The following is a 57,671-nucleotide window of genomic DNA, read 5'->3' on the forward strand; positions in this document are numbered from 1 at the left end:
CCAGAAACGTCCCGGCTGAGGTCAATAATGCAGACCCGTGCGCCCGCGCGGGTCAGAGCAGTGTTAAGAAGCGCTTCCTCCCGGGCGTGAACGCCCGGGGTTCCGCGCTAGATCATGCTGAACTCGCTCAGATTCCCTCGCGCGCGGCGAAGTCCCGCAGGACACTTGGGGCACGTTGCCGGAGCTCTCTGAGGGGGATGCCGATGCGGGACAGCCATCGCGGTGAAGCCGAGCGCTTGTTGGAGCGGGCTGTGGACGAGGCGGTCCGGCGGGAGGCGGGCTCGGCGGATGCCGCGGGCGGGGCGGTGGTCAGGGCTGCGCTGCTGGCGCGCGGCAGGGAGGCCCTGGACGCGCTCGCCGCGAGTGCGGCTCCCGAGTACGAGTCGTACGTACGGGCGTTGGACGAGGCGGCGGCCGGGGAGCAGTCGCTGGGTGAGGCGTTCCGGCGGGGTGATACGTCGACGGCGGTGCTCGTGACCGCGGTCGCGGCGGCGGCGGCCGTCGGGGCGGATCTGTCGCTGGGTGTCGCGGCGGGTACGGCGTTGACGGCGGGCGCTGTCGTGGGGATCGCGGGGGCGGTGGCGACCGTGGCGAAGGTGACGGCGCTGCACGTGCCGGCTGCGAACCGGCGGGCGGGGGAGCGGGGGCGGCCCGGCGGGGCGGAGCAGTTGAGGCTGCAGTGGCTGTCGGCGCTGGAGGTACGAGGGATACGTCCGTTCCTGGAGCAGCAGCGTGCGGTGGCCGCGGCGGCCCGGGCGCCGCGGGCGACGCGGCCGGTCGCGTTGTCGTCGGCGCGGACGGCCGGGCCGGCGTTGCGCGGGGTGGACCGCAGTGCGGAGGCGCGGCGGCGCAGTGCGCTGGAGCATTCGTTCGGGCAGTTGCCGGATGTGGCGGACCGGTTCGCGGGGCGGCGGGCGGAGCTGACGCGGATCGCGCAGTGGGTGCAGGCGGCGCGGGCGAGTACGGAGACCCGCCCGGTCGTGGTGGTGCTGCACGGGGAGCCGGGCGTGGGGCGGACGGCGCTGGCGCTGCGGGCCGCGCACGCGTTGCGGGACCAGTTCCGGGGTGCGTGCGTGGTGGACATGCGGGGTGGCTCGACGGGTGGTGAGCCGGGTGAGGCGCCGCTGTCGATGCGGGAGGCGTTGCTGCATCTGATGAACCGGCTGGGTGCGCCGCGGGAGCAGTTGTTGTTCCGGGAGGGGGCGTCGGCGGAGCAGCAGGTGAGGCGGCTGGGTGAGCTGTACCACCAGCATCTGCGGGGGTTGCCGGTGACGGTGCTGCTGGACGACGCGGTGGATGCGGCGCAGGTGCGGATGCTGGTGCCGGAGCGTTCGGAGAGCCTGGTGCTGGTGACGGCGCGGGAGCCGCTGGAGCTGCCGGGGGATCTGGCGGCGTGGGTGCATCAGCTGCCGGTGGAGCGGCTGGGCGGGGACGAGTCGGCGGAGTTGGTGCGGGCGGTGGCGCCGGAGGCGGCGGCCGAGGGGTCCGCTGCCGGGGTGGCCTCGGTGGTGGAGGTGAGCGGCGGGCTGCCGCTCGCGCTGCGGATGCTGGCTCCGCTGGTACGGGACGGGGTGGCTGTCGCGGGCGGAGCCGGGGCCGTGGCCTCCGGCAGCGGTGACCGTGACCGGACCGGGGCGATGGCCTCCGGCGGCGGTGACCGGACCGGGACCGGGGCGGTGGCCTCCGGCAGCGGTGACGCGACCGGGTCTGTGATCGGTGTGCACCCCGTGGAGGCGGCGTTGCGGGTGGCCGACGCCCGGCTGGCCGAGCCGGCGCGGCTGCTGCTGCGGCGGTTGCCGCTGGCGGGGCGGGCCTCGCTCGGGGGTGCGGCGGCGGCCGCGCTGGCCGACGTACCGGAGCAGGCGGCGCTGCGGACGCTGGAGGAGCTGTGGGAGGCCGGCCTGATCGAGCGGGTGCGGGGTCAGCGGTTCCGGATGCATGACGCGGTGCGGGCGTACGCGGCGGCCCGGCTCGCGGCGGACGAGGACCGGGCGGAGGCCGTGGCGGCGCACGAGCGGCTGATCCGGAACTACGCGCAGCTCGCGGACTCGGTGATCCGGATGGTCGACGGGAAGATGTCGACGCGGGCGAACCAGTTCGGGGGCCACGGCTTCGTCTCGCTGGACGCGGCGCTGCGGTGGCTGGACGACGAGTCGAGTTTCATCACGGCGGCGCTGCGGCACTCGGAGGGCGTGGAGCAGCAGGCGGTGCTGGACCTGCTGGGTGCGCTGTGCGACTTCTGTCTGTTGCGCGGGGACCTGTACCGGCTGGGTGAGATCGACGAGCTGACGCAGGCGGTGGCAGCGGGTCGGCAGGATCAGGCGGGGCCGCAGGGGCGGCTGGTGCGGTCGGTGCAGTGGCGTACGGGTATCGCGGCGCGGCAGCTGGGTGAGCTGGACAAGGCGCGGACCACGCTGACGTCGGTGGTGGACCAGTACATGGAGGCGCATCAGGAGGCGGGTGCGGCGATGGCGCTGGTCTCGCTCGGCATCACGCTGCACCACCAGGGGAATCTGCCGGAGGCGGCGGTACGCATCCGTGAGGCGCTGGTGTTGCAGGAGCCCGCGGAGCTGGCGGGTGACCGGGCGTGGGGGCTGCACGCGCTGGCGGCGGTGGAACGGGATCTGGCGCACCTGGCGGAGGCGACGCGGCTGCTGGAGACGTCGCTGGAGCTGCACCGGGAGAGCGAGAGCGTGCACGGGGAGGCGTGGGCGCACTTCCAGCTGGGGCAGGTGCACCTGCGGTTCGGTGAGGTGGAGCGGGCGGAGAAGGAGCTGGACCTGGCGTTGCAGTTGTACGGGCGGACCCGGGACGACCGTGGTGAGGCCTGGGCGTTGACGCAGCTGGGCCGGGCGCGGGTGGTGGACGGGGATCCGGGGCCGGCGGTGGAGCGGCTGCGGGAGGCGCTCGCGCGGCACCGGGAGGCGGAGGACGCGCGCGGGGAGGCGTGGACGCAGTACTACCTGGGGCAGGCGCTGGAGGTGAGCGGCGAGCGGGACCGGGCGGTGCGGGAGCTGGAGCGGGCGCGGACGATGTTCTCGCGGATGCGGGACGTGTACGGGCTGGCGCACGCGCGCCATCATTCGGGCCGGGTGACGCGGGACCAGCGGGCGGCGCAGACGGGGAACCTGAAGAACTCGGGTTTCGCCCGGCAGCTGCTGGTGGATGCGCGGGCGGATTTCCAGCGGATCGGGCTGGCGCACGGGGAGGCGTGGACGTGCCTGGAGCTGGCGGTGGTCGACGCGGGCAACGGGCGGCTGTCGCAGGCGCTCGGCCTGTGCGAGGAGGCGGTCCGGCTGTTCATCTCGTACGGGGACCGGCGCGGGGAGGACTGGGCCCGGTTCCTGCGGTGCACGCTGCTGCCGTACGTGGGGCTGGCGGGGCCGGGGGTGCCGGAGGAGGCGCGGGCGGAGCTGGCGCGGCTGGCGCAGGCGCCGCATCCGGCCCGTGACGGCCGGCTGGAGGAGTGCCTGGAGACGTACGGGGTGATCCTGGGCCGTGGCGTGGATCCGGCCGAGGGCTGGCAGGCGTGGCGCCTGGGCCTGGTACCGAACCTCCACTCACGGGAGGTCATGGGAGTACCCCGCTCCTGACCCCGGCCCTGACCACCCACCTACCCGCCGCGGCCCCGGCACCCGCCCGGGTCGGCGGCCGGTGGGCATGCCGGAAACGCCGGCCGCCGCCTTGCGGCGGGCCGGCGACGGCAGGAGGGGGCTAGCTGGTCGGCTTCGCCGTGGGGGTGGCGGGGGCGACCGGGTCCGGGGCTTCTTCGAAGTCGACCCGGCCCATGTGCCGGTTCATGGACTTCATCAGGGCCCACACGCCGAGTGCGAGGGCCGCGAACACGAGGAAGCCCAGGATGCCGGGGGTCACCTTGTTCTTGTCGAAGGTGTCACCCGCCAGGGGGAGGAGCTGGGTCAGTGCTGCCTGTGTAGCGCTCATGGCTAGGCATTCTCCCGGATGCCCGCGAAGAGGTCGGACTCGGGGAGGGAGGTGTCGACGAGCGACTTGGCGAGCTCGTACTCCTCGGTGGGCCAGACCTCCTTCTGGACCTCCATGGGAACGCGGAACCAGCCGCCGTCCGGGTCGATCTGCGTGGCGTGCGCGAGGAGCGCCTTGTCACGGATCTCGAAGAAGTCCGCGCAGGGGACGTGGGTGGTCAGGGTCCGCTCCTTGCGCTCGAACTCCTTCCACCGCTCCAGCCACTCTCCGTAGGGGGACTCCAGGCCGCGGGAGAGCATCGCCTCGTGCAGGGCGATGGTGCGCGGCTTGTTGAAGCCCTGGTTGTAGTAGAGCTTCTGCGGCTGGTGGGCGGGGCCGTATTCGGCCTCGGGGTACTTCTCGGTGTCCGCCGCGCCGTCGAAGGCCACCATGGAGATCTTGTGGGTCATGATGTGGTCGGGGTGCGGGTAGCCGCCGTTCTCGTCGTACGTGGTGACGACCTGGGGCTTGAACGCACGGATCTTCTTGACCAGCTCGCCGGCGGCCTCGTGGACGTCAGCGAGGGCGAAGCAGCCGTCGGGGAGCGGCGGCAGCGGGTCGCCCTCGGGCAGGCCGGAGTCGACGTAGCCGAGCCATTCCTGCTGGACACCGAGGATCTGGCGGGCCTCCTCCATCTCCTTGGCGCGCACCTCGTGGATGTTCTCCTCGATGTACTTGTCGCCCTGGAGCTTGGGGTTCAGTACGGAGCCCCGCTCGCCGCCCGTGCAGGTCACGACCATCACAGGGACCCCCTCGGACACGTACTTGGCCATCGTGGCCGCGCCCTTGCTCGACTCGTCGTCGGGGTGGGCGTGGACGGCCATCAGTCGAAGCTGCTCGGTCAAAACAGGATCCTCTGCGATTCGGCGCGACACTCGGCTTCTATAGTGACCGAACTGGGGGACGGAAAATTCCAGGGGTGACCCGGTGACCCACCCTCCCCAGCGAGAGGAAAAGATCATGAGCGCGGTGCGCGAGGGACTGCCCGAGGGCCGGTACGGCCGGTCGGCGGACGAGCGTACGGACCGGAAGCTCAAGATCATCGGTGCTGCGCTGGGCGCCGTGCTGCTGGGTGTGATCGGCTGGATCGGCTGGGGCTACGTCGCGGGGCGGAGCGTGAGCGCCGAGGTGATCAAGTTCCAGGTGATTTCGGACACCGAGGTGAAGGTGCACCTGGAGGTCCGCAAGGACGCTTCGGTCACCGGCGTCTGCACCATGGTCTCGCAGGACGAGCAGCACGCCGAGGTGGGCCGTGCCGACTTCACCTTCGCCCAGCGGCAGTCGCGCGTCGACGAGGTCGTCTCGGTGAGGACCACCGGCCGGGCCACCATGATCGAGCTGGTCGGGTGCCAGCCGGCGGCGTCCGCCGGCTGAGGCGTACGCCGAGGCTTGGGAGCACGGCCGGCGGGGCAATGCCCCTCTGGGGTCCTCCCCCTTTTCTTCCCGAATTGTTAGGCTCGTGGTTTCGCCCGCCGCTGGCGGGCGTGTAGTCCCCTGTACCGACGAGGAGCACCCGTGACCCAGACGAGCGAGAGCGTCACCTGGCTGACCCAGGCGGCGTACGACCAGCTGAAGGCGGAGCTGGACTACCTCTCTGGTCCCGCCCGCACGGAGATCGCCGCGAAGATCGCCGCCGCCCGCGAGGAGGGTGACCTCCGCGAGAACGGCGGATACCACGCGGCCAAGGAGGAGCAGGGCAAGCAGGAGCTCCGGGTCCGCCAGCTCACGCAGCTCCTGGAGAACGCGAAGGTCGGCACGGCCCCCGCCTCCGACGGCGTGGTGGCGCCGGGCACCCTCGTGAAGATCGCCTTCGACGGCGACGAGGACGACACGATGGAGTTCCTGCTGGCGTCGCGCGAGTACGCGTCCGGGGACTTCGAGACGTACTCCCCGCAGTCCCCGCTGGGCACCGGCGTCATGGGCAAGTCGATCGGCGAGGACGCCGAGTACGAGCTGCCGAACGGCAAGAAGGCCTCGGTCAGGATCCTGGACGTCAAGCCCTTCACCGGCTGATCACCCCCGATCACTGTTGGTTCATACGTGATGCCCGGCCGGTTCTCCGGCCGGGCATCACGCGTACGGGGCCACGCGTACGGGCCGCCGGGGGCCCTCACAGCACTAGCCCATCACCTTGTACCCGGCGCCGTGCAGCGTCCGCGCGACCTCCGCGCAGTGCTCCGGCCCCTTCGTCTCCAGCTGCAGCTCCACCTCCACCTCCGTGAGGCCGAGCCGCGGGTCGGTCCGTACGTGGCTCACGTCCAGCACGTTCGCGTCGACCACCGACAGCACCCCCAGGAGTCCGGCGAGCGCGCCGGGCCGGTCGGTCACGCGCAGCCGCAGCGACAGGTAGCGGCCCGCCGCGGCCATGCCGTGCCGCAAAATCCGCTGGAGCAGCAGCGGGTCGACGTTCCCGCCGGACAGTACGGCCACCACCGGGCCCGCGCCGTACAGTTCGGGCTCGCTGAGCAGGGCCGCCACCGTGCTGCACCCGGCCGGCTCGACGACGAGCTTCGCCCGTTCCAGGCACAGCAGCAGGGCGCTGGAGAGGGCGTCCTCGGACACCGTGCGCACGTCGTCGAGGAGCTCGCCGATGATGCGGAAGGGGACGTCGCCGGGGCGCCCCACCTTGATGCCGTCGGCCATGGTGTTCGGGTGGTCGATCGAGACGGGGTGGCCGGCCTTGAGGGAGGGCGGGTACGCGGCCGCGCCGGCCGCCTGCACCCCGACGACCCGTACGTCGGGCCGCAGCGCCTTCACCGCGACGGCCACGCCGGCGGCGAGCCCGCCGCCGCCGACCCCGACCAGGATGGTGCGCACCTCCGGGCACTGCTCCAGGATCTCCAGGCCGACCGTGCCCTGGCCGGCGATGATGTCGCGGTGGTCGAAGGGGTGGATGAACACCGCTCCGGTGCGGTCCGCGTACTCCTGGGCCGCGGCGAGGGTCTCGTCGACGACCTGGCCGTGCATGCGTACGTCGGCCCCGTACTCCTGGGTCGCCGCGACCTTCGGCAGCGGTGCCCCGACCGGCATGAACACGGTGGAGCGGACCCCGAGGAGGGAGGAGGCGAGCGCCACGCCCTGGGCGTGGTTGCCGGCGCTGGCGGCCACGACGCCGGCGGCGCGCTGCTCGGGGCGCAGGCCCGCGATGCGTACGTACGCCCCGCGGAGCTTGAAGGAGCCGGTGCGCTGGAGGTTCTCGCACTTGAAGTGGACCGGCGAGCCGGTGAGGGCGGAGAGGTGCCTGCTGCCTTCCATCGGCGTGACCCGGGAGACGCCGGACAGCATCTTCTGGGCCCCCCTGACGTCGTCGAGGATGACCTGGGGGACGGGCTGGGGCACGCGGTAGTTCATGCGGTCAGTCTCGCAGCCCGGGAGCGGCCGGGCCGGGAGCGTCCACGGGAGCCCCGGCAGGTGCCGGGGCCGCCTGCGGCGCGGTTCGGGGTGCTCCGCGGCCGGCGGCCCGAACGGGCTGCGGCGGAGGCCGGGGTGCCCTGCGGCCGGCGGCCGGGACGGGCTGCGGCGGGGGTCGGGGCGGGCCCGGGCCGCGGGGTCGGGACGGGCTGCGGCGCGGGGGCGAAATCTCGCCATCCGGAACACCCGTGGGACGGGCGCCCCGGCGGGTCGTATCAGTTCTCGTACGAGGCGTACGAGCCGCCGCAGGGCCGCGTACGCTGTCCCCCATCCCTGTCGGACCCATGCGAAGAGAGCCCACGGCCATGCCTTCCTCCCCGGCCAATTCCGATCTGCCCGTGCAGGCCGAAGCGCCCGCCGGAGCCGGTCTCCTCGACGCGCTCCAGCACCAGGTGGCGGTGTTCGCCCGCCGCGCCGAGCAGACCCGTCTGGGCGGCGTGGGCCAGGCCCGCAACTCGATGGACCGCGCCGCCTACCTGCTGCTCAACCGGCTCGACCTGGAAGGCCCGATGGGCGTCAAGGCGCTCGCCGGCGGCATGGGGATCGACTCGTCCACGGTGACCCGGCAGGTCGCACCGCTGGTCGACGGTGGCCTGGTCAAGCGGACCTCGCACCCGGAGGACGGGCGGGCCGTGGTCCTCGCGCTGTCCCCGCGGGGGCTGGCGCGGCTGGAGGAGGTGCGGTCCTCGCGGCGCGAGCTCATGGCGCGGGTCACGGAGGGCTGGAGCGAGGACGAGCGCGAGTCCTTCACCGGGCTGCTGACGCGCTTCAACCTGTCGCTGTCGGAGCTGATGGCGGCCGTGGCCGAAGCCGGTCCGGCGTCCTGAGCGGAGTATGTCCGTCCTCTTGACCTGACCGGTCCCACCGGCCGCACTATGTGAGCATGCGGGCGGTTGATCAACAGTCCGGCTCCTACGGGGAGTTCGAAGCCTTCGTCGCCGGTGCGGCAGGGCGACTGCTGCATGTCGCGGTGCTGCTGACCGGCGAACCGGAGCCGGCCCGCCGGCTGCTCGCGTGCGCGCTGGCCCGTACGTACGCGCACTGGCGGCGGCTACGGGCGGACGACCCGTACGACTTCACCCGCCACGAGCTGTGCACGGCCTTCGCCCGGACCGCCTGGCGCCACCACGGCGGGACCGGCGTGCTGGCGCGGCTGAGCCCGCAGGAGCGGCTCGTGCTGGTGCTGCGGCTCTACGAGGGGCTCGCGGAGGAGGTCACGGCGGCGCAGCTGGGGATGCCGGTGGAGCGGGTGCGCGTGCTGTGCAACCGGGCGGTGTCCCTGCTGCGGGCCCGGGAGGCGGCGTGAGCGGGATTCCCGACCGGAAGGAGGCCCAGGTCAGGCAGCTCCTGGAGGGCCCGTACCCGGTGATCCCGACGGGCCTGGCCGCGGGCGCGGCGGCCCGCGGGGACCGGCTGCTGCGGCGTCGTCGGGCGTTGCGCCGGGTCGGGTGGGCGGTGCTGTTCGCTGCCGCCGTGGCTTTCGTGGTCTGGGCGTCCCTGACCCGCCCCTGGTCGGCCCCGCCGAGCGGTATCTCCCCGCCCCTGGACGGCTGGTAACCCCACCCTCCGGCTCCGCCGGGCCCACCCCCACCCTTGCCGGGGCCATCCCACCTCGCCGGCCCAGCCTCGGCCGGGCACATCCAGCCTCGCCGGCGTTTGAGGCGCGGGGTCTGGGGCGGCGCCCCAGGAAACCCGGCTCCGCCGGGCGCCGGGGGCCGGGGGCGGGCCCGGCGAGACCGGGCCCGCCCCGGGCCGGGGTGGGCCTGCCCCGCCGGGGCCCGGGGTGGGCCCGGGACCCGCGGGGCGGGGGCGTCAGCCCAGGGCCTGGGTGAGGTCGGCGATCAGGTCGTCGGCGTTCTCGATGCCCACCGAGACGCGGATCAGGTCCGCCGGAACCTCCAGCGCCGAACCGGCGACCGACGCGTGCGTCATGCGGCCCGGGTGCTCGATGAGGGACTCGACGCCGCCCAGGGACTCGGCCAGCGTGAAGATCTTGGTGCGGGCGCAGACCGCGACGGCCTCCTCCTCGCCACCGGCGACCTGGAAGGAGACCATGCCGCCGAAGTTGCGCATCTGCTTGGCGGCGATCTCGTGGCCCGGGTGCTCGGGCAGGCCCGGGTAGAGGACCTTGGTGACCTTCGGGTGGCGCTGGAGCACCTCGACGATCCTGGCCGCGTTCTCCGCGTGCCGGTCCATGCGGACGGCCAGGGTCTTGATGCCCCGCAGCACGACCCACGAGTCGAACGGCCCGGCCACCGCGCCCATCGCGTTCTGGTGGTAGGCCAGTTCCTCGCCGAGCGCCTCGTCCGCGGTGACCAGCGCGCCGCCGACGACGTCGGAGTGCCCGCCCATGTACTTGGTCAGCGAGTGGACGACCACGTCCGCGCCCAGCGCCAGCGGCTGCTGGAGGTAGGGCGAGGCGAAGGTGTTGTCCACGACCAGCTTGGCGCCGGCGGTCCGCGCGATGTCGGCGACGACGGCGATGTCGGTGATGCCGAGGAGCGGGTTGGAGGGGGTCTCGACCCAGATGACCTTCGTCTTCGGGGTGAGGGCGGCGCGTACGGAATCGGCGTCGGAGGTGTCGGCCACCGACCATTCCACGCCCCAGCGGGAGACGACCTTCGCGAAGAGGCGGAAGGTGCCGCCGTAGGCGTCGTTCGGGATGACCACGTGGTCGCCCGGGGAGAGCAGCGTGCGCAGCAGGCAGTCCTCGGCGGCCAGTCCGGACGCGAAGGCGAGGCCGCGGCGGCCGCCCTCCAGTGCCGCGAGGTTCTCCTCCAGCGCGGTGCGGGTCGGGTTGGCGCTGCGGCTGTACTCGTAGCCGCCGCGCAGTCCGCCGACGCCGTCCTGCTTGTAGGTGGAGACCTGGTAGATCGGGGGCACGACCGCGCCGGTCTGCGGGTCGGCGGTGTTGCCCGCGTGGATCGCGCGGGTCTCGAAGCTCTGGTGCTCGTGGCTGTCGTCGCTCATGTTCAGATGCTATGCCCCGGCCCGCCGTACACCCCCCTGTTCGCCTCCCGCCCCCTCGGTCTGGTTCGCTGGAGGCATGGAGATTCTGTGGTTGCTGTTCGCGGTGCTCATGATCGTGTTCATCGTCGGACCGTACGTCCGGCGCCGCCGCGGCGGCGTCCGCCTGGTCGCGCCGGGCAGCCCTGACGCGGCCGACCCGGCGAACTACGGATTCGACCGGCAGGAGGACCTCGACATCCGCCTCCCCGGACCCGACCAGGACCTGGTCGACGCGCTCGACAACGTGCGGCGCACCGGCCAGTGGCAGGCGGCCTCGCAGCTGCTCGCCGGGACCCCGCGGGAGGGTGAGGTGCGCTGGCAGCGCGTCCAGGCCTTCGGCGGGTCGGCGGCGCTGGAGCTGGTGGCGCAGCCCGGGGTGGGCGCGCAGTGGCTGAAGGCGTGGCGGCTGGAGGCGGACAAGGACGCCGGGGGCGCGCAGGTGCACGCGGAGCTGCTGGTGCAGCAGGCGTGGCGGCATTCGGGCGGTGTCGGGGCCGAGGACCACCGGATCATCCTGGAGGAGGCCCGGGAGGCGTGCCGCAAGGCCGCGCTGCTGGCTCCGGGGGACCCGGTCCCGTACATCACGGAGCTGTCGATCGCCCGGGGTCTGGCGTACCCGGAGGCGGAGTTCGACGAGCTGTGGGCGAAGGTCATCGACCGGGCGCCGGAGCACATGGGCGCGCACCTGGCGGCGCTGCACTACTGGTGCGCGAAGTGGCACGGCTCGCGGGAGAAGGCCGACGCCTTCTCGCACGCGGCGGCGGCGCGTGCCCCGCAGGGCTCGCTGCTGGCGGCGCTGCCGCTGTTCGCGCTGTACGAGAACCTGCCGGACGTGATCCTGAGCGGCGGCTTCTACCGGAGCGAGGCCGTGACGCGGGCGGTGGGCGGAGCGCTGTACGCGGTGCACACGGCCCGCCCGGACGACCCGATGCTGGCGCACGTACGGCACCTGCTGCTGCTGTTCCTGGTCAACATGGAGCGGTGGGCGGAGGCGATGGAGCAGGTCCGGCACGTGGACGGCTACGTCGGCGCCCTGCCGTGGTCGGCGGCCGAGGACCCGGCGGCGCAGTACGCGGTGTACCGGGCGCTGGCGGTGGCGGGCTACGAGGCCAACGGCGGCTCCCCGGCGACGCTCCCGCAGTAACGATCACCCTCCCGGCACCGTCCCGGCCCGGTTCCGGCGGGTGGCAGTCCACCCGCCGGGACCACCGGGAATCCACCGGGCACCCGCCGGCCCGCCCACCGGGCATGCGCGCCGGAAGAGCGGTGCCGCCGGCAGGCCCTACCCGCGGGTACCCCCACGACCAGCGGCGACGAGCGGTGAATAAGGTTGCCGTGAACAATCTCTGAGCCGCATCATGCGGCGTGGCGGCCATCGACCCCCGCCACGCGTCTCAGCACCGCTCTTCTTCATCCCGTGGGGGGATCTGTCCATATGGGCGCTTCTTTGCGCGCCGTGCGCGCGCTCGTCCTGCTCGCAGGCTTCTACCTGCTCGGCGTCATCCTGCTCGCCGCCCTCGTCGGCATCGACTTCGCCGTCGTCACCAAGCTGCACGGCCCGGTCGCCTTCAAGATCGTCATCGTGTCGGTCGTGCTCGCCGTCCCGATCGTCCGTGGCCTGTTCATGCTCCGCACCCCCAAGGGCGAGCCGCCGGCCGGTGTCACCGTCACCGAGGCGCAGGAGCCCGTGCTGTGGCAGGCCGTGCGCGAGGTCGCGCAGCAGGTCGGCACCCGCGCCCCCGACGAGATCGTGCTGATCGACGAGGTGAACGCGGCCGTCGCCGAGGACGCCCGGCTGCTGGGCCTGCGGCCCGGCACCCGCCGCCTCTACCTCGGCCTGCCCCTGATGACGGGCCTGGACGAGATGCAGCTGCGCGCCGTACTCGCCCACGAGATGGGCCACTACGCCAACTTCGACACCCGCCTCACCCCGCTGATCGCCCGCGGCCGCGCCCAGCTGATCCGTACGATCGGCCACTTCCACGAGCGCGCCGACAACAAGGTCGCCAAGGAGCGGGCCCGCCAGGAGAAGCGGGACGAGAAGCGGCTCGCCAAGGGCAAGGACGCCAAGGGCGTCGACACCGCGGGCCAGGGCGCGACGTACCGCGCCATGGCCAAGATCTACATGGCGTACGGCAACTTCTACATGCGGGCCACGCACACCGCCGGCCGCCGTCAGGAACTCGCCGCCGACCTCGCCTCGGTGCGCATCGCCGGCCGCGACTCCGCCGCCTCGGCGCTGCGCGAGCTGAACGCCCTCGACTCCGCGCACGGCTTCTACATGAGCTCCTACGCCACCCTCGGCGTCGGCGCCGGTCTGCTGCCCCGCCCCGGCGAGGTCTTCGGCGGCCTGCGCAAGCTGCTCGACGCCCGTGCGGAGGAGCTGGACGGGCTGCGCCGGGACCTGTCGACCGAGCCCGCCTCCCCGTACGACTCGCACCCCCCGCTCGCCGAGCGCGTCGCCCGTATCGAGGCCCTGCCCGACGACGGCCGCGCCGGGCAGAGCGCCCGTCCCGCCCTGGAGCTGCTGACCGACGCGGGGGCCGCGCTGGCCGCGCTGGAGCAGGCCGTCCTCACCCCGGAGGCCCTGGGCCTGCGGCGGATGGACTGGGAGGACCTGGTCCACGAGTCGATGACGCGGTACGTCGGCCAGGGCGCGGAGGAGATCCGTGAGACCTTCGCCGCCGAGGGCGCCGGCCCCGGGCTGCCCGCCCTCCTCGACGCGGTCGACGCCGACCCGGCGGTGCGCTGGCGCATCGCCGACCGCCTCCCGAAGTCTGAGGAGGCCGCGGCCGCCACGGGCCGCACGGCCCGCGAGTTCGCCCGCCCGGTGGTCCGGCGCGCCCTGAACCAGCTGGTCACCGTGGAGCTGACGGGCCGGGGTCAGGCCCGCTGGCAGCTGTCGTGGTCCGACTCGGCCGCCCTGCACTACCCGGCCGAGGGCTTCGAGGAGCAGCTCCGTCTGGCCCTGGACGCGGTCGTCGCCGACGTGCCCGACACCGAACCCCTGCGAAAGCTGGTGCTTGCCCCGTGATCGGTCTGTACATCCTCGGCGCCATGCTGCTGTTCGGCGCGTTCAAGGTGCTGCGGGGCGTCTACTGCATCCGCAAGGCGAAGCGGCTGGAGGCGGAGGTGGCCGCCCTGGAGGGCCGGACCGTGGCCTCCGACGGCCGCACCGCCGCCGCCAAGGCCGAGAAGAAGGCCCAGCAGGCCGCCGCGGTCGTCGCGCTGGGCTTCGTGGCCGAGGAGGACCTCGACACCGACAACGCCCGGCCCGTCCCGCCCGGGCGCAAGGCCGCGCTCGACGCGGTCCGCGCCGGCGACTGGGAGGCGGGAGCCGCGTACGTCGAGGCGTGCGGGACGGACTGGGAGGAGCGCTGGCAGCGCGTCCGCGCCCTGGCCGAGGTGGCGGCCGAGGACGACGCCTGGCTGCTGGCCTGGCGCGCGGCCCGGCCGGCCGACCCGACCGCGGCCCTGGTGAACGCCGACACGAGCGTCGCGGTGGCGTGGAACGTACGCGGCAGCCTGACCGCCGAGCACACCACGCGGGAGCAGTTCCGGATCTTCCACGAGCTGCTGGTCAAGGCGCAGGCGGACGCGCACGAGGCCCAGCGGCTGGCCGGTCCCGCGGACCCGGTCCCGTACATGATCGAGCAGCCCGTCGCGCAGGGCCTGGGCTACGCCCACGAGCAGTACGGCGAGCTGTGGGCGCAGATCACCCGCCGCGACCCCAAGGTGCTGACGGCGCACACCAGCGCCCTGCAGTACTGGTGCGCCAAGTGGCGCGGCTCGCACGAGCTGGCGCTGGCCTTCGCGCGCGAGTCGGCAGCCTCGGGCAAGCCGGGTGAGCTGCTGTCGCTGCTGCCGCTGGCGGCGTACGTGGAGCAGGAGATGCGCGAGTCGGACCTCCGGCCGGAGACGTTCTTCAAGGAGCCGGAGGTCGTCGCGGCGGTGGAGGCGGCCCTCGGGGACCTGGCGGCGGCCGACCCGGACGACTGGCGGACGGTACGGCTGCGGCACCTGCTCGCCTGGTTCCTGTTCTGGCAGGACCGGGACGCGGAGGCGGTCGAGCAGTTCCGGCACATCGACGGGTACATCGGGGCGATGCCCTGGTACTACTCGCCGAGGTCCCGGTACGTGCACGCGCGGAACTGGGCGGTGCGCGAGGTCACGCCGGGCCTGTGAGGCACGGTCGGGGGCGGGCCGGGGAATCCCGGCCCGCCCTCCGCGCGTTGTCCCTCCCACAAGGAGGGAATCCATGTTCTCGTACCGCCGTACGCCCGAGCTCCCCACCCGCGAGGAGGCCCTGACGGGCCGCGCGGAGCCGCTGTTCGCCCTTCCCGAGAAGCACACCGTGCTCGGCAACCCGCTGGCCGGCCCCTATCCGGCCCACCTGGAGGTCGCCGACTTCGGGCTGGGCTGTTTCTGGGGCGCGGAGCGCAAGTTCTGGCAGACCCCCGGGGTGTGGACCACGCTGGCCGGCTACCAGGGCGGCTTCACGGAGAATCCGACGTACGAGGAGGTGTGCTCGGGCCTGACCGGCCACACCGAGGTCGTCCGGGTGGTCTTCGACCCGGCACAGGTCTCCTACGCGGCCCTGCTCAAGCTGTTCTGGGAGTCCCACGACCCGACCCAGGGCTTCCGCCAGGGCAATGACGTCGGCACCCAGTACCGCTCGGCCGTCTACACGCACTCCCCCGCCCAGCAGGCGACGGCGGAGGCCTCCCGCACGGCCTACCAGCAGGTCCTGGGCTCCTCGGGCTACGGGCAGATCACCACGGCCGTGCTCCCGGCGGCCGAGCGCCCCTTCTGGCCGGCGGAAGCGGCCCACCAGCAGTACCTGGACAAGAATCCGGGCGGTTACTGCGGCATCGGCGGCACGGGCGTGGCCTGCCCGATCGGTGTGGCCGCGGCCCCTGGGGAATGAGACACCCGCTCCCGGACCCGGCAGGCCCACCGGCCTGCCGGGCCGGTGGGACGGGCCGGTGGGCGGACGGGCTCAGATCGTCGAGGTGTCGATCACGAAGCGGTAGCGGACGTCGCTGGCGAGGACGCGTGCGTAGGCCTCGTTGATCCGGTCGGCGTCGATGAGCTCGATCTCCGCGCCCAGGCCGTGCTCCGCGCAGAAGTCCAGCATCTCCTGGGTCTCGGCGATCCCGCCGATCATCGATCCGGCGAGGGTCTTGCGGCCGCCGATGACGGAGAAGAGGTTCAGGGAGACGGGCTCCTCCGGGGCGCCCACGTTCACCAGCGCGCCGTCGACCTTCAGCAGACCCAGGTACGCGTCCAGGCCGAGCGGGGCCGAGACGGTGGACAGGATCAGGTCGAAGCTCCCGGCGAGCTCCTCGAAGACGGCCTCGTCCGCGGTGGCGTGGAAGTGGGTGGCGCCCAGCCGCCGGCCGTCGGCCTCCTTGCGGAGGGTCTGCGACAGTACGGTGACCTCCGCGCCCAGCGCGTGCGCCAGCTTCACACCCATGTGGCCGAGGCCCCCGAGGCCGACGACCGCGACCTTCTTGCCCGGCCCCGCCTGCCAGTGCTTCAGCGGCGAGTAGAGGGTGATGCCGGCGCACAGCAGCGGGGCGGCCTCGGCGAGGCCGAGGCCGTCGGGGATGCGGACGGCGTAGTTCTCGTCGACGACGAGCCGGGTCGAGTAGCCGCCGTAGGTGGGCTCGCCGTTCCGGTCGAGGGCGTTGTAGGTGCCGGTCATGCCCTGTACGCAGTGCTGCTCGCGGCCGCTGCGGCAGTACTCGCACGTGCGGCAGGAGTCGACCATGCAGCCGACGCCCACCCGGTCCCCGACGGTGAACCGGGTGACGTCCGCGCCGACTTCGGCGACGACCCCGGCGATCTCGTGGCCGGGGACCATGGGGTAGATGCCCTCGCCCCATCCGTCGCGCGCCTGGTGGATGTCGGAGTGGCAGATCCCGGCGTACTTGATGTCGATGAGGACGTCGTGGGGGCCGACGGGGCGGCGCGGGACGGTGGTGCGCTCCAGCGGGGCGCCCGGCGCGGGCGCGGCGTACGCGGCGACCCGGGCGTACGCGGCGGCGTCCTCGGTGGTGGCGGTGGCCCCGGTGGCAGTGGCGGTGGCGGACATGGGGTGCGTACTCCTCGAAGCCGTGGTGTCTGCGGTACGCACCACCCTGCCGGTCTCTCGCGCCGGCACCCATCCCCCTGTGCTTCCTAGGACTGGCGAACCTACTACTGGCGGGGTCAGGCTGACGCCCTCCGGGCGGCAGCTGGCCCGGCGATACTGGGCGGCATGGACCAGCTTGATCAGCGAGCGTGCCTGGGCGAGTTCCTCCGCTCCCGCCGCGCACGGCTGCGCCCGGAGGACGTGGGGCTGACGGACTACGGGCGCCGCCGGCGCGTACCGGGGCTGCGCCGTGAGGAACTGGCGCAGCTGGCGGGGGTGTCGGTCGCGTACTACACGCGGCTGGAGCAGCGCGACGGGCACAACGTGTCGGTGGAGGTGCTGGACGCCATCGCGCGGGCCCTGCGGCTGGACGGCACCGAGCGGGCGCACCTGATGGACCTGGCGCGGCCCAAGGCGCGCAGGCGCCGCCAGAGCCGGCGGCCCCAGCAGGTCCGGCCGGCACTGCGCACGCTGATGGACGCGATGGACGGCGTACCGGCGTACCTGGTGGGGCACCGTCAGGACGTCATCGGCTGGAACCGGCTGGCGGCCGCGCTCTTCGGGGACTTCGGGGCGCTCCCCGCGCCGGAACGCAACCTGGTCCGGCTGATGTTCCTGGACCCGGCCACCGCCGAGCTGTACGGGGAGTGGGAGTGCCAGGCGTGCTGGGTCGTCAGCAACCTGCGGCTGTACGCGGGCCAGCACCCGGACGACGAGCAGTTGTCGGCGCTGGTCGGGGAGTTGTCGGTGAAGAACGAGGAGTTCCGGCGGCTGTGGGCGGCGCACACGGTGGCGGACAAGACGCACGGGGTGAAGCTGCTGAGGCATCCGCTCGTCGGGGAGATGCGCCTGTCCTTCGAGACGCTGACGCTCCCCGACGACCCGACGCAGGCACTGGTCACCTTCCACGCGGAGCCGGGCTCGGCCTCCGAGGACGCCCTGCGCCTGCTGGCGTCCTGGGACGCCCAGCGGGCCGCCGGGCAGACCGCCGGAGCGGCTGCCGGGCCCGCGGCCGGGCAGGAGGCCGTCCCGGCAGCCGCGGAGGCCGTCGGGCGGGACGCGGCTACAGCTTGATCTGGTAGATGCCCACGCCGCGCTCCCGCCGGTATCCGAGCGCTTCGTTGACCGCCCGCATGGGGCCGTTCTCGTCGGCCACCGTGGTGGCGATGCGGCGCAGCCCCGGGTGGCGGGCGGCGGCCTGCGCGGCCATGTGCGCCTTCACGGCCCGTCCGAGGCCGTGGCCGCGGTGGGCGGGTACGACCACCGTGTCGTACTGGACGGCGCTCGCGCCCTCGGGATCCGGCAGGACGATCTCCGTGTACGCCGCCACCTCGCCCCCGGGGGTGACCGCCGCGACCGTGATCATCTCGCCGCCCCGGTCGAGGACCAGCTGCTGGAGGGTGTGCAGCCGCTCGGGAGTCCAGGTCTGGATCCGCTCGTCCATGTCGCCGGTCGGCGCGTCCTCCATGGCGGCGTGGGCGGCGGCCGCGGCCGGCGCCCACGCGTCCGGGACGAGGCCGTGCCAGGTGTGGAGCTCGTAGCCGGGCGGGGCCTGGGCCGGTACGGGCACGGCGGCCGGGATCTCCTGTGCGTACCAGGCCATCGGCAGGACGTTCGCGAAGCCCATCGCCTCCGCGAAGGCCTGGCCGGGGCCGCCGAGGTCGAGCATGACCGCGACCGAGGTCCGGCCGTCCGCGAGGAGTTCCTCGCGGACCCGCTCCCACAGGGCGGTGCCGACGCCCCGGCGCCGGGCCTCGGGGCGCACGGTCAGCACGTCCAGGAACGCGGTGTGCGTGTTGCCCTCCTCGGTGAACAGGAGCAGGGCGGCCACGCCGTCGCTGCCGCCCTCGGCCCGGCCGCGGTCGCCCTCGCCGGCCGTCCACAGCACGGGCCGGCCGCGCACCGGCGTCACGCGCAGCCGTCCGGCGACCTCCACCCGGGAGGGTGGGGGCAGGTGGGGCAGGTCGACGGCCGCGGCCTCGGTGAGGACCGCCAGCCAGGCGTCCACCTCGGTGTCGGACGGGGGCAGGGTGAGGGGGTNGGCCGGGACGACGAACGGCGGGGACCCCGTGGGGTTCCCCGCCGTTCGCGGTCGTCGGCCTGCGGCCCGCCGTGCCGGGTGTCAGGCGGCCGAGCCGGCCTTCCAGTCGGCCCAGTTCATGTTCCAGCCGTTGAGGCCGTTGTCCGGCTTGATGGTCTTGTCCGGGGAGTTGATCACCGTGACGACGTCGCCGATGAGCGAGTTGTCGTAGAACCATGCGGCCGGCTGGTTCGGGTCACCAGCGCCCTTGACGTCGTTCAGGCCCACGCAGCCGTGGCTGGTGTTGGCGGTGCCGAAGATCGAGTCCGCACCCCAGTAGTTGCCGTGGAGGAAGGTCCCGGAGTTCGACAGGCGCATCGCGTGCGGTACGTCCTTGATGTCGTACTCGCCCTTGCCGTCGGCGTCCGTGAAGCCCACGGTGGCGCCGTTCATCCGGGTCTCCTTGAACTTCTCGGAGATCACCATCTGGCCGTTGTAGGTCGGGTTGGCCGGGGCGCCCGCGGAGATCGGGATGGTCTTGATGACCGCGCCGTCCCGGGTGACCGTCATCTTCTTCGTCTTCGCGTCGACCGTCGAGACCTGGCTGCGGCCGATCTTGAAGGTGACGGTCTTGCTCTGGACGCCCTGGACGCCGGGAGCGCCCTGGACGCCCTCCAGCGCCAGCTTCAGCGTGACGGTGGAGCCCGCCTGCCAGTACTGCTCGGGGCGGAAGTCCAGGCGCTGGGCGCTGAACCAGTGCCCGACGACCTCCTGGCCGCTGCTGGAGGAGACCGTGATGCCCGCCTGGACGGCCTTCTTGTCCTTGATCGCCTTGTTGAAGGTGATCGAGACCGGCATGCCGACGCCGACGGTCTGGCCCTCCTCCGGCACGAAGGAGGCCACGAAGCTGTTCTCCGGGGAGACGGTCGTGAAGGAGGCGTTCTCGTGCGCCTCCTTGCCGTCCGCGTCCTTGGCCGTCGCCGACAGGGCGTACTTCGTCGAGCGCTTCAGCGCACCCTTGGGCTTCCAGCTCTTGCCGTCGGCGGCTATGTCGCCGGCCACGGCCGTGCCCTCGCTCGTCTTCAGCTCGACCTTGGTCAGCGTGCCGTCGGTGACGGCGACGTTGGCCGCGTCGTTGAGGCCGACATTGGTCGCGCCGTCCTTCGGAGCTATGGTGATCTTGGCCTTCGAGGCGTCCTTGGCCGCTGCCGCGTCCACGTCCGCCTGGGACTTGCTGGCCTCCCCGTTGCCCTTCGGGTCCCCGCCGCCCTCGTCGCCGCTGCACGCCGAGAGCACCAGTACGCCGCCGAGCACGACGGATATGGCCACCAGGGACCTTCTCCGCCGCTTGCTGTCCGTCCTCACACGCCACTCCATCGTTGCCGGAAACCCCGAGACCGCCGTCTCGGGGTTGGCCCGCCGGGGGACGCAGCCCCCGCCTGGTCCTGACAACGCGTTAACGGCGCCGGCCGGTTCCACATTCCGTTGGGATGTGGGCAACCGCACGGTCAGGCGTTGTCGGGTTCTTCGTCGAAGTCCCCATCTTCCTCGTCGAGGTCCCACTCCATCGACTCGGGGTCGTATTCGACGGGCTCGCTGCTCCAGGATGCCTGCGCGAGTTCCACCCCGGGGATGTCCAGGACCAGGTCGGTGGGGTCGACGAGGTAGGCCAGCGCCTCCGATTCGTCCTCCCGGACGGCGGCTTCCGCATGGCTGCGTTCCTCGTCCGGCATGAACTCGTCGGCCTTGATGTGGGCGAGCGCCGCACCCGTGAGCGCCTGGGCGTCCGGCACTTCAAGCACCAGATCCACCCGAAGTCGTACATATCGTGATGTCTCAGAAGGGTTCATACGACGGAGAGTAAGCCCGGAGAAGCCCTGACTTTCCCACGACCCGCCCCTTTCCGTAGCATCACCGCACACGGCCAATTCGCTGCTGCCACAAGGGGGATCGCACCGTGTCCGCACGCCGACCGCTGCTCACCGCTCTCGGAGCGACCACCCTCCTCGCCGCCCTGTGGTTCGTGCCCTCGGCCGGCGCGACCGCCCCGGAAGCGGCGGGGACCNCCCTCCTCGCCGCCCTGTGGTTCGTGCCCTCGGCCGGCGCGACCGCCCCGGAAGCGGCGGGGACCACCTCCGCCGTACCCGTGGGCGCGAACGCCGCGGACACGGCCGACGGGGCGGCTCCCACCGGGACGATCACGGGCTCGGCGCCTTCCGCTTCGGGCGCGCGGGCGCAGTCCCTCTCGCTCGCGGACACCGGTTCCGTGGACACCGCCCCCTATCTCCTGGGCGGCACCTTCTGCCTCGGCGTCGGAGCCGCCTTCGTGGCCTTCTCGGTACGCCGCTCCCCCGGCGCGTAGAGCGCCCCGTACGGCGGCGAAGGCGCCCCCTGCGACGGCGAAGGGCCGCCCCGGGAGAACCCGAGCTCCCGGGGCGGCCCTTCAATCGTGCGGCGCGGGCGCCCGCCGTCAGGCGAGCGGACCCGTCACCGGCTCCACCGCGGCGAGCAGCCCGCCCGTACGGACGAACGCGTCGGCGGCGGCCAGGTCGGGGGCGAGGAAACGGTCCGGCCCGGGACCCTGCACGCCCGCCGCACGGGCGGCGGCGATCGCGGCCAGGCTGGCCGGGGCGGCCGTCAGGCCGTGGCGCAGCTCGATGGCGCGGGTGGCCGCGTACAGCTCGATGGCGATGATCCGCGTCAGGTTGTCGACGGCGGTACGCAGCTTGCGCGCGGCCGACCAGCCCATCGAGACGTGGTCCTCCTGCATGGCGGAGGAGGGGATCGAGTCGGCCGAGGCCGGCACCGCGAGCCGCTTCATCTCGCTGACCAGGGCGGCCTGCGTGTACTGGGCGATCATCAGACCGGAGTCGACGCCGGCGTCGTCCGCGAGGAACGGCGGCAGGCCGTGGCTGCGGTTCTTGTCGAGCAGCCGGTCCGTGCGCCGCTCGGCGATGGAGCCGAGGTCGGCCGCGGCGATGGCGAGGAAGTCCAGGACGTAGGCGACCGGGGCGCCGTGGAAGTTGCCGTTGGACTCCACGCGGCCGTCGGGCAGCACCACCGGGTTGTCCACGGCGGAGGCCAGCTCGCGCGAGGCGACCAGGGCGGCGTGCGCCATGGTGTCGCGGCCCGCGCCGGCGACCTGCGGGGCGCAGCGCACGGAGTACGCGTCCTGCACGCGCGGCGCGGACTCCTCCTGGAAGTGCCCGGTCAGCCCGGAGCCCTTCAGCACGGCGGCCATGTTGGCGGCGGAGGCGCCCTGGCCGGGGTGCGGGCGGATGGCGTGCAGCTCGGGCTGGAGGACCTTGTCGGTGCCGAGCAGCGCCTCCAGGGTGAGGGCGGCGGTGATGTCGGCGGACTTGTAGAGCCGGTCGAGGTCGGCGAGGGCCATGACCAGCATGCCGAGCATGCCGTCGGTGCCGTTGAGGAGGGCGAGGCCCTCCTTCTCGCGGAGCTCGACGGGCTCGATGCCGTGCTCGGCGAGCAGCTCGCCGGCGGGGCGGACGGTGCCGTCGGGGCCCTCGGCGTCACCCTCGCCCATCAGCGCGAGGGCGCAGTGGGACAGCGGCGCCAGGTCGCCGGAGCAGCCCAGGGAGCCGTACTCGTGGACGACCGGGGTGATCCCGGCGTTGAGCACGTCGGCCATGGTCTGCGCCACGGAGGGGCGTACCCCTGTGTGCCCGGAGGCGACGGTCTTCAGGCGGAGGAACATCAGCGCGCGGACCACCTCGCGCTCGACGCGCGGGCCCATGCCGGCGGCGTGCGAGCGGACGATGTTGCGCTGGAGCTGGGCGCGCAGCTCGGGACTGATGTGCCGGGAGGCGAGGGCGCCGAACCCGGTGGACACCCCGTAGACGGGTTCGGGCTTGGCGGCCAGCGCGTCGACGATCTCGCGGGCGCGGGCGAGTGCGTCGAGCGCCTCGCCGGACAGCTCGACCCGTGCGTTGCCGCGGGCAACGGCGATGACGTCCTCGGCGGTGGTACCGGACGTCCCCACCACGACAGTGTGCATATCCATATTCAGCACCCTACGGATTGAATCGCTGCATGTCACTAGCTGGAACTGTCACGATCGGGCAGCCGCTGGACCCCTTACGGACGCACCCCTTACGAGCCGACGCGCCGGACATCCGGGCACACGGTCACTGGCGGCCGCGGAAGCGCCGCCGCTCCCCCGGAGCCTCCTGGGCGGCGGCGTCCGCCAGCCGCACCACGGCCGTGTCCCGGCCCGCCACCACCGGACCGGCCGAACGGGCCGCCTTGGCCTTGTACTGGGCTGCGTCCGCGAGCCGGAACAGCCGCCTGGAGGACTTCACCGGCCCGATCGGGTCCCCGGTGGAGGCCACCCCGCAGGCCACGCCCTCGCCCAGTTCCAGCTCGGCGGCGCGCACGCACAACTCCTCGCCGACCCGGACGACGTCGTCCGCCGACGGGCCGACCCCGACCAGGCAGAACTCGTCGCCGCCCAGGCGTGCCACCAGCGCGCCCGGCAGTATGGCCCCGCACAGGCTCAGCACCGACCCGAACCGCTCCAGCAGCCGGTCGCCCATGGCGTGCCCGAGGGTGTCGTTGACCTTCTTCAGGCCGTTCAGGTCACAGACGACGAGGCTGACGACGACGCCGGTCCGCCGGTGCTCCTCCAGGGCCTCGTCGAGGCGCATGTCGACCGCCCGGCGGTTGGCGAGCCCGGTCAGCGGATCGGTGAAGGCGAGCCTGCGCGCCTCCTCCAGGCGCTCGTTCTGCGCGAGGCCGGCCGCGACCACGGCGGCGAGCACGGTGGCGAACTCCGCGTCGTCGCCGTCGAAGTCGGGCAGCCCCTCGTCCCGGGCGACGTACAGCTCGCCCCAGGCCCGGCCGCTGAGCACGACGGGCGCGACCACGCACGTACCGCGGCCGCGGCGGCGCAGGGCCTCGCCGCGCCGCCCCGGCCGGTCGCCGGCGGCGCTCTCGACCCAGGCGTGCGGGCCGCCGCCGCCCACCCACCGCTCGTGCAGGAACTCGGTGATCTCGGGGAAGTCGTGCACCGGGTAGGACTCGTCCTCGGGGAACTCCTCCTCGCCCGCCCGCCGCTCGCCCTCGTTGACGAGCACCCGCAGACACCCCCGCTCCCGCTCCCACGCGGAGATCGCGGCGAACGAGCCGTCCATCGCCAGGCGCGCACCCCGCGCGGCCGCACGCACACTGTCGCGCGGCGTGCTCGCCGCGGCCATCGCCTGGGCGAGGCCCACCACGGCTCGCAGCCGCCCGTCAGCTCCCATCACCCCAGGTTAGGGAGTTTTGTCGGATTTTGAGATAAATGGCGCGAGTTTCGACGCGCCCAAGCTTTCCGCAGGGCGACCCGAGGCGCCGCCGGGGCCCGGCGGCGCCGGGTCAGGCGCCTACTCCCCCGGCCAGTTCGGCGTGCGCTTCTCGTTGAAGGCCGCCACGCCCTCCGCACGGTCACCGGAGAAGGCGACCGTCCGCCAGGCGGCGTCCTCGATCTCCAGCCCGGCCGCCAGGTCCATCCCGTGCCCCAGCCGCAGCGCGCGCTTGGCGGCCCGCAGGCCCACCGGCGAGTTCGCGGCCATCCGCGACGCCAGGGCCAGTGCCTCGGCCGTGTCCTCGCCCGCCGGCACCACGGAGTCCACCAGGCCCAGGGAGAGCGCCTCGGCGGCCTCCACCCGGCGCGCGGTGAAAATCAGCTCGGCGGCCCGCGCCGCGCCCACGCGGCGCGGCAGCAGCTGCGTACCGCCGCCGCCGGGGATCACGCCCACCGAGACCTCGGGCAGGCCGACCACCGCGGTCTCGTCGGCGACGATCACGTCGCAGGCCAGGGCCAGCTCGAAGCCGCCGCCCAGCGCGAACCCGTGCACGGCCGCGACCGTCGGCATCGGCAGCTCCAGCACACCGCCGTAGGCACCGCGCGTGGTGGGCCGCTGCCGCACCAGCTCGGCGTCCGAGAGCGAGTTGCGCTCCTTGAGGTCGGCCCCGACGCAGAAGGCCCGCTCCGCGGCGGAGGAGAGCACGACCACCCGCACCGAACGGTCCGCGGCCAGCGCGGCGCAGGCCGCGCCGATCGCGCGGGCCATGTCGGTCGACACCGCGTTCATGGCCTTGGGGCGGTCCAGGACCAGCTCCGCGACCCCGCCCTCGTGGCGGCGCACCACCACGAACTCCGACTCGAACTCGGACGCCATAGGACCCTCCCGGTTAACGAACGTTACGTCGGGATAGTAGGCGGGCCGCCCCGCGGTCCGCGACGCCCGGCGGCTCCGGAGCCGGACCGCGGCGGGCCCACGGCTCCGACCGCACCCCGGCCGCACCTTCCGGCCCCGCCGGGGCCGGGTGCGTGCCGGGGCGATCCCCGCAGGGCGCCGAACGCACCGCTGCCGCGCTGTCCGGCCCCGAGAACCGTTCGGCGCCCGAGGAGACGCCCCGGCGGGCGCCCGGCCCCACCGAAGCCGGGCTCGCGCCCCCGCTCCGGACCGGCGGGCCACGCGTACGGGCGTCCCGACCGCACCGCGAGGTGCGGGCGGTGTCAGCGGCGCTTGCGGCGCGTCAGCGACCAGGGCTCGACGACACCCAGGCCACGCACCGGCCGCTGCCACATCGGCTGGAGGGCGAACCGGTAGGCCGCGCCCTCGTCGGGCTCCGCCTCCGCCTCCTTCTCCGACACCGGCGCCGCGCCGGTCCGGGACAGCTCCTCCGCCATCGCGCCGTCCACCAGCACGGCGTCCTTGGGGGCTATGGACGTCAGCCGGCTCGCGAGGTTCACCGTCGTCCCGAAGACGTCGCCCATCCGGGTCGTCACCGTGCCGAAGGCGATCCCGACCCGCAGCTCGGGCATCTGCGCGTCGGCCTCCATCGTCTCGATGAGCCGCAGCGCGATCTCCGCCGCCGTCGCCGCGTCGTCGGCGACGTACAGCACCTCGTCGCCGAGCGTCTTGATCAGCCGGCCGCCGTACGCGGCCACCAGGTCCGCCGCGGTCGTCTCGAAGGACTCGACCAGCTCGCCGAGCTCCTCCTCCTCCAGGCGGCGGGTCAGGCGGGTGAAGCCCACCAGGTCGGCGAAGCCCACCGCGAGCCGCCGGTCGACCATCTCCTCGTCGTCCGCGACCTGCACCACCCGTCCGGTGGCCGCCGCCAGCTGGCGCCGCCACACGTAGACGAGGAACTCCTCCAGCTCCGGCAGCAGCAGCTCGACCAGGGGGTACGTGACCTCCGTACGGGTCATCCCCGGCTCCGGCGGCTCCGTGAGCCCCTCCAGGAACGAGTCGATCTGCCACTCCGCCAGCCGCGCCGTGGTCTGCCCGGTGGACCGCGCCACCTGCACCGCCATCGGCTCCGACAGCAGCCCGGCCTCCACCAGACCGGCGAGCCGGCGCAGGGCCAGTACGTCGGCCTCCGTCAGCGCCCTGGCCTGGCCGATGTCGGCGAAGCCCATGGCCCGCCAGAAGCGGGAGGCGAGCTCCATCGACACCCCGGCGCTGCGGGCGGCCTGGAAGGGCGTGTAGCGGCGCTCGGCGCCGAGGATCAGCTGCTCCAGGCGGATCGCGAGGGGATCCGCCGTCGGCTGCACGGTGTGGTCGACCTCGTGGTGGGGAGTGTGCTGGTCGCGCCCGATCGGGGTGCCCGGACCGCTGGGCCCGGAGGCGGACGCGCCGGAGGCAGAGTCGTCGACGGTCAAGGGCCGCCTCCTGTCCATTCCGTGCGCGCTGCCCTGCCGAACCGGGTGATCACCACGAGCAGCGGGATCGCCTAAACCATACGGCAGGTGTGCCGTAGCTCACTCCCCCTCCCCGGGGCGGATCCGGGCCGGGCCCGGGCTCCGCGCGGCGGCGCATGAGGCCGTACGCACCCGAAACGCGGCATTCCACGCACTCCGCCGTACGCCCGGCCTCTCCCGCGTCAGTGCACGGATCGCAGGTGGACGACGTCACCCGCCCCCACGGCCTCGTGGGTCCCTTCGGCCGTACGGATCACCAGGCGGCCATCGGTGTCGACGGCTTCGGCCGTTCCGGTGAGGGTGCGCCCGCCGGGGAGCTCCGCGCGCACGTGCCGGCCGAGGGTGGCGCAGCCCGCCGCGTAGGTCTCCTGGAGTCCGCTGGCGGCCGGGTCGCCACCGGCGGCGCGCCAGTTCCCGTACCACTCCTCCAGGGAGCGCAGTACGGCCTTCAGCAGCGGCTCGCGGTCGGTGACGGTGGCCTTGGCCAGCAGCAGCGACCCGGCGGCTGGCACCGGGAGCTCCTCCTCGGTGAGGGTGACGTTGAGCCCGATCCCGATGACGATGCCGTCCGCGGTGCGCTCGGCGAGGATGCCGCCGGCCTTGCGTTCCTCGCCCTCGACCGTGACCAGCAGGTCGTTGGGCCACTTGAGTGCGGTGTCCACTCCGGCGGCCCGGGAGAGCCCGGTCGCGGTGGCCACGCCCGCCAGGAGGGTCAGCCACCCCCACTGCTCCTGCGGCACCGCGTCGCCCGGCTTGAACAGCACGGAGAAGAACAGCCCGGAGCGGGCCGGAGCGACCCAGCTCCGGTCGAGCCGGCCCCGTCCGGCGCTCTGCTCCTCGGCGACGAGCACGGCCCCCTCGGGCAGCCCGGCCGCCCGCGTGGCAAGGTCGGTATTGGTGGACCCGGTGGAGGCGACCACCTCCACGGAGGTCCACAGCCCGTCCCCGGTGACGAGGGCCCGCCGCAGCGCTGCGGCATTGAGCGGCGGCCGGTCCAGGCTCGACCAGCGACCGGCGGAAGCACCTGCTGATGCATCTGATGGCGTCATGCAACCCACAGTAGGTGTGTCAAACGCCGCACTGCCGAGCGCCATGCCCGCCGATACGCTACGCACCAGTAGCCAGCAGTAGTCAATCAATTGACCAGGCAGTTGACACCATGCAGGGAGCCGCGACCCCGATGTCACATCCGTCAGAGCCGATCGACATGCACACCACCGCGGGCAAGATCGCGGATCTGCAGCGCCGCATCGACGAAGCCACCCACGCCGGTTCCGCCCGCGCCGTGGAGAAGCAGCACGCCAAGGGCAAGCTGACGGCGCGTGAGCGGGTTGCCCTACTGCTGGACGAGGGTTCCTTCGTCGAGCTGGACGAGTTCGCCCGGCACCGCTCCACCAACTTCGGGCTGGAGAAGACGCGCCCCTACGGCGACGGCGTCGTCACCGGCTACGGCACGGTCGACGGCCGCCCCGTCGCCGTGTTCTCGCAGGACTTCACCGTCTTCGGCGGAGCTCTCGGCGAGACCTTCGGCCAGAAGATCATGAAGGTCATGGACTTCGCGCTGAAGACCGGCTGCCCGCTCGTCGGGATCAACGACTCCGGCGGCGCACGCATCCAGGAGGGCGTCAGCGCGCTCGGGATGTACGGCGAGATCTTCCGCCGCAACGTCCACGCCTCCGGCGTGATCCCGCAGATCAGCCTGGTCGTCGGGCCCTGCGCGGGCGGCGCCGTGTACTCGCCCGCGATCACCGACTTCACGGTGATGGTCGACCAGACCTCGCACATGTTCATCACCGGCCCGGACGTCATCAAGACGGTCACCGGAGAGGACGTCGGCTTCGAGGAGCTGGGCGGTGCGCGCACGCACAACAGCACGTCCGGCGTCGCCCACCACATGGCGGGCGACGAGAAGGACGCCATCGAGTATGTGAAGTCGCTCCTGTCGTACCTCCCGTCGAACAACCTCTCCGAGCCGCCCGCCTTCCCGGAGGAGGCCGACACCGAGGTCTGCGACACCGACCGCGAGCTCGACGTGCTGATCCCGGACAGCGCGAACCAGCCGTACGACATGCACACCGTGATCGAGCACGTGCTCGACGACGCGGAGTTCCTGGAGACGCAGTCGCTCTTCGCGCCGAACATCCTGACCGGGTTCGGCCGGGTCGAGGGCCACCCCGTCGGCATCGTCGCCAACCAGCCGATGCAGTTCGCCGGCTGCCTGGACATCGACGCCTCCGAGAAGGCGGCCCGCTTCGTGCGAACCTGCGACGCCTTCAACATCCCGGTGCTGACGTTCGTGGACGTACCGGGCTTCCTCCCGGGCACGGACCAGGAGTACAACGGAATCATCCGGCGCGGCGCCAAGCTGATCTACGCGTACGCCGAGGCCACCGTCCCCCTGATCACCGTCATCACCCGCAAGGCCTTCGGCGGCGCCTACGACGTCATGGGCTCCAAGCACCTCGGTGCGGACCTGAACCTGGCCTGGCCGACCGCGCAGATCGCCGTCATGGGCGCGCAGGGCGCGGTGAACATCCTGCACCGCCGCACCCTCGCCGAGGCCGCTCCCGAGGAGGTGGAGGCGACCCGGACCCGGCTCATCGCCGAGTACGAGGACGCGCTGCTCAACCCGTACACGGCGGCCGAGCGCGGCTACATCGACGCGGTGACCATGCCGTCCGAGACCCGCGCGCACGTGGTGAAGGGGCTGCGGCAGCTGCGTACCAAGCGGGAGTCCCTGCCGCCGAAGAAGCACGGCAACATCCCCCTCTAGTCCCTCCAGGAGGTCACCGTGGTGATCAAGGTCGTCAAGGGCAATCCGACCCCTGAGGAGCTGGCCGCCGCACTGGCGGTGGTCCAGGCGCGCGCGGCGCTGCTGGCTTCGGCGGCACCGTCGGGCGCCCCGCAGGTCGCGGACGAGTGGTCGACGCCGGCCCGGGTGGCCCGGCGCAGGCTGCCGCAGCCGGGACCGCGGGCCTGGGGCCGGACGTACTGGCCCGGGTAGAGCCGGCATGTGGTGAACGCGGGGCGGCGCTTGAGTACCCGTACTCAGGCGCCGCGCCGGTCCGCGGGGCCAGGATCGGAACATGCTCTGGTCCGACCCGAAGAACGAGCCGCCCAAGGACATGCGCGACGCGCAGGCGATGATCCGGCGGCTCACCGTGGTGCTCGCTCTCGCCATGCTCGTGGTGGTCTACGTCCTCGGCGTGAGCCACTTCTGAGCCGCCCGTGCCCGCAGCCGCAGCCGCACCCGCACCCGCACCCGCACCCGCACCCGCACCCGCACCTACGATGGCGGGCATGACTGCCACACCCCAGCCCGCGAGCGTGCGCAAGCTCGTCCTCGCCTCCGCCTCCCCCGCCCGGCTGAACCTGCTGCGGCAGGCCGGCCTCGCCCCGCACGTGATCGTCAGCGGCTTCGACGAGGACACCCTCGACCACGACGAGCCGGCCGAGCTGGCACTGGCGCTGGCCGAGGCGAAGGCGGCCGTCGTCGCGGGCCTGGACGAGGCCTCGGGCGCCCTGGTGATCGGCTGCGACTCGGTGCTGGAGCTGGACGGCGAGGCGCTCGGCAAGCCCGCGGACGCCGAGGAGGCCACCGCGCGCTGGAAGGCGATGCGCGGCAGGGCCGGCGTGCTGCGCACCGGGCACTGTGTGATCGACACGGCGACGGGGCGGCGGGTCTCGGCCACGGCGTCGACGACGGTCCGCTTCGGCGAGCCGACGGACGCGGAGGTCGCGGCGTACGTGGCGAGCGGCGAGCCGCTGCACGTGGCGGGGGCGTTCACCCTGGACGGGCTGTCGGCGCCGTTCATCGACGGCATCGACGGGGATCACGGCAACGTGATCGGCCTGTCGATGCCGCTGCTGCGCTCACTGCTGGGCGAACTGGACGTGTCCATCACGGACTTGTGGGCTTGAGCTCCCCGAACGGCGGCGGGGCGTCCTCGACCGGGCCCTCGCCGTCGGCCTGCCGGGCGGTGGCGGGGTAGAGCGTCAGGATCAGTACGAGCAGGCACAGGATCAGCATCAGCGTCGCGAAGGCCGCCCAGCCGACCAGGCCGACGGCGAGCATGCCGAGCACCGCGTGGGTGACGGCGGCGGTGATGAGCACGACCCGGGCGAACCGGCCCGGCGGGCGGTCGCGCAGCGCGGCGAGGGCGCAGAGCACGGCGCACAGCAGAAGGAAGGCGCCCATGCCCGCCCCCATGACGTAGGTGGCCTTGGACATCACGTCCGGGTCGCTGCCCGCGATGGACATCGACTGGTTGGCCGTGGTCCGGCCCAGCACGATGTGGACGAGCACCAGCACGGCGGCTTCCGCGACCAGCACGATCGCGGCCAGTCCGGCCACGAGTCTTCGCACCACGTGCACCCACCCCCAAGCGCCATACGCCCGTTCGACGCCTGGAGGCTACTAACGGGTAGCCCGGCGGGCAAGAGATGCGCCCGCATCGCCCGTCCGGAGTACACGCCCGGCGCGCTGCGGCCCGTAGGGACCCCGGTCGGCCACCTCGCTGTGGGTACGGTGTTGTCCCGGTTCGCCCTGCGGGACGACGGAGCTACCAATCAGTAAACAAGGGGACAACTCCTCGCCCGACCGCAAAGAAAATGTGGGCCGTTCGTAGGGACTCGACAAAGAATCACCCGGGGCCGCTGACCCGGGGGACAGAGACCTTGGATACATGACGGGGTTACTGTGCAGTCGGGGATCCCCCTGACCTGGGGCGCCACAAGGGTTCTCCGGCGGAGCGGGCCTCGCATCACACTCTGTGTGGGCAAGGTCACCACCGGGGAAGGGTCGAAAGGCCGTGTGGGCTGTCCCTAAACTCAGCTTGTTTCAAGGAGGGAGCCATCGTGCGCAAGGTGCTCATCGCCAACCGTGGCGAAATCGCTGTCCGCGTTGCTCGGGCCTGCCGGGACGCCGGGATCGCGAGCGTAGCCGTCTACGCCGATCCGGACCGGGACGCTCTGCACGTCCGCGCGGCCGACGAAGCTTTCGCGTTGGGCGGTGACACCCCGGCCGCCAGCTACCTGGACATCTCCAAGGTCCTCCAGGCCGCCGCCGACTCGGGTGCGGACGCCATCCACCCCGGATACGGCTTCCTGTCCGAGAACGCCGACTTCGCCCAGGCCGTGCTCGACGCCGGCCTGACCTGGATCGGCCCGCCGCCGCAGGCCATCCGTGACCTCGGCGACAAGGTGGCCGCCCGCCACATCGCCCAGCGCGCCGGCGCGCCGCTGGTGGCCGGCACCCCCGACCCGGTCTCCGGGGCCGAGGAGGTCGTCGCCTTCGCCAAGGAGCACGGTCTGCCGATCGCCATCAAGGCGGCCTTCGGCGGTGGCGGCCGCGGCCTGAAGGTCGCCCGCACCCTCGAAGAGGTGCCGGAGCTCTACGAATCCGCCGTCCGCGAGGCCGTCGCCGCCTTCGGCCGCGGCGAGTGCTTCGTCGAGCGCTACCTCGACAAGCCGCGCCACGTCGAGACGCAGTGCCTGGCCGACAGCCACGGCAACGTCGTCGTCGTCTCGACCCGTGACTGCTCCCTCCAGCGCCGCCACCAGAAGCTGGTGGAGGAGGCCCCCGCCCCGTTCCTGACGGAGGCCCAGAACGCGGAGCTGTACGCCGCTTCCAAGGCCATCCTGAAGGAGGCTGGCTACGTCGGCGCCGGCACCGTGGAGTTCCTGGTCTCCGCCGACGGCCTGATCTCCTTCCTGGAGGTCAACACCCGCCTCCAGGTCGAGCACCCGGTCACCGAGGAGGTCGCCGGCATCGACCTGGTCCGCGAGATGTTCCGCATCGCCGACGGCGAGGAGCTCGGCTACGGCGACCCGGTCCTGCGCGGTCACTCCATCGAGTTCCGCATCAACGGCGAGGACCCGGGCCGCGGCTTCCTCCCGGCGCCCGGCACGGTGACGAAGTTCGTCGCGCCGACCGGCCCGGGCGTCCGTCTCGACGCGGGCGTCGAGTCCGGCTCCGTCATCGGCCCGGCCTGGGACTCCCTGCTGGCCAAGCTGATCGTCACCGGCGCCACCCGCGAGCAGGCGCTGCAGCGCGCCGCCCGCGCGCTCGCCGAGTTCGAGGTCGAGGGCATGGCCACGGCCATCCCCTTCCACCGTGCGGTCGTCGCCGACCCGGCGTTCGCGCCCACCGACGGCAGCCCCTTCACGGTCTACACGCGCTGGATCGAGACGGAGTTCGTCAACGAGATCCCCGCGTTCACGGCTCCGGCCGCGGAGGAGACCGAGGACGAGCCGGGCCGCGAGACGGTCGTCGTCGAGGTCGGCGGCAAGCGCCTGGAGGTCTCGCTCCCCTCGTCCCTGGGCATGACCCTGGCCCGTACGGCCGCCGCGGGCGGCGCGAAGCCGAAGCGCCGCGCGGCCAAGAAGTCCGGCCCGGCCGCCTCCGGCGACACCCTCGCCTCCCCGATGCAGGGCACGATCGTCAAGGTCGCGGTCGAGGAGGGCCAGCAGGTCACCGAGGGTGAACTGATCGTCGTACTGGAGGCGATGAAGATGGAGCAGCCGCTCAACGCGCACCGCTCCGGCACCGTCGTCGGCCTCACCGCCGAGGTCGGCGCCTCGGTCACCTCCGGCGCCACCATCTGCGAGATCAAGGACTGATCCCGCCCCCGCAGAACGCCCGGCCCCCAGGACCCGAACGGGTCCTGGGGGCCGGTGTGTCATGTGCGGGTCTGCTGTCTACCAGGTGCCCGGCGTAGCCTCCCAGCTCCTCAGGTGGTCGTTGAAGCCGCCGTCGGGCCGGGCCTTGAAGGTGTAGGCCGAGGTCGCGCCCTTGGCGGTGTTGTACATGACCGAGACGTCGGCCCGGCCGTCCTTGTCCGTGTCACCGGACACCAGGTTCCCGAGGGAACTCCCCCACCATCCGCTCTCGCGGGTCCAGCTCACGAAGTCGTCGTTGAGCCCGCCGTCGGGCCGGCCCGTCAGCGTGAACAGCGCCGAGCGGCCGTTGCCGTAGTCGAACATGATGGCGGCGTCGGCGCGGCCGTCGCCGTTGTAGTCGCCCGAGGTGATCTTGCTGGCGTTGTAGTTCCAGTCACCCGGCTTGCGGGTCCACGACTTCACGGGGTCCGCGAAGCCGCCGTCCGGCCTGGCGAGGAGCGTGTAGGCCGTCACGGTTCCGTCGCCGGAGCCGTACAGGGCGAGGATGTCGTCCCGGCCGTCGCCGTTGAAGTCGCCCGCGACCTGCTTGGACTCGTTCCAGTACCAGCCGCCCTGGGCGGAGCGCCAGCTGCCGAAGGAGCCGCTGAACGTGCCGTCCGGCTTGGAGAGGTACGTGTGGCTGCCGGTCGAGCCGCCGTGGTCGTAGAACATGCCCACGTCCGCGCGGCCGTCGCCGTTGAAGTCGCCCGCGACCAGCTTGGCCTTGAACGCGTCCCAGTTGCCCGGGGCGACGTAGGCGCTGCGCGGCAGGGACTTGAAGGTCCCGTCCGCCTGGCCGAGGAAGGTGAACAGGGCGTTGGCGCCGTCGTCGTAGCCGTACAGCGCCACCAGGTCGTCGCGGCCGTCGGCGTTGAAGTCACCGGCGACCCACTGCGCGCTGGCGGCGTTGAAGTTGCGCAGTCCGCTGTTGAAGGCGAGGACGGGGGGCATGAAGCCGCCGCCCTCGTTGGCGCGCAGGGTGTAGAGCGCGGTGGTGTGGCTGCCGAAGTCGTACACCGTGGCCATGTCGGACCGGCCGTCGCCGTTGAAGTCACCGGCCAGGTCCTTGCGCAGGTTGGCGGTGCGGTCGTCCGGCTTGTGCTCGTCGGTGGCGCCTGTGGTGCTGTTGTGGCGGATGTAGCCGCCCTTGAAGTCCTCGCGGGGTCCGCCGGCGACGTCGTACTCGTCGGACTGCGGGTAGCCCAGGAAGCTCTTCTCGGCGCCCATGCTCACCCACTTGCCCCGGATGGCTCCGCGCACCGACCAGGCCTTCTGGGTCTCGGTCGTCCAGTAGATGGAGGCCGTGTCGTAGGTGTCCTTGCGGTGGCGGAAGTGGTTGAAGCGTCCTATGCCGTCGGCGTTGTTGGTCTCATCGGTGGTCGGGTAGCCGAGCCAGCCTCCGGGTCCGCCGGTCGCGAGGTACTTGCTGTAGATTGCGCCGCGCAGGGACCAGGAGCCGGTTTCGGGCGACCAGTAGATGGCGCCGTTGCCGCCGGAACCGGCGAAGGTGGTGAAGGCGCCGGCCTGGTCGAAGGTGGTGTTCTCGTCCGAGGTCGGGTATCCCAGGGAGCTCTTCTCGGCTCCGAGACTCATCCACTTCTGCCGGATACCGTTGATGACGAGCCAGGCGCCGGTGCTCGGGTGCCAGTAGATCGAGGCGCTTTCGCTGGCGGCACCGTTCGCGCGGAAGTGCACGAACTTGCCGCCGTCTGCCGTGTCCTTGACGAGGCCCGTGGGACTGCCGAGGGCGGCAACTCCGCCCTTGGCCTTGAACTTGGCCTTGATCGGACCGCACAGCCTGACCTCGCCGCTGGAGTCGGCGGCGTCGACCAGAAGACAATCGCTCCAAGGGGTCCCACTGACGGCGACCTGCTGGGCGAGGCCGAAGACGGAGCCGTTGGCCATCTGACGGCCGGGGAACTTGTTGATCACACCGGCGCCGTCACGCGACCACAGGTCGGGGAAGCCGTCCTTCTCGAAGTCACCGAGGCTGGCCAGGTGCCGGAAGGAGGCACCGGTGAACCCGGAGGCGATCGACGTGGCCCGGACGGCGGGATCGGCGTACACGGTCAGGTCGATGGCCGCCGGCGAGGCGGCGTCGGTGGTCTTGCGGCTCGTGTACTGGTGGATCTGGCCGGTCGTCTTGTTACGGGCCCAGATCTCCGGCAGGGTGTCGCCGTTGAGGTCGCCCGGGGCGATCAGCGTCATGTCCTGCCAGTCGGCGTTGCCGAGGGGGACGGGGGGCATGTTGCGCGGGAGCAGGCTGGCCCCTCCGGTGCCGTAGTACAGCCAGAGGACGCCCTTCTCGTCCTTCACCAGCATGTCGGTGTGGTCGTCCTCGCCGATCCTGCCGTCCGCGTTGTCGTCGTTGACGCTGCCGATGGCCAGGGCCTGCTGGGCCTGGGACCAGTGGACGTTGTCCTTCGCCTTCAACTCGATCCGGCTGGCCTGGGGGTCCTGGAGCGTTCCGTCACCGGTGCCCCGGTAGACGTACAGCTTGTTGGTGGTGGAGTCTTCGTCCGAAGGCCGCAGCACGACGAGGTCCTCGTAGAAGTCCTCGCCGAAGCTCCCCCACTGGCTGAGCGAGACGGCGTTGGCGAAGTTGCCCTTCTCGACCAGCCGGGGCTCGCCGAAGATGCCGTTGCCCTTGCCCGGGACCATCCAGAGCCGGCCCGATCCCGGGTCCACGCTCCAGATGTCGATGATGCCGTCGCCGTTGAGGTCGCCGTGCTTGTCGCGTTCGGCCTGACGCTTGGCGGTGAAGTGGTACGGCTTCAGGTCGGACCGGTTGCCCGCCGCGTCGAGGCTGCGGACGTAGAAGGTGTGCGGTCCGGCCGCGTTCGGGGTGTACTTGATCTGCACCGCGCCGTCGGGGGCGGCCGACGCGTTGACCGTGCGGACGACCGGGTCACCCGCCGTGAACCACTGGTACTGGGTGACGTCGGAGGCCCCGCCGTTGGTCAGGGTGAAGGTGCCCTCGGTACGCGCGTACCCGGTGTTGACGTCCTCGTTCGGCGGGAACTGCACCGAGTGCACGCCCGGCAGCTTGCTGGGGCGTTCGCGGTCGATGGAGAACACGCACTGCCCGGCCCAGGGGCCGGCGCCGGCCTCGTCGAGACCGCGTACGTCCCATCGGTAGCTGGCGCCGGTGAGCTCGCTGAGCGGGATCCGCAGGAGCGCCACACCGCCGTTGGCGACGTCGACCTTCGGAGCCTTGAGGGTGCCGTAGTCGTCCGCCTTCCAGTAGTGGAACTCGGCCTTGAGCCCGTTGTCCTCGGCGTCGCTGATGCGGGCGCGGAAGACGACCTCGTCGCTCTTGCCCATCACGCCGCCCTGGCATTCCACGGACGGTTCCATCGAGCGGTCCGCCGGCGCGTTCGGCAGCGTGTTGAAGCGCGTCGAGATCCGGGCGCTGTCCGCGATCATCTTGCGCCAGGAGACGTCGACCGTGTCGTTGGAGGACCTCAGGCCCATGGTCCAGGCGGGCCAGCTCCACCGGGCGGCGTCACTGACCGCGGAGGTCACGTCCAGTTCCAGGACGGAACCGTCACTGGTGCAGTTGCGGCCGCCGTAGGACTGGCTGGAGGAGTCCACCATGCGCTTCCAGGCGGGCTGCTTGTTCCAGCTGGTGCTGCCCGTGATGGAGTCGGTGTCCCAGATCTGGATGTCACCGGACTTGCAGTTCCAGGCACCGGAGTGCCTCTGCTGGATGCGGAAGGTCGAGTCGAGGATCTGCTTGCCGGCCAGGTCGCCCATGCCGATCTGGAAGAAGGTCTTCGCGCAGACCACCGCGTAGTTGTAGTTCTGGTCCTTGGAGCAGCCGACGCGGGCGTCCTTGCTGAGGTTGCCGCCGTTCCAGTAGGACTCGCCCGCCGAGCCGGGGATCCCGTTGTGCTTGTAGGCGAGGGCCCAGGCCGACTTCCAGTCGTCGCGCCACACCGGGTCGATGACGACCGGGAACTTGGTGTCGGGAGCCGTGAGCAGCTTGCGGTCCGTGGTGAGGGTGAGCCTGTTGCCCTTGAGGTCGACGCCGAGGTCGGCCTGCTTGGTGCGCAGGGAGATGCCGTCGACGGCGGGTACCCGGTCGACGGACGGAGCCGTGGGCGTGCCCGCGGCCGTCGACGGGGCCTGGGCGGGCGCGGACTGGTTGAGCGCGGACTCGGCGAAGGACTTGGCCGGGGCGGTGGGCAGGGGCTGGTCCGCGCCGGAGTCCCACATCTGCGGCTTGATGGAGGTGAACAGGGGCTGGCCCGCGGAATCGAGGGCCTTCAGCTCGCCGTTCTGCTCTTTGCGCAGTGTGACGCCGTTGCCCTTGAGGCCGAAGTCGATGGAAGCGAGCGCCGGGTCGGCCGCGGCCTCGCGGGTCTTGACCACGAGCTGGTGCGAGAAGCCCGTCGCGTCCGCGGCGACCCGCAGGTCGACGCCCCCCAGCACCTCGGCGTAGGTGGCGCTGTTGCCGTTCAGCGTGGGAACGGGGAGCGGTTTGGGCCAGGTGAGGGTGACGTCCCGGCCGTCCTTGCGCATGGTGACGAGGGGGGTGTTGCCGCCGCCCGAGAAGGTGAGCTCGCTGCGGGTCGCCTTGGGGGCGATCCGCCCGTCTTTCTGCTTCTGCAGACCCGTGTCCAGCGGGACCAGCTTGCCACTGCGGTAGACGCGCGTCGGCACCAGGGACTGCTCGGAGGTGAAGGTGCCGTCCGGGTTGGCCCAGATCTCCTCGTTCTCCGTGCGCTTCGAGGTGATCTCGACGCGCTTGCCGGTGCGCTTGGCCTCGGTGCCGGCCTTGGCCGTGGCCTCCGCATCGGTGGGGGCCACGGCTTTGGGCTTGTCCGCGGCGGGCGCCGCAGGCGCTGCGGCCGCGGGCACCGCCGTGCCGATCAGGGTGGCGACCAGGGCGGTCGCCAGGGTGAGTACCGGTGCCCTGCGGGAGGGCGGGCCGGCGACGCGCGGGCGCGTCGGGAAGGGTCTCACTGACTGAGTCCTCGGGTTCGGTTCCGGTGGCTCCTTCACAGGAGCGCCGAAAAAGATGGCTGGATCCATCTGCCCTTTGGCTGATATTCAACAATCCTCGGCGGCAGATCACAGGTGTTCGATTGATTTGTAGCAGCCGAACCGGCCAAAGGCCGAAGTGAACCCCTCCCCCGGGAACCACTGCGACAGGGCGCAATATCAAACACTCCACCGGAACACCAAACTCCGAATCAATCATTCCGGATAGCCGCCTGACCTGCACGGATGGCCGACAGGCGGGACATTGCGAGGCTCCCGCCCCTTTTTTCGCCGCCCGGCGTTCCCACTGTTAGGTTCAGCGCGATTGCATCTAGCGCAGATTCCTGTGAATCCGCGCTTCCAGACTGGAGTGTTCGAATTTTGAAAAGATCCCAGGCGCACGTCATGCGTGCGCCTTTGAGGCGTGTCTGGCGGTGGCCGATACCCGTTCTGGGTCTCGCCATGCTGACCACCGGGCTGACCGCGATCGACGCGTCCGCCGCCGGGCCCTCGTTGCCCGGCAACCAGAAGCTGACCAAGGTCACCGGCGAGCCGGTCAAGGGCAAGCCCGCGCCCGGTCCCGCCGAGTCCCAGACGAAGGCATGGAAGGGCGCTCCGAAGATCGCGTGGCCCGCAGCGGGCTCTGCCGAGATCACGCTGCCGAACACCCCGGCAGCGCCCGCCATGGCACTGAAGGCGTCGCCCTCCGCCGGGGCCTTCGCGCTCCCGACGGGCACGACCGGCCAGTCGGTCAAGGCCGGCAAGCTTCCGGTGTCGGTCGCGTCCACGGCCGTCGGAAAGGCGCCCGCCGCGGCCAAGCGGTCCGCCGCCGGCTCGGCTCCGGCCGCGGACGCCGCGCCGGCCGCCCCCACCGACGTCAAGGTCAAGGTCGATCTGCACGATCAGGCCGCCGCCAAGCACGCCGGCCTCGCGGGCAGTCTGCTCCTCTCCGTCGAGCGCACCGACGCGGGCACCACCGCGGCCCCCGTCTCGGTCGAGCTGGACTACGCCGCCTTCAAGAACGCCTACGGCGGCAGCTGGGGATCCCGGCTCCGCTTCACGGCGATCCCGACCTGTGCGCTGACCACCCCGCAGAAGCCCGAATGCCAGGGCAGCACGCCGGTCACCACGAAGAACGACGCCGAGACCGGCAAGCTCGTCGCCACCTTCGACGCCCCGGCCAAGGGCGCCCCGGCACCGAAACCCGCCGGCAAGTCCTTCCTCAACGCCCCGGCCGCCGCGGGCCCGGCCTTCACCCCCGCCGCCGCCGGCGGGATGACCCTGGCCGCCTCCCCCGGCGCCGACGGCGCGAACGGCACGTACAAGGCCACCTCGCTGAACCCGTCGGGTTCCTGGCAGGCCGGCGGCTCGGCGGGTGACTTCTCCTGGTCCTACCCGCTGGAGATCCCCGCCTCCCTGGGCGGTCCGAGCCCGTCGCTGTCGCTGGGCTACTCGAGCTCTCAGATCGACGGCCGCACCAGCGCCTCGGCCCAGCAGACCTCGTGGGTCGGCGACGGCTGGGACCTCGCCTCGAACTACATCGAGCGGGGCTACGTCCCCTGCAGCCAGGACAAGCGCAAGGACTCCGGGTACAACAACCCGAAGGACGACACGGGCGACCTGTGCCACGGCGCTCCGATGGTCACCATGTCCCTGAACGGCGGCTCCACGCCGCTCGTCCTCGACGACGCCACCAAGAAGTGGCGCCCGGCCAAGGACGACGGCTCGCGGATCGAGCTGCTCCAGGGCGCGCAGAACGGTGACAAGGAGGGTGACCACTGGCGGTTCACCAACCCCCAGGGCATCCAGTTCTACTTCGGCCTGAACAAGGTCCCCGGGTGGACCGCGGGCAAGCCCGTCACCAACTCGGCCTGGAACGTCCCCGTCTACGCCAACCACCCGGGCGAGCCCTGCTACACCGCGACGTTCGCCGACGCGGTCTGCGACCAGACGTACCGGTGGAACCTCGACTACGTCGTGGACCCGCGCGGCAACGCGATGACGTACTGGTACGAGAAGGAAGCCAACTACTACGGATCGAACTACAAGATCGCCGGTGGTTCGACCGCCCGCGCGTACGACCGGTCCGGCTGGCTGGACCACGTCTCCTACGGCCTGCGCAGCGACAACCTGTTCGCCAGCGCACCGGCCCAGGTGAACTTCAAGGTCGAGGAACGCTGCATCACCACCAAGACCTTCGACTGCAACCCGGCGAAGCTGAAGCCGGAGGTCGCCTGGGAGATTGCGAAGGAGTGGCCCGACACCCCGGGCGACCAGCTCTGCGCGAAGGGCGAGGAGTGCAAGGGGCGGTTCACCCCGACCTTCTTCACCCGCAAGCGGCTGACCGAGGTCAACACCTTCGTGTGGAACGGCACCACGCACAAGCCGGTCGACACCTGGACGCTGAAGCAGAGCTTCCCCGCGACCGGTGACGGTACGGACTATCCGCTGTGGCTGTCCGAGATCAAGCACTTCGGCAAGAACGGTACGCCGCTCGACCTGCCGGCCGTGAAGTTCCGCGGCAAGCAGCTCGACAACCGCGTCGACGCCCAGGGTGACGGAAAGCCGCCCTACCGCCGCTACCGGATCGAGGCGATCGACACCGAGACGGGCTCGACGGTCCTGGCGCACTACAAGGACAACCAGTGCCGCGGGGCGGACCCGCGCGTGCTGCCGGCGTCGCCGGAGACCAACACGCTGCGCTGCTATCCGGTGGTCTCCGAGCTTCCGGATCCGACCGACCCCAAGCACGAGCGGAAGATCTACTCCACCGACTGGTTCCACAAGCACGTCGTGGACTGGGTCCAGGAGGACGACCGCAACGGCAACTCGCCGTCGCGGCGTACCGAGTACGAGTTCCTCGGCGACCCGGCGTGGGCGTACGACGACGAGACCGAGATGATGCGTCCCAAGACGCGCACCTGGTCCCAGTGGCGCGGCTACGAGCGGGTCCGGACCTTCATCGGCCAGGCCCCGGACAAGCGCTCCCAGACGGAGACGCTGTTCTTCCGCGGCCTCGACGGAGACCGGGCGACGCCCGCGGGCGGCATCCGGTCGGTCAAGGTGAAGGACTCCGAGGGCGTCGAGATGGCGGACCACCGCCTCTACGCCGGCCAGACCCGCGAGGTCCTGGCGTACAACGGCGAGGGCGGCGCACTCGAAGCGGCCACCACGTACACCCCGTGGCTGCACGGCCCCACGGCGACCCGCCTGCGCAAGGGCGAGACGGCCGCCGAGGACATCGAGCCCCAGCAGGCGTTCGTCCAGCAGACCACGCACGTCGGCTCGCGCATCCTCCTGTCGGACGGCCGCGGCTGGCGCCGTACGGCGATGGAGACCAAGTACGACAACCGCGGCTTCGCGCAGTGGGTGTCGAACAAGGGCGACGTCGCGGACCCGTCCGACGACAGTTGCAGCCGGTACGAGTACGACACGGACGAGGCCCGCTGGATCATCGCCCGCCAGAAGCGGGTGGAGACGGTCGCCAAGGCCTGTGACGCGGCGAACGTGGCGCGTCCGGCGGACGTGACGTCGGACGTCAGGATGTCCTACGACGCGGCCGGCAACGTCAGGCAGACCGAGTCGCTGACCGGCTACAGCGGCAGCACGCCCACCTACCAGGTGGACGGCAGCGCGACCTTCGACGCGTACGGCCGCCCGAAGACCACCACGGACGTCTTCGGCAAGACGACCAAGCTGGACTACACACCGGCGTCCGGCCAGATCGCCACCAAGGTCGTCACGACCAACCACGCGGGTCACACCCAGACCACGGAGACCGACCAGGGCCGCGGCTCGATCCTGGCCAAGCAGGACGCCAACGGCCGCCGTCAGGTGATGGAGTACGACTCCCTCGGCCGCCTGTCCAAGGTCTGGTCCCCGTCCCGCAACCCGCAGAACAAGTCGCCGAACGGCATGTTCTCGTACGACGTCCGCACCGACGGTCCGGTCGTCATCACCAACAAGGCACTGCTGGACGACGGCACCTACCGCACCAGCTACGACATCTACGACAGCAGCCTGCGCATCCGCCAGACCCAGATGGAGGCGCTGGGCGGTGGCCGGATCATCTCGGACACCTTCTACAACAGCCTCGGCCAGGTCTGGAAGTCCAACGGCGCCTACTACACGGCCGGTACGGCCTCTGGGGTGCAGTTCGCCCCGAAGGACAACGAGGTCCCGTCCTCGACGATGACCCAGTACGACGGCTCCGGCCGTTCGGTCGCCCAGATCTCGCGCAAGTTCGGCGAGGAGACGTCCCGCACGACGACGACGTACGGCGGCGACAACATCACGGTCGACCCCCCGAAGGGCGAGACCCCGACCCGTGCCTTCCTGGACGGCGCGGGCCGCAAGACGGAGCTCCGCTTCTTCAGGTCCGACTCCCCGACGGGCGCGTACGACACCACGCGGTACACCTACAACCAGCGCGGAGCGCTGGAGTCGGTCGTCAACCAGGCGGGCGACAAGTGGGGCTTCGAGTACGACATCCGCGGCCGCCAGACCAAGCAGACGGACCCCGACAAGGGCACGTCGACGACCACGTACGGCAAGGGCGACCGCGTGGAGTCGGTGACCGACGCCCGCGGCAAGGCCGTCTTCCCCGAGTACGACGCGCTGGGCCGGGTCATCGCGACCCACGAGGGTTCGGCGACCGGTCCGAAGCTGACCTCGGCCACCTTCGACACCCTGCCGGGCGCCATCGGCCTGCCGGTGTCCTCGACGCGGCACGTGGACGGCAAGGCGTACACCCAGGAGGTCACGGGCTACGACACCGAGTACCGCGCGACCGGATCCAAGATCACGATCCCGTCCTCTGAGGGAGCGTTGGGCGGTTCGTACGAGTTCACCACCGGCTACCGGCCCAACACCGGCCTGGTCGAGTGGACGGAGCAGCCGGCCGTCGCCGGCCTGCCCATCGAACTCACCGAGATGCAGTACAACCACTTCGAGCTGCCCACGATGATGGGCATCGAGGGGAAGACGTTCGTCGACAAGGTCGACTACTCGCCGATGGGAGACGTCCTCCGCACCTACACGGGTCCTGCTTTGTCGCAGGTCTACACGACGAACTACTACGACGAGCAGACGCGCCGGCTCACCCGGACGGTCAACAGCCGGGAGAAGTCGCCGGGAGCGATCAACGACACGACGTTCAAGTACGACGACGTCGGCAACATCCTCAAGATCTCCGACAAGGAGGGCACGAACACCACTGCCGACGTGCAGTGCTTCGCGTACGACTATCTGCGCCGCATGAACGAGGCCTGGACGGCCACGGACGACTGTGCGGCCCAGCCGAACGGTTCCGGCCCCGGCGCCAAGCCGCAGGTCGGCGGCCCCAACCCGTACTGGAGCTCGTACAGCTTCGACGCGGCCGGAAACCGCACGAAGGACGTCCAGCACTCCCCGACCGGTGACACCACCAAGGACGTCACCCGTACCTACACCTACGGCACTCCCGGACAGGCCGCCGCCAACGGTCTGAAGAAGGTGGAAACCACCGGGCCGGGCGGTTCCCGCACCGAGTCGTATACCTACGACGCCGCGGGCAACACCAAGACCCGGACCATCCAGGGCGAAACCCAGACCCTGGACTGGAGCAGCACGGGTCAGCTCGAGAAGGTCACGAAGGGGACCGACAGCACCGGATTCGTCTACGACGCCGCCGGCAACCGTCTGATCAAGCGCGACAAGACCGGCACGACGCTGTACCTGCCGGGCACCGAGGTCAAGCTGACGGCGGCAGGCAAGCTGGAGGGCACCCGCTACTACGCCCACCCGGCCGGACCGGTGATGGTCAAGACGGCCAAGGACGGCGTGGTCTCGACGTCCTATCTGATGGGTGACCAGAACGGCACGGCGACCACGGCGGTGGATGCCACTACCTCTGCGGTGACGCGGCGGAAGTTCACTCCGTACGGCGAGGTCCGCGGAGCGGCTCCGGCTGTCTGGCCGGGAAGGAAGTCGTTCGTCGGCGGTGAGCTCGACGAGTCCATCGGGACGGTTCACCTCGGCGCGCGCGAGTACGATCCCGCAACCGGCAGATTCCTGTCCGTCGACCCCATCATCGATTTCAACGAGCCCAAGCAGCAGAACGCGTACGTCTACGCGAACAACTCGCCGGTGACGTTCAGCGACCCGTCCGGCCTCTCCATCGCACCGCCCGTGATGCCGATCAAGGACTTCACGGACGCGGAGGCCGCCTGGGCTCGCATGATCCAGGGCAAGAGCGCCCTGGACATCGCGCTCGAAGTCGCTGTGGGCATCTTGAAGGACGTCTCGGGCTACAACGACATCCGAGACTGCCTGAGTGGCTCTTGGGGCGCCTGCGCCGGACTCGCGCTCGACGCGGCGCTCCCGTTCGCCGGCCGCGCCAAGCGCATCATCAAGGCACTGGACCGAGCCTGGGAAGCCTTCAACAGCTGGTCGCACAAGCTCGCTCTGGCACGGGACATCCTCAGGCGGGTCGAGAGCTACAACCAGGCGATGGCCAAGTACGCCGAAGACCTCGCCGAGTGGAAACGCCAAGTAGAGGAGGCCGCCGAACGGGCGAGGAAGCTGCTGGAGGAAGCGGCGGCCAAACGGAAGGCCGCCCAGGAGGCAGCGGCGGCTGCGGCCAAGAAGGCCGACGAGGCCAAGGCCACGGCGGCCAAGCAGGCCAAGGCGTCGACATCGAAGACGAAGCAAACCAGCGGCGATGGAAAGGCCGCCAAGTCGACCGACACCAGCAAGGCCGACAGCGCGAGCAAATCCACGGGCAACGGCAGTGGAGGCGGCGGGAGCGGTGGGACCGAAAAGGCCGGCGCCGGCAGCGCCGACAATCGACCCAACTTCACGTCGGAAGCGAAAGCGCAGCAGCATTTCTCCAATCATGTGTACGGCATCAAGAGGACGAACACGGGATTCAAGAACACGAATAGCAAACCCGACATGCCGGAATATCAGACCCCGGATGGATACAACGAATATGTAGACGACGCAAGGACCTTCATGTCCGGCGGCCCCCAAAAGGGCGACCTCATCGACGACAAGAAATGGCTTTACCGCATGGACGTCAAGACGGGTCGATTCGGAGTTCTTAATCCCGCAGGGGAAATCTCCACATTCTTCCGCCGCGAGAAGGACATCGTCGCGTACATGAAGACCCAGCACGCGCTGTACGGCGGTTCGTTCGTGCAATAAACTGAAGCCGTAGCCGGGCGCATCACCCGGCTACGGCTCTCAGGCAACCGACACAAGGAGCTCCGCCAGATGGAGACAACCTTCGGACCCGAATTCATCAAAGCGTACCGGGGCGTCTGGGGCGTCGAAAGCGAAACGGAGGACATCCACCCGTCACGGGATGTCGCAGCCTGGGCGGGATTCACAGAGGAATGCCTCTCGGGTTACGGAGACTCCCTACCCGAGTACAACTTCGAGCTGTACGTGAGAGACCGGCTACAGAAAGCTCTCGACAGTCCGATCCTGCAAAAGCAAGCCGATTACGAATCGTTTCTGGCTGCAGTTTCCACTACTGATGAGGACTTTCGCAACGCCACTCCCGTATTCATCGAAGTAGCCAATCCCAGCGCTCTCGGCTGGTGGCACACGCGTGTACCGGACAAAGCCGGAGCAGAGTTCGCAGACGACGTCGGGAGCCGGTTCGGGGTGACGATCAACATCGTGTGACCGAGGCACCGGCAGAACGGCCGGCTACGGCCTCCATTCCAGTCCCGCATGGGGCACTTGGAGGCCGCAGCCGGCGGACCGGAAGCGGACTACCGCCGCCGCATGTCCGCCACGCGGGCCCGTTCGCGGTCGCCCGGGTCCGGCAGGGCCGACGCGCTGCGGAGTTGGGCCGTGGGGCCGCCGCGGCGCTGGACCGGGAGGGGGGAGTCGCGGCGGGGGCGGCGGCCGCCCAGGCCGTCCAGGCCGCCGGAGGCCGCGGCCTGGCCGCCCGCCACCGTGATCTGGACACCCTGGTCCGCCAGGGCCTGGAGCTCGGTGGCGGCGCGGTCGTCGTGCGGCGGGGGCTCGTCCGTGACCAGGCGGGTCATCACGTCCGTCGGCACCGTCTGGAACATCGTGTCCGTGCCGAGCTTGGTGTGGTCCGCCAGGACCACCACCTCCGCGGCCGCCTGAACCAGCGCCCGGTCCACGCTCGCGCTGAGCATGTTGGACGTGGACAGGCCGCGCTCCGCCGTCAGACCGCTGCCCGACAGGAAGGCCCGGGAGACCCGCAGGCCCTGGAGGGACTGCTCGGCCCCGCTGCCCACCAGGGCGTAGTTGGATCCGCGCAGGGTGCCGCCCGTCATGACGACTTCGACCCGGTTGGCGTGGGCGAGGGCCTGGGCGACCAGGAGGGAGTTGGTCACGACGGTCAGGCCGGGCACCCGGGCGAGCCGGCGGGCCAGCTCCTGGGTCGTGGTGCCCGCGCCGACGACGACGGCCTCGCCCTCTTCGACGAGGCCGGCCGCGACATCGGCGATGGCGGTCTTCTCCGCCGTCGCGAGATGGGACTTTTGCGGAAAGCCGGACTCCCGCGTGAAACCGCCCGGCAAGACCGCACCGCCGTGTCGGCGGTCGAGGAGTCCTTCGGCCTCCAGCGCCCGCACGTCCCGCCGTACGGTCACTTCGGAGGTCTGGACGACACGGGCGAGCTCCCGGAGCGAAACCGCTCCGTTGGCCCGCACCATTTCGAGGATCAATTGGCGACGTTCTGCAGCGAACACGAAACTGACAGTAACCCCAACGACCGTCTGGTTTCAGCTCTTTGCGCCGGAATACCGAAGTTGTCCATATGGCAGGGCGACTAGTGGTATACGCGGCCCGAGGTCCGGGTGAACACCCGGCCACGCGGCGGCCCCACGCCCCAACGCCCTTGGGGGGTGGGGCGGTTGGGGAGGGTTACGCCTCCCCGCCGGCCTTGCGGGTGTGCAACTGGCGGGCCACCTCGGCGATCGACCCCGACAGCGAGGGGTACACGGTGAACGCGTTTGCGATCTGCTCGACCGTCAGATTGTTGTCGACGGCGATCGAGATCGGGTGGATGAGCTCGCTCGCACGCGGGGAGACGACCACACCGCCGACCACGATGCCGGTGCCCGGGCGGCAGAACATCTTCACGAAGCCGTCCCTGATGCCCTGCATCTTGGCGCGCGGGTTGCGCAGCAGCGGCAGCTTCACCACACGGGCGTCGATCTTGCCGGCGTCCACGTCCGCCTGGGTGTAACCGACGGTGGCGATCTCGGGGTCGGTGAAGACGTTGGAGGACACCGTCTTCAGGTTCAGCGGGGCCACCGCGTCGCCGAGGAAGTGGTACATCGCGATGCGCCCCTGCATGGCGGCGACGGAGGCCAGCGCGAAGACGCCCGTGACGTCACCGGCGGCGTAGACGCCCGGCGCCGAGGTGCGCGAGACCTTGTCGGTCCAGATGTGCCCGGATTCCTTGAGGCGGACGCCGGACTCCTCCAGGTTCATGTTCCGCGTGTTCGGGATCGCGCCGACCGCCATCAGGCAGTGGGTGCCGGTCAGCACCCGGCCGTCGGAGAGGGTGACCTCGACCCGGTCGCCGACCCGCTTGGCGGACTCGGCGCGCGAGCGCCCGACGACGTTCATGCCGCGGCGCCGGAAGACGTCCTCCAGGACGGCGGCCGCGTCGGGGTCCTCGCCCGGCAGCACGCGGTCGCGGGAGGACACCAGGGTGACCCGGGAGCCGAGCGCCTGGTACGCGCCGGCGAACTCGGCACCGGTCACACCGGAACCGACCACGATGAGCTCCTCGGGGAGCTCGTCCAGGTCGTAGACCTGCGTCCAGTTCAGGATGCGCTCGCCGTCGGGCTGGGCGTCGGGGATCTCGCGCGGGGTGCCGCCGGTGGCGATGAGGACGGCGTCCGCCGTCAGGATCGTCTCGGTGCCGTCCGCGGCGGTGACGATGACGTCCCGGGTGCCGTCGATGCCCTGCGGGCCGCCGAGCTTGCCGCGGCCGCGCATGACCTTGGCGCCGGCCCGGGTGACGGAGGCGGTGATGTCGTGCGACTGGGCGAGCGCGAGGCGCTTGACACGCCGGTTCACCTTGCCGAGGTCCACGCCCACGACACGCGCGGCCTGCTCGAAGTGCGGGGTGTCGTCCGCGACGATGATCCCCAGCTCCTCGTAGGAGGAGTCGAAGGTGGTCATCACCTCTGCGGTCGCGATCAGAGTCTTGGAAGGTACGCAGTCGGTCAGGACCGATGCCCCGCCCAGACCGTCGCAGTCCACGACGGTCACCTCCGCGCCGAGCTGGGCGCCGACCAGCGCCGCCTCATACCCGCCGGGTCCGCCGCCGATGATCACGATCCGGGTCACGAAAAGTCCGCCTCACGTCTACCCGGCCGGCTGCCGCCCCGGCCGGCGGTCCGGGGGTTCTCCCCGGGGGATGCATTCCGTGCTCCATTGTCCCGCACGCTTCAAGGTGCTTCGCGCCCGGTCCCCGCCCGGGACTCCGTCCGGGTGTACCGCCGCCTGGCACACCTCCGCGGCCACCCCTCCCGTACCCTCGACCTCATGTCGCTCTACGCCGCGTACGCCGGCAACCTCGACCCGCGGCTGATGACGCGCCGCGCTCCGCATTCGCCGCTGCGCGGCACGGGCTGGATCAACGACTGGCGGCTGACCTTCGGCGGCGAGCAGATGGGCTGGGAGGGTTCCCTCGCCACCATCGTCGAGGCCCCCCGCCACCAGGTCTTCGTCGCCCTGTACGACATCGCCCCGCTGGACGAGGACTCGATGGACCGCTGGGAGGGCGTGGGGCTCGACATCTACCGGCGCATGCGGATCCGGGTGCACACGCTGGACGGCGAGGAAGCCGCCTGGTGCTACGTGCTCAACGGCTACGAGGGCGGCCTGCCCTCGGCGCGCTACCTGGGCGAGATCGCGGACGCGGCCGAGTCCGCGGGCGCCCCGCACGACTACGTGATGGAGCTGCGCAAGCGCCCCTGCTGATTCCCCCCACGGGACCGCCCGAACGGAATTCCGGGCGGTCACCACAGGTCACGCCGGGTCACGGCGGACATTTGGTCGGAAACGACAAGACAACGATCCGAGCATGGTGAGCTGTGCCATCTACGCGCGTAGGCAATGAGCGGCTACGCTCGTCTGCGTGAACGCATCTGTTACCGATCCCACCGCCGCCGCCGACGCCGCAGCCGCCCGCCTGCGGGAGCTCACCGGCGCCGAGACCCACGATGTCGCCCTCGTCATGGGCTCCGGCTGGGCCCCCGCCGCCGAGGCCCTGGGCGCCCCCGAGGCCGAGTTCCTCGTCACCGAGCTGCCCGGGTTCCCCCCGGCCGCCGTCGAAGGACACGGCGGCAAGGTCCGCTCGTACAAGATCGGCGACAAGCGTGCGCTGGTCTTCCTCGGCCGCACCCACTACTACGAGGGCCGCGGCGTCGCCGCCGTCGCCCACGGTGTCCGCACCGCCGTCGCCGCGGGCTGCAAGACCGTCGTGCTGACCAACGGCTGCGGCGGTCTGCGCGAGGGCATGCAGCCCGGCCAGCCGGTCCTGATCAGCGACCACATCAACATGACGGCCACCTCGCCGATCATCGGCGCGAACTTCGTGGACCTGACGAACCTGTACTCGCCCGGGCTGCGCGCGCTGTGCAAGGAGATCGACCCCTCCCTGGAGGAGGGCGTCTACGTCCAGTTCCCCGGCCCGCACTACGAGACCCCGGCCGAGATCAACATGATCCGCGTGATGGGCGCCGACCTCGTCGGCATGTCCACCGTGCTGGAGGCCATCGCCGCCCGTGAGGCCGGCGCCGAGGTGCTCGGCATCTCCCTGGTCACGAACCTGGCGGCGGGCATCTCCGGCGAGCCGCTGAACCACGAAGAGGTCCTCCAGGCCGGCCGCGACTCGGCCGCGCGCATGGGCAAGCTGCTGACCCAGGTCCTCGCCCGCATCTGAGGCTCCGGGACCGTACGAGAGGTAAGGCGGAAGTAGTGCAGGAACAGGACGACCTGATCACCCGGGCCCGGGCCTGGCTGGCGGAGGACCCCGACCCGGAGACGGCGGCCGAGCTCGCCGCGCTCATCGAGGCGGGCGACACGGCGGAGCTCGCCGACCGGTTCTCCGGCACCCTCCAGTTCGGCACCGCCGGACTGCGCGGTGAGATCGGCGCGGGCCCGATGCGGATGAACCGCAGCGTGGTCATCCGGGCCGCGGCGGGCCTCGCGGCCCACCTGAAGGCCCAGGGCCACGCCGGCGGCCTGGTCGTCGTCGGCTACGACGCCCGCTACAAGTCGGCGGACTTCGCCCGCGACACCGCGGCCGTCATGACCGGCGCCGGGCTGCGCGCGGCCGTCCTGCCCCGCCCGCTGCCCACGCCCGTCCTCGCGTACGCCATACGGCACCTGGGCGCCGTGGCCGGCGTCGAGGTGACCGCGAGCCACAACCCGCCCCGGGACAACGGCTACAAGGTCTACCTCGGCGACGGCTCGCAGATCGTCTCCCCGGCGGACACGGAGATCGCGGCCCAGATCGCCCGCGTCGGCACGCTCGCCTCGGTCCCCCGTCCGGAGTCCGGCTGGGAGGACCTCGGCGACGAGGTCCTGGAGGCCTACCTCGCCCGTACGGACGCCGTCCTGACCCCCGGCTCCCCGCGGGGGGTGCGGACGGTCTACACGGCGATGCACGGCGTCGGCAAGGACGTCGTCATGGCGGCCTTCGCCCGGCACGGCTTCCCGGAGCCGGTCCTGGTCGCCGAGCAGGCCGAACCGGACCCGGCCTTCCCGACGGTCGCGTTCCCCAACCCGGAGGAGCCGGGCGCGATGGACCTGGCCTTCGCCCGGGCCGCCGAGGTCCAGCCGGACATCGTGATCGCGAACGACCCCGACGCGGACCGTTGCGCGGTGGCCGTCCCCGCCGCGGACGGCTGGCGGATGCTGCGCGGCGACGAGGTCGGAGCGCTGCTCGCGGCGCACCTGGTCCACAAGGGCGCGACCGGCGTCTTCGCGGAGTCGATCGTCTCCTCCAGTCTGCTGGGCCGGATCGCGGAGGCCGCGGGCGTCGGCCACGAGGAGACCCTCACGGGCTTCAAGTGGATCGCCCGCGTCGAGGGCCTGCGCTACGGCTACGAGGAGGCGCTCGGCTACTGCGTGGACCCCGAGGGCGTCCGCGACAAGGACGGCGTGACCGCCGCCCTGCTGGTGGCCGAACTGGCCTCGGAGCTGAAGGAGCAGGGCCGCACCCTGACCGACCTGCTGGACGACCTGGCGATGGCCCACGGCCTGCACGCCACCGACCAGCTCTCGCTCCGTGTGTCGGACCTGTCGGTCATCGCGAACGCCATGGCGCGGCTGCGTGCGGAGCCGCCGGTCTCGCTGGCGGGCCTGCGGGTCGTCTCGGCGGAGGACCTGACGAAGGGCACGCAGTCGCTGCCGCCCACGGACGGCCTGCGGTACTACCTCGACGGCGCGTACAAGGCCCGGGTGATCTGCCGCCCGTCGGGCACGGAGCCCAAGCTGAAGTGCTACCTGGAGGTCGTCGTGCCGGTGGCCGAGGCCTCCGACCTGGCGTCGGCGCGCGTGACCGGCCAGGAAGTGCTGGACGCGATCAAGAAGGACCTCGCCGCGGCGATGGGCGTCTGATTCCTCCGGCGCCGCTCGCGCGTCCCGGCCCCGGCGGGCCTCCCCGGCGTCGCGCCGCTGCGCCGGACTCCGTCCGTCGAACGGATTGCGGGGCTCCGGCCCCGTCCGGCCAGGTTCCCGTCCCGTCCGGCGGGGGCCTGGCCACCCGCTTCCCCTCGGCTCCCCGAACCTCGGCTCGGGGGGCCGTCGGCGTGTCCAGGGCCGCTGCGCGGAGCCTTCTCCCCGCTGAAAGACAGCCCCGCCGGCGTTTGAGGCGCGGGGGTCCGGGGGCGGAGCCCCCGCAACGGCGGCGCGCCCGGACCCGGATCCCGGCGCCCCCACGGGCAAGACCGGCTCGGGGCCTCAGCCTGTCGGGGACGCGGTCGCGGTCGCGGTCGGGCGGACGATTTCGCCCAGTGTCGGGACCGACTCCGGCCGCGAGCGGACCGCGTCCGTGCACTCCCACGCCCGCGGCGGATCGGCGTCCGGTCCGCCCAGGACCACCGGTCCCGGCCCGGCCGACACCGTCTCGCTGCCGGCCAGCGTGCACACGATCTGCGACAGCGCCACCGGCGGCAGATCCTCCGGCTTGCGGCTGAGCCGCACCGTGCCCGCCGGGTCGCCCGGCTTCGGTGCGCCCGCCGTCAGCCCGGCCGGAACCCCGGTCGTGAAGCCGGCGTCGCGCTCCTCCGCGCTCGGCGTCCGCTCCAGCGCCTCCAGCAGTGCCTGCGCGGCCTGCCCGACAGTGTCGCGTCCCTTGCCCTTCTCGGGCATCGGCACCAGCCGTTCCACGCCCACCAGCTGCGATCCGCAGACCAGCTCCACCGTGGCCGGGAAGCCCGGCACGCCGCTCTGCCCGCCCGGCTGCGCAGGGGTGTCGCACGAGACGCGCGAGGGCGCCGCGCCCACGTCCACGGGCACGGTCGTCGCCCGGATCCCGCAGCCCGCCGTGGCGAGCAACGTGATCCCGACGAGCGGGACCAGTACGGCCGGCACCGCCGGCGGGGTCCTACGCATCCGGATCACCACTGACCGCCTTTCGCACGTCCATCGGCAGCCGCAGGGTGAACAGCGCGCCCGCGCCCGGCACGTTGGCCGCGGTGATGTCGCCGCCGTGGATGTGTGCGTTCTCCACGGCGATCGACAGTCCCAGCCCGCTCCCGTCCGACTTCGGCCGCGAGGCGCTCGCCTTGTAGAAGCGGTCGAAGACGTGCGGCAGGACCTCCTCGGGGATGCCCGGCCCGTTGTCCTGGACCGCGATCACCAGCCAGTCGTCCTCCACGGTCACCGACACCCGCACCGGCGAGCCGCCGTGCTTGAGTGCGTTGCCGATCAGGTTGGCCAGGATGACGTCGAGGCGGCGCGGGTCGAGCCGCGCCATGATGTCCCGCTCGGCGTCGAGTTCGACGGCGTCGAGCCAGGCCCGGGCGTCGATGCAGGCCGTGACCTGGTCGGCGACGTTGACGTCGTCCAGGACCAGCTTGGCCGTACCGGCGTCGAAGCGGGTGACCTCCATCAGGTTCTCGACCAGGATGTTCAGCCGACGGGTCTCGCTGACGACCAGGCCGACCGCCGGTGCGATCATCGGATCGAGGTCCTCGACCTCCTCCTCCAGCACCTCGGCGACCGCCGTCAGCGCCGTCAGCGGGGTGCGCAGCTCGTGCGACATGTCCGCGACGAAGCGCCGGCTGGCCTCCTCCCGCGCGCTCATGTCGGCGACCTTCTTCTCCAGCGCCTCGGCCGTCTTGTTGAAGGTGTGCGACAGGTCGGCGAGTTCGTCGGTGCCGGACACGTCGAGCCGGTGGTCGAGTTCGCCCTCGCCGAGCCGTCGTGCCGCGTCGCCGAGCCGCTGTACGGGCTTGAGCACGGTGCGGGCGGCGGCCTGCGCGAGCAGCGCGGAGCCGAGCAGCGCGAGGATCGTCGCGATGGTCAGGGACCAGCCGAGCGCGTTGAGGTCGTCCCGTTCCTGGGCGAGCGACTTGTACATGTAGCCGGTGGGCCCGCCGCCCACGATCCGGGTGCCGCCGACGAGGTACGGATTGCCGCGCGGCTTCGTCCGCTGCCAGTACACGTGGTACTCGGCGTCGTTGGCCGCGGTCGTCTTCTGCCGGTCGTTCACTGCGTTCTGCAGCGACTTCGGCACGTCGGCGAGCCGGAAGTTGTCGGGCCCGGCCGCCCCGTACATCTGGCGGTTGTCCTTGCCCTCCTGCACGAGCAGCACGCTGTAGCCGGGGCTGCTGCCCGCCATCAGCTCGGCGGTGCGCTGCAGTTCCTCGGGCGTCGGGTCGGCGGGCAGGGCCGCGGCGCGGTTCTGCATCTCCTGCCGGAAGTCGCCGAGGGCGGCTTCCTGGACACGGGTGAGCACGGCCTCGCGGTTGAGCCAGTAGGCGATCCCGGACGCGGACACGGCCGCCGTCAGGGCGACCAGTGCGAAGACGACGAGGAGCCGCAGCCGCAGGCTGGTCCAGCGCCGGCCCGCGAGCAACGAGCGGATCACTGCGGGGAGTCCAGGCGGTAGCCGACGCCCCGGACCGTACGGATCAGGGTGGGCGAGGAGGGCACGTCCTCGACCTTGGCGCGCAGCCGCTGAACGCAGGCGTCGACGAGCCGCGAGTCGCCGAGGTAGTCGTGCTCCCAGACCAGCCGCAGCAGTTGCTGGCGGGACAGGGCCTGCCCGGGCCGGCGGCTCAGTTCGAGGAGCAGCCGCAGCTCCGTCGGGGTGAGCTGGAGGTCCTCGCCGTTCTTGGTCACCGTCATGGCGGCCCGGTCGATGACGAGGGAGCCGAAGCTCGCCGAGTCGCTCGACTCGCGTTCGCCGCGGCGCAGTACGGCCCGGATGCGGGCGTCGAGGACCCGCCCCTGGACCGGCTTGACGACGTAGTCGTCGGCGCCGGACTCCAGGCCGACGACCACGTCGATGTCATCGCTGCGCGCGGTGAGCAGGATGATCGGCAGTTGGTCGGTGCGGCGGATGCGCCGGCACACCTCGAAACCGTCGATCCCGGGCAGCATCACGTCCAGCACGATCAGATCCGGCCGCTGCTCGCGCAGCAGTTTCAGGCCGTCCTCGCCCGTCGCCGCGGTGGCCACACGGTGGCCCTGGCGTGACAGGGAGAGTTCGAGGGCCGTGCGGATGGCGTCGTCGTCCTCGATCAGCAACAGGAAAGGCACGGGCTCATTCTGTCTCATGGGCCGTCGGGAGTTCGACCGTCAGGAGGGCCGGATCCTGCGGGAGTCCGCCGGGGCCCTCCCGGCGGTCGCTGTGACAGTGCTGTGACAGTCGACGGACACCCCGGTTAAGTCGGCCCGGCAGTCTTCTTGTCAACGCACAGCTCAACGCACAGCGATCCGAAGCAGAGACACTCCACGACGGGGGGCGCGAGATGAACACGCTGCACAGCACCAGCACCAGCGCGGTTGTCACGCGGCTGCACGATGTGAACCGCCGGACGGCTGTCCGTACGGTGGCGGTCGCCCGGCCCCGGCCGGCCCACGTCGTAGCCATTGACGCACACCAGTACCAGGCGGTTCCCGCCCAGCAGCCGACCCCGTCCGCCACCTCCGAGGCGGAGTTCACGGCGTACGTCCAGGAGCGGCGCGCCGCCCTGTACGCGACGGCCTTCCACCTCACCGGTGACCGTTACGAGGCCGAGGACCTGCTGCAGAGCGCGCTGTTCTCCACGTACCGCGCCTGGGACCGGATCAGCGACAAGGCTGCGGTCGGCGGCTACCTGCGCCGCACGATGACGAACCTGCACATCAGCGCGTGGCGTCGGCGGAAGCTGAACGAGTACCCGACGGAGGAGCTGCCGGAGACGGCCTCCGACACGGACGCGATGCGCGGTACGGAGCTGCGCGCGGTGCTGTGGCAGGCGCTGACGCGGATCCCGGAGCCGCAGCGCACGATGCTGGTGCTGCGCTACTACGAGGGCCGCACGGACCCGGAGATCGCGGAGATCCTGGGGATCAGCGTCGGCACGGTGAAGTCGAGCATCTGGCGCTCGCTGCGGCGCCTGCGGGAGGACGAGTCGCTGAGCTTCGGCCGTGACGAGGCGGAGTCCTTCGAGGAGCTGGTCGCGTAACGCGACCCACGAAGACCATCGGGCCGGGGGCCCGTCCTACGGGGGTGGGACGGGGGCCGTTGGGGGGGAAGGAAAAGGCGGGATCGAGCGGCCGGGGGTCCGCTCGGTCCCGCCTTTTCGCATGCGCGGCTCCGGCGGTCGACGGGGTTGCCGGATGCGGCTCAGGCCGGGGTCGTCGTGCGGTGGCGGCCCGCAGCGGCGGCGGCCAGGCGACCGAGGGCTTCGTCACGGGCGCAGGCGTGCGCGCCGAGGGCGACATGGCGGGCCACGATGCCCCGCTCCGCACGCATCAGGCGCAGGCCGCGGCGCAGCAGGAACGGCACGGACTTGCGGCCCTCGCGCAGGTCGCGGGCGAGCCGGCGGCGGAAGGTCGTCGAGGGGCGGCCGCGCAGGCAGATGGCGTCGGCGAGGAGGCCGAGTTCCTGGCAGCGGGCGGCCACGTCCGCGGCGAAGATGCCCTCCGCGATGAACAGCGGGGTGCGGGCGATGTCGAGGGTGTCCCAGCCGGTGCGGGAGCTGGTGGCGATGTCGTACACCGGTACGTCCGTACGTCCCGACGCGCACAGCTCGGCGATCGCGGCGACGGCGGTGTCGGCGTCCCAGGAGAGCGGGGAGTCCCAGTCGATGTCGGAGCTGCCCTCCACGAGCGGGAGGGTGGGGTCGTCGGCTTCCTTGTAGAAGTCGTCGAGGCGCAGCACGGGCAGCCCGGAACGGGCGGCCAGCGAGGATTTTCCGGAGCCGGACGGACCGGTCAGGAGGACGACTCGGGTCGGCGAGGGGGAGGAAGAGCTCACGGGACACCAGTCTGAACCATTCCCCCGGGTAGGGGATCCTCCCGGTGACCGGTTGGTGTCCAGGAACACACCTCGACTACGCTGCGTGCGCACGCGACTACGACCACAGGCGGGATCCTCATGGCACGTCACGCAGCCCCTTCGGCACCGAACCGGCTCCGCAGCGCGGGCCTGACTCTCTCGATGGCCGGCGCCGCGCTGGCGATGGCGGCGGGGGGTGCGCAGGCCGGTGAGCTGGACGTGCCGGCGGCCCTGGCGGGGGTCACGGACCCGATCGCGAACCTCAAGGTGAACCCGCTGGCCCACACCGGTGTGGATCCGCTGGACAACGGGGTCGCCACCAAGGTGGCGGACTTCCCGGCGGTGGGCACGACGGCGGTCACGGGGATCCTCACCCAGGGCCCGTCGGTCGGCGAACTCCCCACGGCGGCGGTCTCGTCCCTCCTGGGCCCCCTGGCCCCCCGCTGAGCACGCGCTGCGCCCCCGGCGAGTGAGCCGAAGGCGGCGCGTCGGCGAAGGCGGGCGAGCGCCCGGAGAAACCGTGAGGAACGAGCGGTTTCGAGGACGTACGCCCGCCTGGAGCCGACAACAGCGCCGCCGGAGGCGAACCGAGCCCGGAAAGAGGGAGGAACGAGCGGTTTCGAGGACGTACGTCCGCCTGGAGCCGACAACAGCGCCGCCGGAGGCGAACCGAGCCCGGAAGAGGGGGGAACGAGCGGTTTCGAGGACGTACGTCCGCCTGGAGCCGGCGAAAGCGCCGCCGGAGGCGAACCGAGCCCGCAAACAGAGGGACCCGGCAGCGCGGGGGACGCTGCCGGGGCCGGTCTTGTGGGGGGCGGGTCCTAGTAGGACGAGCCGCCCGCGCCCAGCGACCCGGTGGGGTGCCAGACGGTCTTGGTTTCCAGGAACGCCGTCATGCGCGTGGTGCCCGGGTCGGCGTTCCAGTCGTCCACAGGCTGTGGACGCAGGACGCGCTTGAGGTTGTCTGCCGCCGCGATCTCCAGCTCCTTGGCGAGTGCCGCATCGGCCCCGGCCAGGTCGATCGCGTTGACGTCCTGGTGGGACGCGAGGTGCGGGCCCATCTCGCCGGCCTTGCCGGACAGGATGTTGACGACGCCGCCGGGCAGGTCGGAGGTGGCGAGCACCTCGCCCAGGGAGAGGGCGGGGAGCGGTGCCTTCTCCGAGGCGATGACGACGACCGTGTTGCCGGTGGCGATCACCGGGGCGATCACGGAGACCAGGCCCAGGAAGGACGAGTCCTGCGGGGCGACGACGGTGACGACACCGGTCGGCTCGG

Annotated in this window: 45 protein-coding genes (1 of these 45 running past the window's edge); 23 read left to right on the forward strand and 22 right to left on the reverse strand. The window is 71.7% G+C overall.

Annotated features, from left to right (window positions below):
* The first annotated feature begins 203 nt into the window (after nucleotides 1-203).
* A complete protein-coding gene (locus tag AAT21_RS24300; protein WP_235439211.1) occupies nucleotides 204-3,593 on the forward strand; it encodes a tetratricopeptide repeat protein in 3,390 nt (1,129 codons plus the stop codon).
* A gap of 121 nt (nucleotides 3,594-3,714) precedes the next feature.
* On the opposite strand, the gene AAT21_RS24305 is transcribed toward AAT21_RS24300, so the two are convergent.
* A complete protein-coding gene (locus AAT21_RS24305) occupies nucleotides 3,715-3,942 on the reverse strand; it encodes a hypothetical protein (protein ID WP_046779111.1) in 228 nt (75 codons plus the stop codon).
* Nucleotides 3,943-3,944: 2 nt separating this feature from the next.
* The gene (gene mca / locus AAT21_RS24310) at nucleotides 3,945-4,826 is read right to left on the reverse strand and encodes a mycothiol conjugate amidase Mca (protein ID WP_046779112.1); all 882 of its coding nucleotides are present in this window, start codon (nucleotides 4,824-4,826) and stop codon (nucleotides 3,945-3,947) included.
* A 115-nt stretch (nucleotides 4,827-4,941) separates the two neighbouring features.
* Between mca and AAT21_RS24315 the strand changes: the two genes are divergently transcribed.
* Together AAT21_RS24315 and greA are read left to right on the forward strand one after the other, a co-directional pair.
* Entirely contained in the window at nucleotides 4,942-5,355 is a 414-nt protein-coding gene (locus tag AAT21_RS24315; protein ID WP_046779113.1) for a DUF4307 domain-containing protein, read from the forward strand.
* 141 nt (nucleotides 5,356-5,496) lie between these two features.
* Complete coding sequence (gene greA, locus AAT21_RS24320; protein ID WP_030964565.1) at nucleotides 5,497-5,994, forward strand: transcription elongation factor GreA; 498 nt, start codon at nucleotides 5,497-5,499, stop codon at nucleotides 5,992-5,994.
* 105 nt (nucleotides 5,995-6,099) lie between these two features.
* Here greA and ilvA read toward each other — a convergent pair whose 3' ends face one another.
* Complete coding sequence (gene ilvA / locus AAT21_RS24325; protein WP_046779114.1) at nucleotides 6,100-7,332, reverse strand: threonine ammonia-lyase; 1,233 nt, start codon at nucleotides 7,330-7,332, stop codon at nucleotides 6,100-6,102.
* Between the two features lie 365 nt (nucleotides 7,333-7,697).
* On the opposite strand from ilvA, the gene AAT21_RS24330 reads away from it, so the two are divergent.
* The 3 genes from AAT21_RS24330 to AAT21_RS24340 are packed head-to-tail and all read left to right on the forward strand — an operon-like array spanning nucleotide 7,698 to nucleotide 8,949.
* Complete coding sequence (locus tag AAT21_RS24330) at nucleotides 7,698-8,219, forward strand: MarR family winged helix-turn-helix transcriptional regulator (RefSeq protein ID WP_046779115.1); 522 nt, start codon at nucleotides 7,698-7,700, stop codon at nucleotides 8,217-8,219.
* A gap of 56 nt (nucleotides 8,220-8,275) precedes the next feature.
* On the forward strand, nucleotides 8,276-8,698 hold the full coding sequence (locus AAT21_RS24335; protein ID WP_046779116.1) for a sigma factor-like helix-turn-helix DNA-binding protein: 423 nt from the start codon (nucleotides 8,276-8,278) through the stop codon (nucleotides 8,696-8,698).
* Nucleotides 8,695-8,949: a hypothetical protein gene (locus tag AAT21_RS24340; RefSeq protein ID WP_046779117.1), complete on the forward strand. Its 255-nt coding sequence runs from the start codon at nucleotides 8,695-8,697 to the stop codon at nucleotides 8,947-8,949. Before AAT21_RS24335 ends, AAT21_RS24340 begins: the two co-directional genes overlap by 4 nt.
* Before the next feature lie 255 nt (nucleotides 8,950-9,204).
* Here AAT21_RS24340 and AAT21_RS24345 read toward each other — a convergent pair whose 3' ends face one another.
* Nucleotides 9,205-10,362, reverse strand: coding sequence for a cystathionine gamma-synthase (locus tag AAT21_RS24345; protein WP_046779118.1), 1,158 nt, complete (start codon nucleotides 10,360-10,362; stop codon nucleotides 9,205-9,207).
* Between the two features lie 76 nt (nucleotides 10,363-10,438).
* Here AAT21_RS24345 and AAT21_RS24350 point away from each other — a divergent pair, with 76 nt between their 5' ends.
* The 4 genes from AAT21_RS24350 to msrA all read left to right on the forward strand — a co-directional run bounded on the left by AAT21_RS24350 (nucleotide 10,439) and on the right by msrA (nucleotide 15,328).
* Complete coding sequence (locus AAT21_RS24350; RefSeq protein ID WP_046779119.1) at nucleotides 10,439-11,545, forward strand: hypothetical protein; 1,107 nt, start codon at nucleotides 10,439-10,441, stop codon at nucleotides 11,543-11,545.
* 291 nt (nucleotides 11,546-11,836) lie between these two features.
* Nucleotides 11,837-13,435 carry a M48 family metallopeptidase gene (locus tag AAT21_RS24355; protein WP_046779120.1) on the forward strand — a complete coding sequence of 533 codons (1,599 nt, stop codon included), beginning with the start codon at nucleotides 11,837-11,839 and terminating at the stop codon, nucleotides 13,433-13,435.
* Entirely contained in the window at nucleotides 13,432-14,586 is a 1,155-nt protein-coding gene (locus AAT21_RS24360; RefSeq protein WP_052757973.1) for a hypothetical protein, read from the forward strand. The genes AAT21_RS24355 and AAT21_RS24360 overlap by 4 nt, the downstream gene beginning before the upstream one ends.
* 73 nt (nucleotides 14,587-14,659) lie before the next feature.
* Complete coding sequence (msrA, locus tag AAT21_RS24365; protein WP_046779121.1) at nucleotides 14,660-15,328, forward strand: peptide-methionine (S)-S-oxide reductase MsrA; 669 nt, start codon at nucleotides 14,660-14,662, stop codon at nucleotides 15,326-15,328.
* Between the two features lie 72 nt (nucleotides 15,329-15,400).
* Here the strand turns inward: msrA and AAT21_RS24370 are convergent, their stop codons facing one another.
* Complete coding sequence (locus AAT21_RS24370; protein ID WP_079025933.1) at nucleotides 15,401-16,498, reverse strand: NAD(P)-dependent alcohol dehydrogenase; 1,098 nt, start codon at nucleotides 16,496-16,498, stop codon at nucleotides 15,401-15,403.
* Nucleotides 16,499-16,663: 165 nt separating this feature from the next.
* Here AAT21_RS24370 and AAT21_RS24375 point away from each other — a divergent pair, with 165 nt between their 5' ends.
* Entirely contained in the window at nucleotides 16,664-17,611 is a 948-nt protein-coding gene (locus AAT21_RS24375; RefSeq protein WP_079025934.1) for a helix-turn-helix transcriptional regulator, read from the forward strand.
* On the opposite strand, the gene AAT21_RS40075 is transcribed toward AAT21_RS24375, so the two are convergent.
* From AAT21_RS40075 to AAT21_RS24420, 8 genes are all read right to left on the reverse strand, one after another.
* Nucleotides 17,601-18,545 carry a GNAT family N-acetyltransferase gene (locus tag AAT21_RS40075; protein ID WP_052757974.1) on the reverse strand — a complete coding sequence of 315 codons (945 nt, stop codon included), beginning with the start codon at nucleotides 18,543-18,545 and terminating at the stop codon, nucleotides 17,601-17,603. The two genes, AAT21_RS24375 and AAT21_RS40075, sit on opposite strands and share 11 nt — an antisense overlap.
* Nucleotides 18,546-18,659: 114 nt before the next feature.
* Nucleotides 18,660-19,934 carry a L,D-transpeptidase gene (locus AAT21_RS24385; protein WP_046779122.1) on the reverse strand — a complete coding sequence of 425 codons (1,275 nt, stop codon included), beginning with the start codon at nucleotides 19,932-19,934 and terminating at the stop codon, nucleotides 18,660-18,662.
* Nucleotides 19,935-20,065: 131 nt separating this feature from the next.
* The gene (locus AAT21_RS36075; protein ID WP_031149761.1) at nucleotides 20,066-20,359 is read right to left on the reverse strand and encodes a hypothetical protein; all 294 of its coding nucleotides are present in this window, start codon (nucleotides 20,357-20,359) and stop codon (nucleotides 20,066-20,068) included.
* Nucleotides 20,360-21,027: 668 nt separating this feature from the next.
* Nucleotides 21,028-22,569, reverse strand: coding sequence for a histidine ammonia-lyase (gene hutH, locus AAT21_RS24400; RefSeq protein WP_046779124.1), 1,542 nt, complete (start codon nucleotides 22,567-22,569; stop codon nucleotides 21,028-21,030).
* Nucleotides 22,570-22,699: 130 nt separating this feature from the next.
* Nucleotides 22,700-23,815 carry a GGDEF domain-containing protein gene (locus tag AAT21_RS24405; protein WP_046779125.1) on the reverse strand — a complete coding sequence of 372 codons (1,116 nt, stop codon included), beginning with the start codon at nucleotides 23,813-23,815 and terminating at the stop codon, nucleotides 22,700-22,702.
* Between the two features lie 120 nt (nucleotides 23,816-23,935).
* Nucleotides 23,936-24,733, reverse strand: a complete 798-nt coding sequence (locus AAT21_RS24410; RefSeq protein ID WP_046779126.1) for an enoyl-CoA hydratase/isomerase family protein — start codon at nucleotides 24,731-24,733, stop codon at nucleotides 23,936-23,938.
* Nucleotides 24,734-25,074: 341 nt separating this feature from the next.
* Entirely contained in the window at nucleotides 25,075-26,223 is a 1,149-nt protein-coding gene (locus AAT21_RS24415) for an adenylate/guanylate cyclase domain-containing protein (protein ID WP_046779127.1), read from the reverse strand.
* A gap of 221 nt (nucleotides 26,224-26,444) precedes the next feature.
* Nucleotides 26,445-27,311 carry a biotin--[acetyl-CoA-carboxylase] ligase gene (locus AAT21_RS24420; protein WP_046779128.1) on the reverse strand — a complete coding sequence of 289 codons (867 nt, stop codon included), beginning with the start codon at nucleotides 27,309-27,311 and terminating at the stop codon, nucleotides 26,445-26,447.
* Between the two features lie 131 nt (nucleotides 27,312-27,442).
* Between AAT21_RS24420 and AAT21_RS24425 the strand changes: the two genes are divergently transcribed.
* From AAT21_RS24425 to AAT21_RS24435, 4 genes are all read left to right on the forward strand, one after another.
* Nucleotides 27,443-29,035 carry an acyl-CoA carboxylase subunit beta gene (locus AAT21_RS24425; protein WP_046779129.1) on the forward strand — a complete coding sequence of 531 codons (1,593 nt, stop codon included), beginning with the start codon at nucleotides 27,443-27,445 and terminating at the stop codon, nucleotides 29,033-29,035.
* Nucleotides 29,036-29,053: 18 nt separating this feature from the next.
* A complete protein-coding gene (locus tag AAT21_RS24430; protein ID WP_046779130.1) occupies nucleotides 29,054-29,266 on the forward strand; it encodes an acyl-CoA carboxylase epsilon subunit in 213 nt (70 codons plus the stop codon).
* Between the two features lie 82 nt (nucleotides 29,267-29,348).
* Entirely contained in the window at nucleotides 29,349-29,483 is a 135-nt protein-coding gene (mmpB, locus tag AAT21_RS39740; protein ID WP_257856429.1) for a morphogenic membrane protein MmpB, read from the forward strand.
* A 70-nt stretch (nucleotides 29,484-29,553) separates the two neighbouring features.
* Entirely contained in the window at nucleotides 29,554-30,183 is a 630-nt protein-coding gene (locus AAT21_RS24435; protein ID WP_046779131.1) for a Maf family protein, read from the forward strand.
* Here AAT21_RS24435 and AAT21_RS24440 read toward each other — a convergent pair.
* The gene (locus tag AAT21_RS24440; RefSeq protein ID WP_046779420.1) at nucleotides 30,164-30,631 is read right to left on the reverse strand and encodes a hypothetical protein; all 468 of its coding nucleotides are present in this window, start codon (nucleotides 30,629-30,631) and stop codon (nucleotides 30,164-30,166) included. The genes AAT21_RS24435 and AAT21_RS24440 overlap by 20 nt on opposite strands.
* A 488-nt stretch (nucleotides 30,632-31,119) precedes the next feature.
* Here AAT21_RS24440 and AAT21_RS24445 point away from each other — a divergent pair, with 488 nt between their 5' ends.
* Complete coding sequence (locus AAT21_RS24445; protein WP_046779132.1) at nucleotides 31,120-32,883, forward strand: acetyl/propionyl/methylcrotonyl-CoA carboxylase subunit alpha; 1,764 nt, start codon at nucleotides 31,120-31,122, stop codon at nucleotides 32,881-32,883.
* Between the two features lie 78 nt (nucleotides 32,884-32,961).
* Here AAT21_RS24445 and AAT21_RS24450 read toward each other — a convergent pair whose 3' ends face one another.
* The gene (locus tag AAT21_RS24450; protein WP_046779133.1) at nucleotides 32,962-37,890 is read right to left on the reverse strand and encodes an FG-GAP-like repeat-containing protein; all 4,929 of its coding nucleotides are present in this window, start codon (nucleotides 37,888-37,890) and stop codon (nucleotides 32,962-32,964) included.
* A 480-nt stretch (nucleotides 37,891-38,370) separates the two neighbouring features.
* Here AAT21_RS24450 and AAT21_RS24455 point away from each other — a divergent pair, with 480 nt between their 5' ends.
* A complete protein-coding gene (locus AAT21_RS24455) occupies nucleotides 38,371-45,093 on the forward strand; it encodes an RHS repeat domain-containing protein (RefSeq protein WP_052757975.1) in 6,723 nt (2,240 codons plus the stop codon).
* Between the two features lie 69 nt (nucleotides 45,094-45,162).
* Nucleotides 45,163-45,579 (forward strand): hypothetical protein, encoded by a 417-nt coding sequence (locus AAT21_RS24460; protein WP_046779134.1) that lies wholly within the window; start codon nucleotides 45,163-45,165, stop codon nucleotides 45,577-45,579.
* 89 nt (nucleotides 45,580-45,668) lie between these two features.
* Here AAT21_RS24460 and AAT21_RS24465 read toward each other — a convergent pair whose 3' ends face one another.
* Both AAT21_RS24465 and AAT21_RS24470 read right to left on the reverse strand, forming a co-directional pair.
* Nucleotides 45,669-46,622, reverse strand: a complete 954-nt coding sequence (locus AAT21_RS24465) for a DeoR/GlpR family DNA-binding transcription regulator (RefSeq protein ID WP_079025938.1) — start codon at nucleotides 46,620-46,622, stop codon at nucleotides 45,669-45,671.
* Nucleotides 46,623-46,797: 175 nt separating this feature from the next.
* A complete protein-coding gene (locus AAT21_RS24470; protein WP_046779136.1) occupies nucleotides 46,798-48,237 on the reverse strand; it encodes an NAD(P)H-quinone dehydrogenase in 1,440 nt (479 codons plus the stop codon).
* Between the two features lie 198 nt (nucleotides 48,238-48,435).
* Here AAT21_RS24470 and AAT21_RS24475 point away from each other — a divergent pair, with 198 nt between their 5' ends.
* The 3 genes from AAT21_RS24475 to AAT21_RS24485 all read left to right on the forward strand — a co-directional run bounded on the left by AAT21_RS24475 (nucleotide 48,436) and on the right by AAT21_RS24485 (nucleotide 51,519).
* Nucleotides 48,436-48,873, forward strand: a complete 438-nt coding sequence (locus AAT21_RS24475) for a gamma-glutamylcyclotransferase (protein ID WP_030822886.1) — start codon at nucleotides 48,436-48,438, stop codon at nucleotides 48,871-48,873.
* Nucleotides 48,874-49,030: 157 nt separating this feature from the next.
* On the forward strand, nucleotides 49,031-49,837 hold the full coding sequence (locus tag AAT21_RS24480) for a purine-nucleoside phosphorylase (RefSeq protein ID WP_045321862.1): 807 nt from the start codon (nucleotides 49,031-49,033) through the stop codon (nucleotides 49,835-49,837).
* 35 nt (nucleotides 49,838-49,872) lie between these two features.
* Nucleotides 49,873-51,519: a phospho-sugar mutase gene (locus AAT21_RS24485; protein ID WP_046779137.1), complete on the forward strand. Its 1,647-nt coding sequence runs from the start codon at nucleotides 49,873-49,875 to the stop codon at nucleotides 51,517-51,519.
* Between the two features lie 342 nt (nucleotides 51,520-51,861).
* On the opposite strand, the gene AAT21_RS24490 is transcribed toward AAT21_RS24485, so the two are convergent.
* The 3 genes from AAT21_RS24490 to afsQ1 are packed head-to-tail and all read right to left on the reverse strand — an operon-like array spanning nucleotide 51,862 to nucleotide 54,669.
* Nucleotides 51,862-52,515 (reverse strand): hypothetical protein, encoded by a 654-nt coding sequence (locus AAT21_RS24490; RefSeq protein WP_046779422.1) that lies wholly within the window; start codon nucleotides 52,513-52,515, stop codon nucleotides 51,862-51,864.
* Complete coding sequence (locus AAT21_RS24495) at nucleotides 52,508-54,094, reverse strand: sensor histidine kinase (RefSeq protein WP_412180339.1); 1,587 nt, start codon at nucleotides 54,092-54,094, stop codon at nucleotides 52,508-52,510. Before AAT21_RS24495 ends, AAT21_RS24490 begins: the two co-directional genes overlap by 8 nt.
* Nucleotides 53,992-54,669 carry a two-component system response regulator AfsQ1 gene (gene afsQ1, locus AAT21_RS24500; RefSeq protein ID WP_063754818.1) on the reverse strand — a complete coding sequence of 226 codons (678 nt, stop codon included), beginning with the start codon at nucleotides 54,667-54,669 and terminating at the stop codon, nucleotides 53,992-53,994. Before afsQ1 ends, AAT21_RS24495 begins: the two co-directional genes overlap by 103 nt.
* A 212-nt stretch (nucleotides 54,670-54,881) precedes the next feature.
* Between afsQ1 and AAT21_RS24505 the strand changes: the two genes are divergently transcribed.
* A complete protein-coding gene (locus AAT21_RS24505) occupies nucleotides 54,882-55,580 on the forward strand; it encodes a SigE family RNA polymerase sigma factor (protein ID WP_046779139.1) in 699 nt (232 codons plus the stop codon).
* Nucleotides 55,581-55,741: 161 nt separating this feature from the next.
* On the opposite strand, the gene AAT21_RS24510 is transcribed toward AAT21_RS24505, so the two are convergent.
* A complete protein-coding gene (locus AAT21_RS24510) occupies nucleotides 55,742-56,443 on the reverse strand; it encodes a uridine kinase family protein (protein ID WP_079025939.1) in 702 nt (233 codons plus the stop codon).
* Nucleotides 56,444-56,494: 51 nt separating this feature from the next.
* Between AAT21_RS24510 and AAT21_RS24515 the strand changes: the two genes are divergently transcribed.
* Entirely contained in the window at nucleotides 56,495-56,842 is a 348-nt protein-coding gene (locus AAT21_RS24515; protein ID WP_030822874.1) for a hypothetical protein, read from the forward strand.
* Between the two features lie 374 nt (nucleotides 56,843-57,216).
* On the opposite strand, the gene AAT21_RS24520 is transcribed toward AAT21_RS24515, so the two are convergent.
* On the reverse strand, nucleotides 57,217-57,671 hold the 3' portion of the coding sequence (locus tag AAT21_RS24520) for an aldehyde dehydrogenase family protein (RefSeq protein ID WP_046779140.1). 442 nt of this gene lie beyond the right edge of the window; 455 of the gene's 897 nt are visible here — the last part of the coding sequence; its start codon lies off the right edge, out of view — the gene reads right to left on this strand; the stop codon is at nucleotides 57,217-57,219.

The organism is Streptomyces yangpuensis (genome assembly GCF_001005295.1).
GTDB lineage: Bacteria > Actinomycetota > Actinomycetes > Streptomycetales > Streptomycetaceae > Streptomyces > Streptomyces yangpuensis.

Bases quoted from the DNA above. Each gene is read 5' to 3' on its own strand.
- AAT21_RS24350 (WP_046779119.1), top strand. From the start codon at position 10,439: ATGGAGATTCTGTGGTTGCTGTTCGCGGTGCTCATGATCGTGTTCATC.
- AAT21_RS24405 (WP_046779125.1), bottom strand. From the start codon at position 23,815: ATGGGAGCTGACGGGCGGCTGCGAGCCGTGGTGGGCCTCGCCCAGGCG.
- AAT21_RS24410 (WP_046779126.1), bottom strand. From the start codon at position 24,733: ATGGCGTCCGAGTTCGAGTCGGAGTTCGTGGTGGTGCGCCGCCACGAG.
- hutH (WP_046779124.1), bottom strand. From the start codon at position 22,569: ATGCACACTGTCGTGGTGGGGACGTCCGGTACCACCGCCGAGGACGTC.
- AAT21_RS24345 (WP_046779118.1), bottom strand. From the start codon at position 10,362: ATGAGCGACGACAGCCACGAGCACCAGAGCTTCGAGACCCGCGCGATC.
- AAT21_RS24490 (WP_046779422.1), bottom strand. From the start codon at position 52,515: ATGCGTAGGACCCCGCCGGCGGTGCCGGCCGTACTGGTCCCGCTCGTC.
- AAT21_RS24460 (WP_046779134.1), top strand. From the start codon at position 45,163: ATGGAGACAACCTTCGGACCCGAATTCATCAAAGCGTACCGGGGCGTC.
- AAT21_RS24475 (WP_030822886.1), top strand. From the start codon at position 48,436: ATGTCGCTCTACGCCGCGTACGCCGGCAACCTCGACCCGCGGCTGATG.
- AAT21_RS24375 (WP_079025934.1), top strand. From the start codon at position 16,664: ATGGACCAGCTTGATCAGCGAGCGTGCCTGGGCGAGTTCCTCCGCTCC.
- ilvA (WP_046779114.1), bottom strand. From the start codon at position 7,332: ATGAACTACCGCGTGCCCCAGCCCGTCCCCCAGGTCATCCTCGACGAC.
- AAT21_RS24435 (WP_046779131.1), top strand. From the start codon at position 29,554: ATGGCGGGCATGACTGCCACACCCCAGCCCGCGAGCGTGCGCAAGCTC.
- AAT21_RS24300 (WP_235439211.1), top strand. From the start codon at position 204: ATGCGGGACAGCCATCGCGGTGAAGCCGAGCGCTTGTTGGAGCGGGCT.
- AAT21_RS24355 (WP_046779120.1), top strand. From the start codon at position 11,837: ATGGGCGCTTCTTTGCGCGCCGTGCGCGCGCTCGTCCTGCTCGCAGGC.
- AAT21_RS24305 (WP_046779111.1), bottom strand. From the start codon at position 3,942: ATGAGCGCTACACAGGCAGCACTGACCCAGCTCCTCCCCCTGGCGGGT.
- AAT21_RS24335 (WP_046779116.1), top strand. From the start codon at position 8,276: ATGCGGGCGGTTGATCAACAGTCCGGCTCCTACGGGGAGTTCGAAGCC.
- AAT21_RS24420 (WP_046779128.1), bottom strand. From the start codon at position 27,311: ATGACGCCATCAGATGCATCAGCAGGTGCTTCCGCCGGTCGCTGGTCG.
- AAT21_RS24515 (WP_030822874.1), top strand. From the start codon at position 56,495: ATGGCACGTCACGCAGCCCCTTCGGCACCGAACCGGCTCCGCAGCGCG.
- AAT21_RS24425 (WP_046779129.1), top strand. From the start codon at position 27,443: ATGTCACATCCGTCAGAGCCGATCGACATGCACACCACCGCGGGCAAG.
- mmpB (WP_257856429.1), top strand. From the start codon at position 29,349: ATGCTCTGGTCCGACCCGAAGAACGAGCCGCCCAAGGACATGCGCGAC.
- AAT21_RS24370 (WP_079025933.1), bottom strand. From the start codon at position 16,498: ATGTCCGCCACCGCCACTGCCACCGGGGCCACCGCCACCACCGAGGAC.
- AAT21_RS24330 (WP_046779115.1), top strand. From the start codon at position 7,698: ATGCCTTCCTCCCCGGCCAATTCCGATCTGCCCGTGCAGGCCGAAGCG.
- msrA (WP_046779121.1), top strand. From the start codon at position 14,660: ATGTTCTCGTACCGCCGTACGCCCGAGCTCCCCACCCGCGAGGAGGCC.
- AAT21_RS24455 (WP_052757975.1), top strand. From the start codon at position 38,371: ATGCTGACCACCGGGCTGACCGCGATCGACGCGTCCGCCGCCGGGCCC.
- AAT21_RS24385 (WP_046779122.1), bottom strand. From the start codon at position 19,934: ATGGAGTGGCGTGTGAGGACGGACAGCAAGCGGCGGAGAAGGTCCCTG.
- AAT21_RS24315 (WP_046779113.1), top strand. From the start codon at position 4,942: ATGAGCGCGGTGCGCGAGGGACTGCCCGAGGGCCGGTACGGCCGGTCG.
- AAT21_RS24505 (WP_046779139.1), top strand. From the start codon at position 54,882: ATGAACACGCTGCACAGCACCAGCACCAGCGCGGTTGTCACGCGGCTG.